The sequence below is a fragment of the Klebsiella sp. 141153 genome, assembly GCF_032601995.1.
Lineage (GTDB): Bacteria > Pseudomonadota > Gammaproteobacteria > Enterobacterales > Enterobacteriaceae > Klebsiella > Klebsiella aerogenes.
The window spans coordinates 1-57671 of record NZ_JAQIRJ010000018.1 but is presented as its reverse complement, the minus strand read 5'-3'; the positions used below and the strand labels follow the sequence as shown (position 1 = coordinate 57671).

47 protein-coding genes, 2 pseudogenes and 1 CRISPR repeat array (1 of these 50 running past the window's edge) are annotated in these 57671 nt (G+C 56.3%); of the genes and pseudogenes, 25 read left to right on the top strand and 24 right to left on the bottom strand.

What is annotated here, in order from left to right:
- A protein-coding gene (locus PGS10_RS24370; RefSeq protein ID WP_316423611.1) for an aldehyde dehydrogenase family protein crosses the window boundary here: on the bottom strand, positions 1 to 1408 show its 5' portion. 194 nt of this gene lie to the left of the window's left edge; 1408 of the gene's 1602 nt are visible here — the first part of the coding sequence; its start codon is at positions 1406 to 1408; the stop codon falls past the left edge of the window.
- A gap of 278 nt (positions 1409 to 1686) precedes the next feature.
- Here PGS10_RS24370 and PGS10_RS24365 point away from each other — a divergent pair, with 278 nt between their 5' ends.
- Positions 1687 to 2694: an AraC family transcriptional regulator gene (locus tag PGS10_RS24365; protein WP_075052328.1), complete on the top strand. Its 1008-nt coding sequence runs from the start codon at positions 1687 to 1689 to the stop codon at positions 2692 to 2694.
- A gap of 220 nt (positions 2695 to 2914) precedes the next feature.
- On the opposite strand, the gene fdhF is transcribed toward PGS10_RS24365, so the two are convergent.
- Positions 2915 to 5065 carry a formate dehydrogenase subunit alpha gene (fdhF, locus tag PGS10_RS24360; RefSeq protein ID WP_316423610.1) on the bottom strand — a complete coding sequence of 717 codons (2151 nt, stop codon included), beginning with the start codon at positions 5063 to 5065 and terminating at the stop codon, positions 2915 to 2917.
- Positions 5066 to 5309: 244 nt separating this feature from the next.
- Positions 5310 to 6401, bottom strand: coding sequence for a malate/lactate/ureidoglycolate dehydrogenase (locus PGS10_RS24355; protein ID WP_015705181.1), 1092 nt, complete (start codon positions 6399 to 6401; stop codon positions 5310 to 5312).
- 975 nt (positions 6402 to 7376) lie between these two features.
- Here PGS10_RS24355 and PGS10_RS24350 point away from each other — a divergent pair.
- The 11 genes from PGS10_RS24350 (at position 7377) to cas2e (ending at position 20068) form a co-directional block, all read left to right on the top strand.
- Positions 7377 to 8465, top strand: a complete 1089-nt coding sequence (locus PGS10_RS24350) for an ABC transporter substrate-binding protein (RefSeq protein ID WP_020079034.1) — start codon at positions 7377 to 7379, stop codon at positions 8463 to 8465.
- A gap of 124 nt (positions 8466 to 8589) precedes the next feature.
- Positions 8590 to 10359 carry an ABC transporter permease gene (locus tag PGS10_RS24345; protein WP_047046585.1) on the top strand — a complete coding sequence of 590 codons (1770 nt, stop codon included), beginning with the start codon at positions 8590 to 8592 and terminating at the stop codon, positions 10357 to 10359.
- Positions 10352 to 11422 (top strand): ABC transporter ATP-binding protein, encoded by a 1071-nt coding sequence (locus PGS10_RS24340; RefSeq protein ID WP_047078809.1) that lies wholly within the window; start codon positions 10352 to 10354, stop codon positions 11420 to 11422. Before PGS10_RS24345 ends, PGS10_RS24340 begins: the two co-directional genes overlap by 8 nt.
- A gap of 354 nt (positions 11423 to 11776) precedes the next feature.
- Positions 11777 to 14392 carry a CRISPR-associated helicase Cas3' gene (cas3, locus tag PGS10_RS24335; protein WP_316423609.1) on the top strand — a complete coding sequence of 872 codons (2616 nt, stop codon included), beginning with the start codon at positions 11777 to 11779 and terminating at the stop codon, positions 14390 to 14392.
- A gap of 3 nt (positions 14393 to 14395) precedes the next feature.
- Complete coding sequence (gene casA, locus PGS10_RS24330) at positions 14396 to 15919, top strand: type I-E CRISPR-associated protein Cse1/CasA (protein WP_316423608.1); 1524 nt, start codon at positions 14396 to 14398, stop codon at positions 15917 to 15919.
- A gap of 11 nt (positions 15920 to 15930) precedes the next feature.
- Entirely contained in the window at positions 15931 to 16497 is a 567-nt protein-coding gene (gene casB / locus PGS10_RS24325; protein ID WP_316423606.1) for a type I-E CRISPR-associated protein Cse2/CasB, read from the top strand.
- Positions 16490 to 17134, top strand: coding sequence for a type I-E CRISPR-associated protein Cas6/Cse3/CasE (gene cas6e / locus PGS10_RS24320; protein WP_316423605.1), 645 nt, complete (start codon positions 16490 to 16492; stop codon positions 17132 to 17134). The genes casB and cas6e overlap by 8 nt, the downstream gene beginning before the upstream one ends.
- A gap of 72 nt (positions 17135 to 17206) precedes the next feature.
- Positions 17207 to 18199, top strand: a complete 993-nt coding sequence (gene cas7e, locus PGS10_RS24315; RefSeq protein WP_316423604.1) for a type I-E CRISPR-associated protein Cas7/Cse4/CasC — start codon at positions 17207 to 17209, stop codon at positions 18197 to 18199.
- A 12-nt stretch (positions 18200 to 18211) separates the two neighbouring features.
- Entirely contained in the window at positions 18212 to 18928 is a 717-nt protein-coding gene (gene cas5e / locus PGS10_RS24310) for a type I-E CRISPR-associated protein Cas5/CasD (RefSeq protein ID WP_316423603.1), read from the top strand.
- Entirely contained in the window at positions 18928 to 19803 is an 876-nt protein-coding gene (gene cas1e, locus PGS10_RS24305; protein ID WP_047046557.1) for a type I-E CRISPR-associated endonuclease Cas1e, read from the top strand. The genes cas5e and cas1e overlap by 1 nt, the downstream gene beginning before the upstream one ends.
- 25 nt (positions 19804 to 19828) lie before the next feature.
- A complete protein-coding gene (gene cas2e / locus PGS10_RS24300) occupies positions 19829 to 20068 on the top strand; it encodes a type I-E CRISPR-associated endoribonuclease Cas2e (protein ID WP_047046555.1) in 240 nt (79 codons plus the stop codon).
- A 47-nt stretch (positions 20069 to 20115) separates the two neighbouring features.
- Positions 20116 to 21121: direct repeats of the CRISPR family, unit length 28 nt; unit sequence GTCTTCCCCACGCACGTGGGGGTGTTTC.
- Positions 21122 to 21189: 68 nt separating this feature from the next.
- Here cas2e and PGS10_RS24295 read toward each other — a convergent pair.
- Positions 21190 to 21564: a VOC family protein gene (locus tag PGS10_RS24295; RefSeq protein ID WP_047046552.1), complete on the bottom strand. Its 375-nt coding sequence runs from the start codon at positions 21562 to 21564 to the stop codon at positions 21190 to 21192.
- 511 nt (positions 21565 to 22075) lie between these two features.
- Between PGS10_RS24295 and PGS10_RS24290 the strand changes: the two genes are divergently transcribed.
- The 5 genes and pseudogenes from PGS10_RS24290 (at position 22076) to PGS10_RS25200 (ending at position 28748) form a co-directional block, all read left to right on the top strand.
- Positions 22076 to 22825, top strand: coding sequence for a gluconate 2-dehydrogenase subunit 3 family protein (locus tag PGS10_RS24290; protein WP_161799853.1), 750 nt, complete (start codon positions 22076 to 22078; stop codon positions 22823 to 22825).
- Between the two features lie 2 nt (positions 22826 to 22827).
- Positions 22828 to 24612 (top strand): GMC family oxidoreductase, encoded by a 1785-nt coding sequence (locus tag PGS10_RS24285; protein WP_045397725.1) that lies wholly within the window; start codon positions 22828 to 22830, stop codon positions 24610 to 24612.
- A 10-nt stretch (positions 24613 to 24622) separates the two neighbouring features.
- Positions 24623 to 25966 (top strand): c-type cytochrome, encoded by a 1344-nt coding sequence (locus PGS10_RS24280; protein WP_196796513.1) that lies wholly within the window; start codon positions 24623 to 24625, stop codon positions 25964 to 25966.
- Between the two features lie 79 nt (positions 25967 to 26045).
- Positions 26046 to 28205: pseudogene (gene ccmI, locus PGS10_RS24275) on the top strand (c-type cytochrome biogenesis protein CcmI); the annotation flags it as partial.
- A gap of 18 nt (positions 28206 to 28223) precedes the next feature.
- The gene (locus PGS10_RS25200; RefSeq protein WP_430915640.1) at positions 28224 to 28748 is read left to right on the top strand and encodes a tetratricopeptide repeat protein; all 525 of its coding nucleotides are present in this window, start codon (positions 28224 to 28226) and stop codon (positions 28746 to 28748) included.
- A 265-nt stretch (positions 28749 to 29013) separates the two neighbouring features.
- On the opposite strand, the gene PGS10_RS24270 is transcribed toward PGS10_RS25200, so the two are convergent.
- Genes PGS10_RS24270 through budA form a run of 3 tightly spaced genes read right to left on the bottom strand, consistent with a single transcriptional unit; the run spans position 29014 to position 32275 of the window.
- Positions 29014 to 29784 (bottom strand): (S)-acetoin forming diacetyl reductase, encoded by a 771-nt coding sequence (locus PGS10_RS24270; RefSeq protein WP_045397690.1) that lies wholly within the window; start codon positions 29782 to 29784, stop codon positions 29014 to 29016.
- A gap of 22 nt (positions 29785 to 29806) precedes the next feature.
- Entirely contained in the window at positions 29807 to 31486 is a 1680-nt protein-coding gene (alsS, locus tag PGS10_RS24265; protein ID WP_047046546.1) for an acetolactate synthase AlsS, read from the bottom strand.
- A 9-nt stretch (positions 31487 to 31495) separates the two neighbouring features.
- A complete protein-coding gene (gene budA / locus PGS10_RS24260; RefSeq protein WP_316423602.1) occupies positions 31496 to 32275 on the bottom strand; it encodes an acetolactate decarboxylase in 780 nt (259 codons plus the stop codon).
- Positions 32276 to 32381: 106 nt separating this feature from the next.
- On the opposite strand from budA, the gene PGS10_RS24255 reads away from it, so the two are divergent.
- The gene (locus PGS10_RS24255) at positions 32382 to 33254 is read left to right on the top strand and encodes a LysR family transcriptional regulator (RefSeq protein ID WP_045397688.1); all 873 of its coding nucleotides are present in this window, start codon (positions 32382 to 32384) and stop codon (positions 33252 to 33254) included.
- A 62-nt stretch (positions 33255 to 33316) separates the two neighbouring features.
- On the opposite strand, the gene PGS10_RS24250 is transcribed toward PGS10_RS24255, so the two are convergent.
- Genes PGS10_RS24250 through PGS10_RS24225 form a run of 6 tightly spaced genes read right to left on the bottom strand, consistent with a single transcriptional unit; the run spans position 33317 to position 39042 of the window.
- Positions 33317 to 34087, bottom strand: a complete 771-nt coding sequence (locus tag PGS10_RS24250) for a 3-hydroxybutyrate dehydrogenase (RefSeq protein WP_032707870.1) — start codon at positions 34085 to 34087, stop codon at positions 33317 to 33319.
- 23 nt (positions 34088 to 34110) lie between these two features.
- Complete coding sequence (locus tag PGS10_RS24245; protein ID WP_045397687.1) at positions 34111 to 35502, bottom strand: GntP family permease; 1392 nt, start codon at positions 35500 to 35502, stop codon at positions 34111 to 34113.
- 47 nt (positions 35503 to 35549) lie between these two features.
- Positions 35550 to 36473 (bottom strand): 3-hydroxyacyl-CoA dehydrogenase family protein, encoded by a 924-nt coding sequence (locus PGS10_RS24240; RefSeq protein ID WP_316423601.1) that lies wholly within the window; start codon positions 36471 to 36473, stop codon positions 35550 to 35552.
- Between the two features lie 11 nt (positions 36474 to 36484).
- On the bottom strand, positions 36485 to 37666 hold the full coding sequence (locus PGS10_RS24235) for an acetyl-CoA C-acetyltransferase (protein ID WP_316423600.1): 1182 nt from the start codon (positions 37664 to 37666) through the stop codon (positions 36485 to 36487).
- A 9-nt stretch (positions 37667 to 37675) separates the two neighbouring features.
- Positions 37676 to 38332, bottom strand: coding sequence for a CoA transferase subunit B (locus tag PGS10_RS24230; protein ID WP_047046538.1), 657 nt, complete (start codon positions 38330 to 38332; stop codon positions 37676 to 37678).
- A gap of 2 nt (positions 38333 to 38334) precedes the next feature.
- Positions 38335 to 39042 (bottom strand): CoA transferase subunit A, encoded by a 708-nt coding sequence (locus tag PGS10_RS24225; protein ID WP_047046533.1) that lies wholly within the window; start codon positions 39040 to 39042, stop codon positions 38335 to 38337.
- A 140-nt stretch (positions 39043 to 39182) separates the two neighbouring features.
- Between PGS10_RS24225 and PGS10_RS24220 the strand changes: the two genes are divergently transcribed.
- Positions 39183 to 40073, top strand: a complete 891-nt coding sequence (locus PGS10_RS24220) for a LysR family transcriptional regulator (protein ID WP_020079025.1) — start codon at positions 39183 to 39185, stop codon at positions 40071 to 40073.
- Positions 40074 to 40119: 46 nt separating this feature from the next.
- On the opposite strand, the gene PGS10_RS24215 is transcribed toward PGS10_RS24220, so the two are convergent.
- On the bottom strand, positions 40120 to 40260 hold the full coding sequence (locus tag PGS10_RS24215; protein ID WP_015705194.1) for a hypothetical protein: 141 nt from the start codon (positions 40258 to 40260) through the stop codon (positions 40120 to 40122).
- Between the two features lie 313 nt (positions 40261 to 40573).
- On the opposite strand from PGS10_RS24215, the gene PGS10_RS24210 reads away from it, so the two are divergent.
- Both PGS10_RS24210 and PGS10_RS24205 read left to right on the top strand, forming a co-directional pair.
- Entirely contained in the window at positions 40574 to 41488 is a 915-nt protein-coding gene (locus PGS10_RS24210; protein WP_047078444.1) for a DUF535 family protein, read from the top strand.
- A 320-nt stretch (positions 41489 to 41808) separates the two neighbouring features.
- Positions 41809 to 44208, top strand: a complete 2400-nt coding sequence (locus tag PGS10_RS24205; protein ID WP_316423598.1) for a membrane-bound PQQ-dependent dehydrogenase, glucose/quinate/shikimate family — start codon at positions 41809 to 41811, stop codon at positions 44206 to 44208.
- A gap of 68 nt (positions 44209 to 44276) precedes the next feature.
- Here PGS10_RS24205 and PGS10_RS24200 read toward each other — a convergent pair whose 3' ends face one another.
- Positions 44277 to 44735: a winged helix-turn-helix transcriptional regulator gene (locus PGS10_RS24200; RefSeq protein ID WP_047046525.1), complete on the bottom strand. Its 459-nt coding sequence runs from the start codon at positions 44733 to 44735 to the stop codon at positions 44277 to 44279.
- A gap of 60 nt (positions 44736 to 44795) precedes the next feature.
- Here PGS10_RS24200 and PGS10_RS24195 point away from each other — a divergent pair, with 60 nt between their 5' ends.
- On the top strand, positions 44796 to 45026 hold the full coding sequence (locus PGS10_RS24195; RefSeq protein WP_045397673.1) for a tautomerase family protein: 231 nt from the start codon (positions 44796 to 44798) through the stop codon (positions 45024 to 45026).
- Between the two features lie 17 nt (positions 45027 to 45043).
- On the opposite strand, the gene PGS10_RS24190 is transcribed toward PGS10_RS24195, so the two are convergent.
- From PGS10_RS24190 to PGS10_RS24160, 7 genes are all read right to left on the bottom strand, one after another.
- Positions 45044 to 46036 carry an ABC transporter ATP-binding protein gene (locus tag PGS10_RS24190; protein WP_045397671.1) on the bottom strand — a complete coding sequence of 331 codons (993 nt, stop codon included), beginning with the start codon at positions 46034 to 46036 and terminating at the stop codon, positions 45044 to 45046.
- Positions 46033 to 47013 (bottom strand): ABC transporter ATP-binding protein, encoded by a 981-nt coding sequence (locus PGS10_RS24185; protein WP_047046519.1) that lies wholly within the window; start codon positions 47011 to 47013, stop codon positions 46033 to 46035. The genes PGS10_RS24190 and PGS10_RS24185 overlap by 4 nt, the downstream gene beginning before the upstream one ends.
- Positions 47010 to 47957: an oligopeptide ABC transporter permease gene (gene opp4C / locus PGS10_RS24180; RefSeq protein ID WP_045397668.1), complete on the bottom strand. Its 948-nt coding sequence runs from the start codon at positions 47955 to 47957 to the stop codon at positions 47010 to 47012. Before opp4C ends, PGS10_RS24185 begins: the two co-directional genes overlap by 4 nt.
- Positions 47958 to 47959: 2 nt before the next feature.
- Positions 47960 to 48916: an ABC transporter permease gene (locus PGS10_RS24175; RefSeq protein WP_015705201.1), complete on the bottom strand. Its 957-nt coding sequence runs from the start codon at positions 48914 to 48916 to the stop codon at positions 47960 to 47962.
- Positions 48917 to 48960: 44 nt separating this feature from the next.
- Entirely contained in the window at positions 48961 to 50664 is a 1704-nt protein-coding gene (locus tag PGS10_RS24170; RefSeq protein WP_308958422.1) for an ABC transporter substrate-binding protein, read from the bottom strand.
- 183 nt (positions 50665 to 50847) lie between these two features.
- Positions 50848 to 51498, bottom strand: coding sequence for a CatA-like O-acetyltransferase, family 1 (locus tag PGS10_RS24165; protein ID WP_316423597.1), 651 nt, complete (start codon positions 51496 to 51498; stop codon positions 50848 to 50850).
- 29 nt (positions 51499 to 51527) lie between these two features.
- A complete protein-coding gene (locus tag PGS10_RS24160) occupies positions 51528 to 51911 on the bottom strand; it encodes a VOC family protein (protein ID WP_316423596.1) in 384 nt (127 codons plus the stop codon).
- A 92-nt stretch (positions 51912 to 52003) separates the two neighbouring features.
- Between PGS10_RS24160 and PGS10_RS24155 the strand changes: the two genes are divergently transcribed.
- The 3 genes from PGS10_RS24155 to PGS10_RS24145 all read left to right on the top strand — a co-directional run bounded on the left by PGS10_RS24155 (position 52004) and on the right by PGS10_RS24145 (position 56781).
- Positions 52004 to 52774 carry a DeoR/GlpR family DNA-binding transcription regulator gene (locus tag PGS10_RS24155; protein WP_045397662.1) on the top strand — a complete coding sequence of 257 codons (771 nt, stop codon included), beginning with the start codon at positions 52004 to 52006 and terminating at the stop codon, positions 52772 to 52774.
- 289 nt (positions 52775 to 53063) lie between these two features.
- On the top strand, positions 53064 to 56279 hold the full coding sequence (locus PGS10_RS24150) for a molybdopterin cofactor-binding domain-containing protein (RefSeq protein WP_316423595.1): 3216 nt from the start codon (positions 53064 to 53066) through the stop codon (positions 56277 to 56279).
- 43 nt (positions 56280 to 56322) lie between these two features.
- Positions 56323 to 56781 (top strand): (2Fe-2S)-binding protein, encoded by a 459-nt coding sequence (locus PGS10_RS24145; RefSeq protein WP_063414385.1) that lies wholly within the window; start codon positions 56323 to 56325, stop codon positions 56779 to 56781.
- On the opposite strand, the gene PGS10_RS24140 is transcribed toward PGS10_RS24145, so the two are convergent.
- Both PGS10_RS24140 and PGS10_RS25160 read right to left on the bottom strand, forming a co-directional pair.
- Positions 56760 to 57554 carry a hypothetical protein gene (locus PGS10_RS24140; RefSeq protein ID WP_316423594.1) on the bottom strand — a complete coding sequence of 265 codons (795 nt, stop codon included), beginning with the start codon at positions 57552 to 57554 and terminating at the stop codon, positions 56760 to 56762. The genes PGS10_RS24145 and PGS10_RS24140 overlap by 22 nt on opposite strands.
- Positions 57555 to 57582: 28 nt before the next feature.
- A pseudogene (locus PGS10_RS25160) lies at positions 57583 to 57671 on the bottom strand (formate dehydrogenase); the annotation flags it as partial.

The window sequence follows — 57671 nt, the reverse complement described above, 5'->3', positions numbered from 1 at the left end:
TGAGTAGGTTGCCAAAGTTGCCGCGACCAGAAACGAACGTCTTGCCTGCCTCATTTCCACCCCAGGTAAGATAGGGGTTGAGAAAAATGAAGGACGGCATGCTGTTGATGGCGACCGCACCATATTCCAGGTCAGACACCGCTTGCTCGAGTAATTTCTGATGGGCCTTTCTGGTGTCCTCATCGATAAGTATCGCACTGGCGAGCGTGCCCAGGAGCTGGGTGTTGGCGAACTTGACGGCGCCGGGGAGGAAGTGCGCGGCATTGGCTGGCAGATCTAGCGGCACCTCAGCGAGCACCAGGCTAAACGCTTCATGTGAAGTGGCGTAGCCACCGGGCTCAATGTCTGTTAGTAATATGACGTCGGAATGCGGATACTTGCCGCCCTCGGGGCTCAGTACTTCCGCATCGGGATAGGCCTGTCGGAAACCATCCACGACCTTGTCGGCGCCGGGGTAGTACATACCCATGGCCGGAGTAGTCTCCGAGATAGCGACCCGCAGCGCGTCGAGGAATTCCTTGCGCTGCGGCCAGTGTTTGCTTGTCACCAGAGTCTGGGGACGACCGCAGTTCGCGCCACCATTGAACTTTGCCATGGTGGCTATCTGCACTGCCTGATGCTCAATTTCCTTCTTTGTCCATGGCCGGTCGCCCGGCACGATGATGCATGGGTTATTGCCGCCGCATTCGGAGATAAGCGGCGTCTCTGTCGCTGACATGATAGCCTCGGCCGTTGCGGTTCCACCTGTAAAGTAGATCCGGGAGAGGCGGGGATCTACTGTCAGGTCTTGTCCCCGATCGGCATCGCAGAAGCTCAGAACGCGCCGATCGATCAGCGGCTGCATGATCTTCGCCCAAATCCTGTCGGTTTCTTCGTTCAGGTGATGCGGTTTGTGTACGACTGTACAGTTCTCGAAGAAGATCGCTTTCAACACCTCGAGCGCTGAGCTGTAGTTGCCGGCACCCAGCACGGCAATAATACCCGCGGGCTTTTCCATCGGATTGATTTGTTTCGGTGCGCCTTTCACACGGATGCGACTCTTCTGATCCGCGTACATCAACTTGTCCTTCCGCTCCTGCGGAAAGACATAAATGTCGTAGAGATCCTCACTCACTTTTTCCACGCTCAGCGGCTGTGGCATCTTGCCGTCGAGAATGGATTCATAAAGGATGATGGCTGCCGAGACGGTACTCGCCATAGGAACGACGGTAGCAACCTTTGACATTGGGTATGAAAAAAGAGGCGCACCGAGGATGCCATTCTTCATCTTGCTGTCGGCGAAGGCGAGGTCATCACCGTACTTCTTCAGGTTTGCACGGATTTCCTCCAGCAGATGCAAACGTTCTGCGGGAGATGTTGTAGTCCATTTTTGGGGATCCAGTCGGTCGATAGCTTCGGTAGCATTCATTGGGATTTCTCTATTGTTCAGATTGGACCGTCAGGACTGGTGGAACGTGTCCTGGCTGGTGTGATGTTTTCATCTCACTATAGGAAGCAAGCCGCGACAACGCTCTGGCAATCCGCGCCAATTTTAATGCGAGAGATGCCAGCACAGGGAGTGAGTCGCGGATGTTACAGGTTGGCGCAACGTGCAGTCATTGTGGCGCGGTTTGACGGGGGTTAAGCGCACGACTGCTCTATACTCTGAGCGTCGGTTGAATGAGCAATAGTGACGGAGTGCTGAAGGTGCAAAACAAAACTTTTCCCATGGATATTGGCTGGCTGGCAATACTGAAGGACTTAGGTGTTCAGCCTGGCCATGTATTACGTCGGGCCGGCCTTCCAGACGATTTACTCTCCCGTACAAGACAGGGGCTTTCTGGCGAAGACTATTTTCGTTTCTGGCGCGCTTTAGAGGCTGAGGCAAGTGATGCCATGTTTCCCTTACGCCTCGTCGAGACTCTCTCGGCTGATTCTTTCAACCCACCGCTGTTCGCTGCCCTGTGCAGCACGAATCTGGTACAGGCTATGCAGCGCCTCGCCAAATACAAGCAACTTGTGGCGCCCATGAGCCTGGAAGTCAATACGGGTGACGCAGGCGAGCTGGTCGTGACGCCTCGCTGGTTGTCGATACAAACCGCGGTACCTCACTCGCTGCAAGTGGCCGAGATTGCGTTTTTCGTGCGACTAGCCAGACTGGCTACCCGTGAGCACATTAAGGCGCATCGCGTTATCCTGCCGGAACTTCCGTCCAGTCGTTATCTCCGGCGTTACGAGAATTTCTTCGGCGTACCTGTGCAAAAGGGAGAGTATCCAGCAATCGCTTTCGCCGCTGTGGATGCTTTGCGTCCATTCCTCACGGTCAACGAAAGCATGTTTCACGCGTTCGAACCCGATCTTCGTCGACGGCTCAGTGAACTTGATTCGACAGCGTCGACGGCGGAACGCGTGCGTGCTGTCTTACTGGAGCTGTTGCCTGGTAACGCGGCTACCATTGAGAAGGCCGCGGAACGACTGGGTTTGAGCAAGCGTACGCTTCAACGTCGGCTTGAGGAGGAGGGGGAAAACTTTCGCGCCCTGGTCAATATGGTGCGGGAGAGCCTTGCCCGACATTATCTGGCAAATACCACGATGTCCGGCGCAGAGATCGCTTTCCTCCTTGGATTCGAAGATCCCAATTCCTTTTATCGCGCATTCCAGGGGTGGACTGGAAAAACACCTGACAGCGTCCGTCATGCCATGCGCTTGAATTGAGGAAAAACACACCATGTCTAAACTTACCGAACAACGGAAAGTCCTGCTTGCTGGCGCCACAGGGCTGGTGGGCGGCTATATACTTCAGTCCCTGCTGGCAGGTCCCTGAGCGGTACAAAAGATTTTCACAAAGTCGTCCTGCCAAAGAAGGCCTATTTTGATGTCAATCCAGACAGCGTCAGATTCCAGGGAGAAGCTAAGCCTCCCCCTGAATTCACCCTCAGGCGTTAGCCGCCGCCTTTAACCGCGCTTTCATCAAACTATAGGTCGTCCAGGCGTACCGTTCCGCCCAGTCCTGGTCGGCAATGGCCTCGACCTTCACCGCGCAGTACTTGGTTTCCGGCGTTTTCGAGATAGGATCCAGATTATCCTGGGTCAGCTCATTACAGGCGCCGACCCACCACTGGTAGGTCATGTACACTGCGCCGGGGTTGATACGCTCGCTGAGATCGGCGCGAGTCATCACTTTGCCGCGCCGCGAACTCACCCAAACCAGCTGACGATCGGCAATACCTGCCCGCTCGGCATCGGCAGGGTGCATCTGTATCCGGCCCGGTTCGTCCGCCAGCGACTGCAGCGCGGCGCAGTTGCCGGTCATTGAACGGCAGGAGTAATGTCCGACTTCGCGCACCGTGCAGAGCACCAGCGGGAAATCATCGTCCGGCGTTTCCGCCGGCGCGCGCCACGGCGCGGCGAACAGTTGCCCTTTGCCCGATGGGGTATCAAAGTGATTATCCTGATACAACCACGGCGTACCGGGGTGATCGAGCGTCGGGCACGGCCACTGCACGTGGCCCATATCGCCCATTTTCTCCCAGGTTACGCCGTAGAACAGCGGGCAGAGTTCACGCATCTCATCCCAGATTTGCTGGTTACTGGCGTAATGCATCGGATAGCCCATCTCGCTGGCCAGCAGGCTGATAATTTCCCAATCGCGTTTCACGTTACCTGTGGGAGAAATAGCCTGCTCGAAACGCTGGAAGCCGCGGTCGGCGCAGGTAAAGACGCCGCCGTGCTCGCCCCAGGACGTCGCCGGCAGCAGTACGTCAGCCACTTCCGCCGTTTTGGTCATAAAGATATCCTGCACCACCACGAAATCCAGCGCCTCCATCCCTTTGCGTACCAGACCCAGGTCAGCCTCGGTTTGCAGCGGATCCTCGCCCATGATGTAGTAGGCTTTGATTTCTCCCGCCAGCGCTTTATGCGGGACTTCGGTGATACGAGTGCCGATTTGCGTATCCATCATCGCCGGATCGATGCCCCAGGCATTGGCGAATTTGGCGCGCACCGCGGCGTCGGTGACATCCTGATAGCCCGGGAACTGGTTGGGTAATACGCCCATGTCGCAGGCGCCCTGAACGTTATTTTGTCCGCGAACCGGGCCGACGCCGACGTTAGGCCTTCCGAGGTTACCGGTCAGCAGCGCGAGGCTGGCGAGACCACGAACGACATCAACCGCCTGGCCGAACTGGGTTACGCCCATTCCCCACATAATGGTGGCGGAAGGGGCGGCGGCGAAGGTAAGCATCGCCCGCCGGATAGCCAGCGCCGGGACGCCGACCAGTGCTTCCACGGCTTCGGGAGAGTAGTCTTTCACCGCTTCGCGGTAGGCCTCCAGCCCTTCGGTATAACGCTCAACGTAATCGTGGTTGTAGAGATCTTCCTCCAGCAGGACGTGGGCGAAGGCGTTGACCAGCGCCATATTGCTGCCGTTGTTGAGTTGCAGATGCTGGTCGGCGATGCGGGCGGTTTCAATGCGCCGCGGATCGCAGACGATGATTTTCGCGCCGTTATCGCGGGCTTTGAGCACCCGTCGCGCCACGATAGGGTGAGAATCGGCGCAGTTGTAGCCAAAGACCAGCAGGCATTTTGAGTTCTCGATATCGCTTATTGAGTTACTCATCGCGCCATTGCCGAGTGAAGCCTGCAGCCCGGCGACCGACGGCCCGTGGCAAACGCGGGCGCAACAGTCGACGTTATTGGTATTGAGTACCGCTCGGGCGAATTTCTGCATCACATAGTTGGTTTCGTTACCGGTGCCGCGGGACGATCCGGTGGTCATGATGGCGCGCGGCCCGTACTTGGCTTTGATCTCGCTGAGCTTAGCGGCGGTGTAGCGAATCGCTTCTTCCCAGCTGACCGGGGTGAACGGGCCGCCTTTCTGATAACGAATCATCGGTTGCTTGAGGCGAGGCGTGAGAAGCTGCGTGTCATTGAGGAAATCCCAGCCGTAGTAGCCTTTCAGGCATAGCTGGTTTTGATTGGTGACGCCGTCGGCGGCCTCGGCGCGAATGATTTTATCATTTTCGACAACCAATTTGAGTTTACAACCTGCCCCGCAATAGGGGCACACGCTGGTAATTTTATTCATCAGTAACAGACCTGTTAACAGTGAAGATAGGGCGATAGCGCGCCGGGCCCGGCAGGCTACCGTCAGCAAACGCGCGACGTCGATCGTCGTGCGATGCAGTTCGATTGCATAATGCGTGCCAAAGTGAAAATAGCGCTGATGACGCGGGATGAAGGTGATGAAGACGTGGGAAAATCACTGACGTCGTCACAAGTGACGATGACGCGGGACGCCGTGGCTGACGATCGCCCCGCGGGGACTGAGGTTAAGCGTTAACTTCCATATTTTGCTGCAGTTGGTTCAGCGTCTCTTGCGACATGCCGGCCTGCCGCGCGGCGGCGCAGATCGCCTGCCAGCTACTGGCATCGAGCGGAATACCGTTTGCCAACCGCTGCTGACGATTGGCCGCTTCCCACTCTCCAGGCGCCAGAATAGGCGTATCGGCATCATGCGGCGACTGTTTACACCAGTCGATAAAGGCCTCGGTTTCGCGCTGCATCTGCGGCGCATCGAAGGCTTCAGGGCTGAGAATAATGGTAGTCATGCAGTTGAAGATGGCGTCGACGCAGCCCTGCAGGCTGTCCTGATGGGTCGTTTGCCCGCCTGAGACCGCACCGCCGAGTACTTCACAGAGCGTCGCCAGGGCATAGCCTTTATGTTGAGCAAAAGTGAGCAGGGCGCCAAGCGGCGAGGTCTGCATCACCGCCGGATCGGTGGTCGGTTCGCCGCGAGAGTCAATCAATGAGCCGGCAGGCACCGCTTCGCCTTTATGCCATGCGACGCGGGTTTTGCCAAAAGCGATGGCGCTGGTGGCGTAATCGAGCAGCAGCGGCGGATGGCCTTCACGCGGGAAGACCACGCAGAGTGGGTTAGTGCCGAAGCGACTATCTTTGCCGCGAAATGGCGCCACCATCGGGTCGCCGACGACGCTAACGAAATGAATGGATATTAACCCCTGCGCCGCGCATTGTTCCGCCCAGTAACCGATGCGCCCGATATGGTGAGCATTGCGCAGCGCCACGGCGGCGAGGCCGTGCTGTTTGGCTTTTTCAATCCCCAACTGCATGGCTTCATGGGCAACGACCTGGCCAAAACCGGCGTTGCCGTCGAGGGTGACGACGGCGCCGGCGTCTTTCATCACGCTGGCATGGCGGTTAAGTTGCAAAAAACCTTCGCTATGGGATTTTACGTAGCTCGGGATCATGCCGACGCCGTGGGAATCGTGTCCGGCAAGGTTGGCGGCGATCAGGTGGTCTGCGACCAGCGCGGCTTCGGTTGGCGTACTGCCCAGTTGCGTGAACAGGGTAGTGACGAAGTGGTGTAGCTCCGTGGGGCGAAATCGATGTCCTGTAGGCACGGATAGTCTCCTCGATGTATGTTGTTGTTTTGTTGCGTTTGCCGTTCCATGCTGCGCCGCGAGGCGCAGAAGATCAAGGCAATAAATATCTCTCACTAAATAGGGAGATTATTGGCATGGTTCATTTTGACGAAACCGCCCGGCAAAATGGTTTTGAATGTAATATTAGGTGAATATGTAAAAGGTACATTTATTATTGTCAGGAGTAAATTTAATATTACTCTGAATAGCGTTATGTGATGGTTTTTTATTTGAGCTATTTTATTGTGATGGAGCGATAAAAGAGGTATTGTATTCATGCTGTTCAGTTGATGTAATAAATACCAAGCCTGATAGAGTAATGGAATACATGTATAACATTTGTGGATAGAAATGATTTTTATATTGTTAGGCAAACATTATTGAGAACATCTAAAGTGAAAGTACCGGGTTCTCGATCGGGTTTATTGGCTTATGGTTACGTAGATGTTCAGGGGAGCCGAGACTGTGCCAGTTGTGAAGTACATTAAGAATTCATTACTATTTGCGGTATGTTTTCTTTTTGCCTTATGGCTCAGCAGCTATGGTAAACCTCTAAATGGCATAACGCTTTGGGTGATAGATCATACCTGGTGCCTGTTTAACTCCCGTCTCAGTCAACCATATGAATCAGGAGCAGATCCCATTTCTTTTATTACCATCCTGGTAATGGCGCTGCTTTATGCGCTGCTCCTGTTTTTCTTTATTCGAATGGTCCTGAAGAAATGCAAATAAAAGGCTTTGACCATAGCGCTAATCGCTCCGTGACGCCGCAGCATTAATCTGTGACCTCGCTCGCTGTTTTCACTACTCGCTGAATAAACTCCATAAACACCACTTTTTAAACTACACCACTGTCACAAAAGCTATAAAAAACCCGGCCCATGCGTTGCAGAGGTTCTTACAGCACTATATGTTAAATTTGTGTTTAATTATTGATGCTTAAGGGTTGATTTTATGTATAAGAAAATCGGTGGTTTAGTGGTTTCACTGACGACAGTCTTCTCGTACTCCGCGCTGGCGGAGGTGCCGCAGGGCTACCCGGCAGATTATCAAAAGGTCGTTGATGCCGGGGTGAAAGAGGGCAAAGTCGTGGTTTATTCCACAACGGACACCAAAGCGGCAGGGCCGTTAATTAAAGGCTTTGAAGCGCAATATCCTGGGATTAAAGTTGAATATAACGATATGAACAGCACCGAGCTGTACAACCGTTATATTAGTGAACAAGCCGCCGGCGGCGGGAGCGGCGACGTAGTGTGGAGCTCTTCCATGGACACGGCGCTGAAATTAGCCACCGATTATGCGCAAGAGTATGCCTCGCCGGAAGTCGGCAAGCTGCCGAAATGGGCGGTCTGGCAGCAAAAAGCCTACGGTACAACCTATGAGCCGGTGGTCTTTATCTATAACAAACGGCTGATCCCGCAAAATGAAGTGCCGGATTCACATACCGCATTGGCCAAACTTATCGCCGGGCAGGCTGATAAATTTAAAGGCAAAGTCACCACCTACGATATCGAGAAGTCGGGGCTTGGTTTTATGCTGGCGGTGCAGGATAGCAAGGCTGACGGCAATTACTTTGCAGACCTGGCGAATATCGCCAAAGGCGGCCTGACGGTGCAATCCTCTACCGGCACCATGATGGAGCGCGTCTCCTCCGGTGAAAACCTGATCGGCTATAACATCCTCGGCTCCTATGCCGAAGCGCGCGCTAAAACCGACCCGTCATTAGGTATTGCCTATCCGAAAGACTACGTGCTGGTGCTGTCCCGCGTCTCATTTATCACCGCGGAAGCAGGGCATCCTAACGCGGCGAAACTGTGGTTCGACTACGTACTGTCGGAAAAAGGGCAAACGATTCTCGCCTCTCAGGGTGATATTCCATCAATTCGCAACGATATTGAAGGTAAAAATGATATCGACGGAATGACGAAATTACTGGGCAATGCCCTGAAGCCGATTCCGGTGGATGAAAGCCTGTTGCAATATCTGCAACCTAAACAGCGTCTGGAATTTATTAAGCAATGGCGTGCCGCCGCTGCGAAATAAAGTAATGGCTTTTGAAAATTCCCCCGGAATGCAGTCGGGGGAATGACCTTATCAGTGTTCAGTAAATAAGTACTCATATCTCTTCTTGATAATTTATCTCTGCACTTTGCCAGGGGAATTAAAGATGAACATTTTACGCAGAAAGTGGCAGGGACTACCGCGTGGCATGGTGGTATTGATTGCGGCGCTGGTGATTTACGTTCCGCTATTATTTATCGTGGCGCAAAGCTTTCTTTCCGCGCCATTTTTTGCCCGCTCAAAAGAGTGGAGCCTCGAAGCCTTCGGTTTTATTTTTACCGATCCGGATTTTTATCTGGCCTTACGCTCCGGATTTATTCTCGCCTTTGGTCTGGTCATTATCGCGATTCCGCTGGGCGGCATTCTGGCCTTTTTAATGGTTCGCACCGATTTACCCGGGCGACGTTTTATTGAGCCGCTGATCCTGGTGCCGATTTTCGTCTCGCCGATGGTGCTGGGCTTTGGTTACGTGGTGGCCGCCGGGCCGGTCGGTTTCCTGTCGCAGTGGGCGCAGGAGTGGCTTGGTTTTGTGCCGTGGAATATCTATTCGATGTTCAGCATCGTGGTAATCGCCGGTTTAACGCACGTCCCGCACGCCTATCTTTATATCTCCTCGGCGCTACGTAGCGTCGGTTCGGACGTGGAAGAGGCGGCGCGTACCGTCGGCGCCACGCCGCTGCAGGTGATGACCTCGGTGAGCTTGCCGATGGTACGGCCGTCCATTCTCTACGCCTGCGTGCTGCTGTTCTTCCTCGGCCTGGAGGTCTTTGGCCTGATGCTGGTGCTCGGCGATCCGGAGGGCAACATGGTGCTGGCGACCTATCTCTATAAGTTGACCAATAAACTGGGAACGCCTTCTTACCATCTGATGGCGGCGGTCGCGGTGGTGTTAATCTGCATTACCATTCCGCTGGTGATGTTGCAGCGCCGGTTGATGCGTACCGCCAACCGCTTCGTGACCATGAAAGGTAAAGCGTCGCAGTCGCGCGCCTTGCCGCTGGGGAAATGGCGTTGGGTCGCGGGCGCGGTCGTGGTGGCGTGGTTGACCGTGACCATCGGCGTCCCGCTGCTGGGCGTGGCGCTACGGGCCTTTATTTCCAATTGGGGCGTTGGCGTTTCGCTATGGGATGAGCTGTCGCTGGCGACTTTCCGCAACATCTGGCAGCAGCCGAACCTGCTGCGGGCGATCGTCAACTCGATGGCGATCGGGATTATCGGCGGCGCGCTGGCGGTGGTCTGCTATCTGTTTGTCGGTATCGCCATGCACCGTAAGCCGGATAACGTGACGCGTTTTCTCGACTACAGCGTGCTGGTACCGCGTGCGGTGCCGGGCCTGTTGGCCGGTCTGGCGTTTCTGTGGGTGTTTCTGTTTGTGCCGATGTGGCTCGATCAGTCGCTGAAAAACGGCTGGCTCTCGGCGCTGCCGGTCGCCGACTGGCTGCGCGAACACCTTATCGTGCAACTGCGCGCGCTGCGCAACACCATTTTCAGCGTCTGGTTGGCCTATACGGTGGTGTGGATGGCCTACGGCCTGCGCCTTATCTCGTCAACGCTGCTGCAGGTGGCGCCGGAGCTGGAGGAGGCCGCGCGCAGCACCGGCGCCTCTCGCGGGCAAATCACCCGCCACGTCACTGTTCCTCTGGCGCGCTACGGGCTTATCGGCTCCTGGCTGCTGATGTTCCTGATCTTTGAACGCGAGTATTCAACCGGCGTTTATTTGTTGTCGCCAGGCACTGAAACGATCGGTTCGATGCTGGTCTCTCTGTGGGCGGCGGGCGCCATTGATATCGTCGCGGCGCTATCGTTTATCAATATTCTGCTGGTGGTAGTCGGTCTGGGTATCGCCCTGCGCTTTGGAGTGAAATTACATGATTGAGTTATCGGTAGACAATTTACATCTGACCTATGGCGACAACCCGGTGCTGAAAGGGGTGTCGATGGAGCTCAAACGCGGAGAGGTGGTGTCGCTGCTCGGCCCTTCAGGCAGCGGGAAAACCACGCTGCTGCGTGCGGTTGCTGGTCTGGAGAAACCGACCGCCGGGCGGATCACCATTGGCAATAGCGTGGTTTATGACGGCAGCCCGCGTAGCGAGATCCCGGCGGAAGAGCGTAATCTCGGGCTGGTGTTCCAGTCCTACGCCCTGTGGCCGCATAAAACGGTATTCGACAACGTGGCCTATCCGCTGAAACTGCGTAAGGTGGCCAGCGGCGAGATTAAACAGCGGGTGCAGAGCGTACTCGAGCAGCTAGGTCTGGGACATCTGGGCAACCGGCACCCGCACCAGCTTTCCGGCGGCCAGCAGCAGCGCGTGGCAATTGGGCGGGCGCTGGTCTATAACCCGCCGGTTATTCTGCTGGATGAGCCGCTATCCAACCTCGACGCCAAGCTGCGTGAAGAGGCGCGGGTATTTCTGCGCGAGCTCATTATTAAGCTGGGCCTGTCGGCGCTGATGGTCACCCACGATCAGAATGAAGCGATGGCGATCTCCGATCGCATTTTGCTGCTTAACAACGGCGTGATTGAACAGCAGGGGACGCCGCAGGAGATGTACGGTAACCCAGCTACTCTGTTCGCCGCCGAGTTTATGGGCAGCAATAACCGCCTGCACGGTAAGGTGACGGCGCTGGAGAACGGACGCGCGCGGGTTGAAGGCGCCAGCTGGGCGCTATGGGGCCGCGCGGGCGAGGGGATAAGCGTTGGCCAGCCGGCGACGGCGGTGATCCGCGTCGAACGCCTGCGACTTGACTGCTCGCCGCAGGATAACAGCCTGGAACTTCCGCTGCTGACCAGCATGTACCTCGGCGATCGGTGGGAATATCTGTTCCGCACCGAGGGCGATGACTTTGCGATTCGCGCCTACGGCACGGCCCTGCGTGACGCCGAACATTGTAACCTGACGCTGCCCGCGGACGATGTGTGGATCTTCCCGCAGCGATAAACTTTGCTTAGGGCGCTATGGCGGTAGGGAAACCGCCATGGCTTTCGTATTCATCTTTTTGTGAAATGACTTCATATTAATGAGGGTTAATTCATCAATCTGAAATAATAAAAACATATGAATTAATTGTTTCGTATGATTACGGTGCATGTGTTGTTGTGCTGAAATATATTTTGTAAAAATGTGGGTTAAGCAATTATTAACAACAATTTAATGCGGCCTAATAAATATGCCTTGCAAATTATTTTAATTAAAATGGTTTATTGATGTGCATAAATTAGTGGTGGATTTCTATTGGGAATGATGTGATTTTAATTGCCGAGATTATAATGCATTCGTCATGGAAGATTCCCTGTGAGACGTTTAACCCGAATTCATTTGCATTCCGAAAATGCCGTCACGGCGATCGGTTTTGAAAAGTGTCCCGCGAAAACAAGAAGGCTTAGTAACGGAAGTGTAGCGATAGGGCGCTCGGTGCTGGAACACTGTCAAATAGTGGGAGAGATCGCCCGAGTTTTAATTTCCCGATTCCCCGAGGCAATGCGCGGCCATTTATTCCCCGCAGGGAGCGAAATGGCTGCCGCTTGTCATGATATTGGGAAGGTCAGCCCAACGTTTGTCGCAAAGATATTTTCAGCCTGCGGCATTAGTTATCGGCAGTACCCCGCGCTGGCTGGGGTAAGCCCTGAACTTGAAAGCCAGTGGGGTGGGCACGCAGGCGTCAGCCAGGCGAGCGCAGAAGCGTTCGGAGTGCCGCGATATGTCGCCGAAATACTCGGACAACATCATGGTTTTAATCCGCGAGTTGATGGCCGGCGCGGCAATGCCGATATATTTGGCGGCCCTTTGTGGTTCGATGAGCGCCAAAAATTAGTGGCTCAGCTAAGACAAAATCTGCAAACCGATTGGCCAACGTTTGATTCGGCAGCCCAGGCCAGGGTGGTTGCTGGTTTAACCTCCGTCGCTGACTGGATAGGTTCTTGCGAATATTTTGACAATCCGGAAGAAGATTGGCGGCCGAATATATCAACAGCTTTAACGCAGGCGGGTTTTATTAAGCCAATTATTCGCCAGAATCTCTCTTTTGCTGAAGTGTTTGACCCTGTAAAACGGATTATGCAGCCGCGTACGCCCCAGTCGCTTTTTATTGAACAGGTTGCCGAGCCCGGCGTTTATATTCTTGAAGCACAAATGGGGATGGGTAAGACCGAGGCCGCGCTATATGCGGCTTATCAATTGTTGGCGCAGAACAAAGCCAGCGGAATTTATTTCGCGCTCCCCACGCAGTTAACCTCAAATAAAATCTACGATCGTTTCAATGCTTTTCTGGCGCAGATTATTGATACGAATACCCCTGAACGCGCTTTATTGCTGCATTCTGGCGCCTGGTTACTGGATACCGAATTGGGCGAAGAGGGCTGTCCCGGCGGGTCATGGTTTAATCACCGTAAACGCGGTTTATTAGCGCCGTTTGCCGTCGGCACCATCGATCAGGCGCTGATGGCGGTGATGAATGTGAAGCATGGTTTTGTCAGAGCCTATGGGCTTGCAGGCAAGGTAGTGATCCTTGACGAAGTTCATACTTACGATCTGTATACCGGCACGATTCTCAATGCGTTGGTCGAATTTCTCCGTCAAATCGACTGTACGGTGATTATTCTCAGCGCCACGCTGAGCCGGCAACGCCGTGACGCCTTGCTGCAGCAAACGACAAACAGTGAGGCATATCCGCTGATCACCGCCGCGCCCACCTGCGCTGCGGAATCGACGCTGGTCGAGATTGCCGTTCCTGTTTCAGAGCATACTACCTTCGCTCTCCATTGCTGCGGTAAAGATGAAATCGCGTTGGAAGAGGCGCTACGACGCGCAGAACTTGGGCAGCAGGTGTTGTGGATTGAAAATACCGTTGCTGAAGCGCAGCAACGTTATCTTGATATGGCTAGCCGGGCGGTTGACGCTGGCTGTGAAATAGGACTATTGCATTCGCGCTTTACGCCTCAGCACCGTAACCGGCATGAGCAGCGCTGGGTCGCACTTTACGGCCAGGCTGGTTGGGCACAACGCCAGCGGTGCGGGCGTATTTTAGTCGGGACCCAGGTCCTGGAACAATCTCTTGATATTGACGCTGATTTCCTCGTGAGCCGTTTTGCGCCTACCGATATGTTGTTGCAACGTCTTGGCCGACTGTGGCGACATGCGGAAACTCCCCGCCATGCCAGCGCGACAGCGGAATGCTGGCTATTGTCCCCAGCCCTTGACTGCGCATTAGCCAACCCTGGTTCTGCATTCGGCATGAGCGCGATGGTCTACTCACCCTATGTGTTATGCCGTAGCCTGGATGTCTGGAAAGCGCTCCGCGTTATCTCGTTGCCTGGGGATATTCGCCCCCTAATAGATCGGACCTATAGCGAGCGTTCTGAAGAGGGGCCATGGGCCACGCTATTGCATGAACTGAAGAATGGCAGCCGCTTTCGCTCAGGTGAACAGGCGCTACAGTCGCTGGCGAAGCTAACGTTATCTACCGGCGGGAAAACGCTGCCTGAGCATAAGGCTGAGACCCGCTATAGCGATCGTGACACTACCGAACTGTTGCTGCTGCGCGGTCTACGTTCACATGACGGCGTCACGAATTTCCGCCTGCTTGATGATTCTGAATTAACCCTCCCGCATGGCCGACATCGTTTAAATCGGGCCCAGTGGCGGCAGTTGGCGGTATCGCTTAATCAGCAACTGGTACGAGTGAACCCGACTTATTGCCCGCCCCAAATCGCCAGGAATGAGCTGGAAAAATTACATCTGCAGGAGGTGTTCTATCTTGGCCGTCCCGAAGATGACGAGGCGCTTTTGCGCGTTGCCATTGTCAGCCCGGCGGGCGAACTAAAGACGCTGGATGGCCGGCCAGCAGGCGATAAATACACCCTCGAATACAGTGAATATCTTGGCTTCCGGGCCATTTCCAAAAAGGAATAAACCATGGAAAACCGTTTCAATTTGATTGATGAACCCTGGATTGCGGTCGTGGACGTGGGGTTGGTCAGTTTAACCGATATTTTTAGTCAGCCGGAATTACGTGCGTTAAACGGCAATCCAGTACAAAAAATCGCGCTCACCAAATTGCTACTTGCCATCGCCCAGGCTGCCGCGACGCCTGCGGATGATAGCGCCTGGCAACAGATGGGCTGGCAGGGAATGGCCAATCGTTGCCTGCAGTATCTTGCTAAATGGCACGACCGTTTTTATCTATATGGCGAAAAGCCATTCTTACAGATGCCCGCTATTCAAGCCGCCAAGCGCAAGTCTTTTGGAACATTGTCTCCGGAGGTAAGTACCGGCAATACCACGGTTTTGACCGAAAGCCAGCAACAGCAGCCATTAACCGATGCGGACAAAGCGCTAACGATTGTTACACAGATGGGATTTGGCCTCGGGGGCAAGAAAACTGATAACTCTGTGGTGTTAACGCCGGGCTATCGGGGTAAACAAAACAAAAATGGGAACACTGCTAGTGGTAAACCTGGCGTCTCCGTCGGGGGAAAGGGATTTTTGCATTCATACTGGTTGGGCAACTCAATCGTACAAAGCATTTGGCTCAATTTATTTACTGCTGAGGATATTGCACAACTGGTGATGTATCCCACGCTGGGGACTGCTCCGTGGGAGCGAATGCCGACAGGGGAAGATGATGACATTGTACGTTCGTTAAAAACATCGCTGCTGGGACGCCTGATCCCGATGGGTAAATTTTGTCTGTTAGCCGAGGACGGCATTCACTATAGCGATGGAATAAGCCATGCCGGCCATCTTGAAGGCAAAACCGACCCCACGGTGTCCGTTGATTTTTCCGCAAAGAAAACGACGCCTTTATGGGTTAATCCGGGTAAGCGCCCCTGGCGTGAACTGACCTCGTTACTCCAGTTTATCGCCCAGGGTGATAGCCGGGGATTTGAAACCCGCCAGCTTAGCCTTCCTCTGCAGCGGATAACCCGTAGTACAGAACAGTTTGCGGTATGGTCGGGTGGATTAAGGGTGAGTATCAAAGCTGGTGAACAGTATCCTTCAGGTACGGATGATTATGTTCAGTCAGAAATATGGTTGTCATCCGATCTCATCAATAGTTCCTTTCTTGAATATTTAAAATATGAAATGACGCAGCTTGAAGCTGTGCAAAAACAGCTTTGGGGGGCGGTTGTGCGTTATTTCCGCCAGCTATCAGATATTGATAAATCAGCGACCGGGAAGGCCCAGCCCTTTGTGACAAAGCAGGCTGAAAAAGCTGCTGCGCTATTCTGGCATCTTTGCGAACGTCATGCTCAGGCGCTTATTGATGCTTGTCTTAACTCTGTGGGAGATCGTTCCACGCGTCTTCCGCTACGAAAAATGTTTGTCGGCTATGCCGAACAGGTTTTTGACCAACTTTGCCCCGCCGACAGCGCCCGTCAAATAGATGCCTGGGCACAGTTTCGGCCTAATTTTTGCCAAGATCATACCGTTGATTAAGGAGGATCATAATGGATCAGTTTCCCGCAGATGTTACCGCCGAATGCGCGGGTAGCGAATCGCCCGCCAAACGATTTGTCGGTTACGTGATTGAGCGTATCGGGAAGGACAATGGCTTTGCCGCCCGCCTGAAACGGGCGGACAACCCGGCGACCGAATATCAGAGTTGGGAAATTCTGGCGGGGTTTGGCATTGACCTGGAAAAAGAGTGGCAACGCCTGCCGTACTGCATCATTGGCGCCGCTCTGGCCAGGGCGAAACCCGCCTGTAACGGTACAACCGCTCTGGGGGCCGCTATTGCGGGGTGTTATCCCGAGGGCAACCAGTCTGAACAGGCCAAAGCCCGGCTGCGGCGGCTGTTAGCCTGCACCTCGACGAGCGAAGCGTGCCGTATTTTGCGCCCGCTGCTGTCATTAATGGCAGGCCGCGAGGTGACGCCGGATTTCACCAGATTACTCAACGAACTGCTGGGGTTCTCCGGCAGCCGCCGCGAACGGATCCGCGTCAGCTGGGCGCAACAATTCTATCGTCATGCCGAGGAGGCCGGCAGAAATGAGACGGGGAATCCACATGACTGAACTTTTTGCCAGTGCCTTACATCTTGATCGCGCCGCGGTGAAAGCGCTGAAAATCAGCGATGCCTATTCCTTACACCGTGTGGTGTACAGCCTGTTTGCTGACGTGCGTACAGACCGGCAGAAGTGCAGTCATATCTCGAGCGGCATCGCCTACGCCGACCGCGGCGGCGATTTTCACGGTCGCAGAGTATTGATTGTCTCTGATAGACCCCCGGCTGCAAAGGTTGATGGGCGCTACGGCGAGGTCATCAGCAAATCGATTCCTGCTGCTTTTCTCTCACATTCGCGTTATCGCTTTGAGGTACAGGTGAATCCGGTGCGAAAAGATAAACAAACGGGTAAGCGCATGGCGATTAAAGGCCGGACGGATATCGCGCAGTGGTTTATTCAGCGCGCCGGCCGCTGGGGCTTTGACGTTGATCTTCCGAGCCTGCAGGTAGAGGCGATGGAAGTGCTGCAGTTTAAAGATAAAGCCGGCCGCCAGGTGACGCTTGGCAAGGCGACGGTACAGGGGCTGCTTACCGTAACCGACCGGCCGCAGTTTCAGCATAGCTTTCATCACGGCATTGGCAAAGGGCGCGCCTTTGGCTGCGGCCTGCTGCAGATTGTGCCCGTTGTTGATGCGCTTTTTTCCTGATGATTAATAAATTTATTAAGGATAATCCAATGACTACCCCGTTCCAAAAACACCCGTATCGAGTTTCATATTTTGCAGTCTTTCCCGGTGACCTGCCTTAACCGCGATGATGTGGGGGCCCCCAAGTCCGCCATCGTTGGCGGCGTTTCGCGCGCCAGAGTGTCATCGCAGTGCTGGAAGCGCCAGGTTCGTCTGGCGCTGCCTGATTTTGGTATTCGTCTCGGAGTGCGTAGTAAAAAAATTGCCTCAATACTGGCCAACGCCTGTACCGTTTTAGGAGCGAGCGATGAGCAGGCCAATCGCTGCGGTGAGACGATGTCTGCTTTTTTGTCGAAAGATACCTTGTTGTTTCTCAGTGAGTCTGAGGCCTCCGCTTTCGCCGCTTACGCGCAGGAAAAGGATTTTGACGCCGCCAAACTGAAAGACAAAGAATTAGTCAAGGTCGCCAAAAAAGCGGTTAGCAAAACGCTGGACGCCCTGGATATTGCGCTTTTCGGCCGTATGGTGGCTAAAGCGGCGGATATGAACGTTGAGGCGGCGGCCTCGTTCGCGCATGCGATTTCAACGCATAAAGTGAGTAACGAGGTCGAGTTCTTTACCGCCGTGGATGATTACAAAACGGACGATGAAAATGGTTCGGCACATATGGGCAGCCTGGAGTTTAATTCGGCGACCTATTATCGCTATGTGAGCCTGGATCTGGGACAACTGGAACAGACGTTGGGTGAGGATGCTGACATCAAAACTGCCGTCGCCGCGTTCGTTAAGGCGCTGTATGTCGCCGTTCCCGCTGCTCGACAAACAACGCAGTCCGGGGCCTGCCCGTGGGATTATGCCCGCGTGTTGTTGCGTAAAGGCCAGGGTCTGCAGGCTTCTTTCGAACAGCCTGTTAAGAGCCAGGGCGAAGGCTTCTTATCCCCCAGTAAAGCGGCGCTGAAAGAGTGGCTGAATAAAAAAGAAAAACTCTCCGGTTCCCTGTTTGGCAAACAAGGCGATTACGAGTGGGGCGAGGATCTCGACTACAGCATTGACCGCCTGATTGCTGACTTACAGTCACATCTGTAATGGACGGTGGAGATGAGCCAATCTATGCGATATATGCTGCTGTGGCTTGAAGGGCCGCTGCAGTCCTGGGGATTCGATTCAAAATTCGATGTGCGCGATACGCTGAATTTCCCGACCCGCTCGGGCATTCTGGGGCTGATCTGCTGTGCGCGAGGCGCCGCGGGGCCAGAGGTCGAGTGGCTGGCGGAGATGAATAACCTGGCGATGGAAGTTCGCGCCTACGCCCGTACCGACAAGCAGGGCCAGCCGCAAGTCCGTGAGCCGACGCTGTGCGACTTCCATATGGTCGGCAGCGGTTATGACGACAGCGATCCCTGGCAAAGTCTGCTGATACCCAGGAAATCTGATGGAACGAAAGCGGGTAGTAGTGCTCCCAAAATGACCTACCGCCACTACCTCCAGGATGCGGTTTTTGCCGTGGTGATGGCGCTTGGCCGCCAGCAGGCCGAGTCGTTGCCGGAGGCTTTACAAAACCCCGTCTGGGATTTGTATCTGGGGCGTAAAAGTTGCGTGCCCAGCGAGCTGATCTACCAGGGGATATATGACAGCGCCGGGGAGGCCTGGCAGCAGGCGCAGAAGTTAGCCGACAGCAAGCAGCGCACGCTAAGCTATACGGTTATTGAAGGGGAAGGAGAGGGTGACATCATCACGCTAAACGATGTCCCGGTGCAGTTCGGTCGACATAAGCGTTATCGGGATCGTCAGGTGACCGTGCTGGAGTGCCGCTAATGGCCCAGGGAGAGAGGCTGTTTGTTAAGGTCACCCGCGAACTACTGCCACAGGTGAAGGACAAATATCCTTTTTTATACCTTGAGCGCGGGCGGCTGGAGATTGATGACAGCAGTGTTAAATGGGTTGATGCCGATTGCAACGTAGTTCCTCTGCCGGTGGCGACCATCAACGCGCTGCTGCTTGGCCCCGGAACCACGGTGACACATGAGGCGATCAAAACCGCGACCGCCGCTAACTGTGCGGTGTGCTGGGTGGGCGAGGATAGCCTGCTGTTTTATGCCGCCGGTTTTTTGCCCACTGCGGATACCCGCAATCTCAAAGCACAGATGGCGCTGGCCTGCAATGAGTCGTCTGCGCTCAAGGTTGCCGCGGCGATGTTTGCTAAACGCTTTCCGGATGCTGAGCTCGAGGGCAAAAGTTTAAATAGCATGATGGGCATGGAGGGGAGCCGGGTTCGCGCGCTGTATCAGCAGAAAGCGCAAGAGTATGGCGTCGGTTGGAAAGGACGTCAGTTTACCCCCGGAAAGTTTGAACTGAGCGACCTGACAAACCAGGTCCTGACCTCCACCAACGCGGCTCTGTACGGCATTTTATGCTCAGTGGTGCATGCGATGGGGTACTCGCCGCATATCGGTTTTATCCATTCAGGTAGTCCTTTACCGTTTGTCTATGATCTGGCTGACCTTTACAAAGAGCGGCTCTGTATCGATCTGGCGTTTTCGCTGTCGAGGGAGATGGCGGGGCGATACGATAAACATAAAGTTTCTGAGGCATTCAGAAAACGAGTGATAGCCCTGGATTTGCTCAACCTGATTGCGGCCGATATCAATGAGCTAATGGGAGGAAAACGTGCTCGTCGTACTGGCAAATGATTTGCCGCCAGCGGTTCGAGGGCGAATGAAACTGTGGTTTGTCGAACCCCGGCCGAACGTTTTCGTTTCAGGCGTCAAAGATTCGGTTGCGCAAACCGTCGTTGATTACCTGATGCAGTACACGCCCGCGGAATCAGGCCTGATGCTGTTTCGCAGTATTCCTCAACCGCCTGGCTATGAAATTCGCTACAAGGGCGAGGTCAGGAAGCCGATTATTGAGGTCAGCGGGTTACAGCTTATTATTGAGACCCTAAAACTGTCGTAATACATGGATATAGTGTTTTAATTGTCGCTCTTTCACAATATATTGGTGTCTTCCCCACGCACGTGGGGGTGTTTCCGATTGGCTCTACGTATTGAGCCAACCATGAGGAGTCTTCCCCACGCACGTGGGGGTGTTTCCCAGTAGCGCCAGCACCCAGAACCAGCTCACGTGTCTTCCCCACGCACGTGGGGGTGTTTCCCCCTCTAACCTGCGCGGTATGCAGGGTAACGTGTCTTCCCCACGCACGTGGGGGTGTTTCCGGTGAACGCATTGCACTGTGTAGCGGTCGCATGTCTTCCCCACGCACGTGGGGGTGTTTCCAGGAGACTCTATGTCGACCTCAGGCAGCGCTAGTCTTCCCCACGCACGTGGGGGTGTTTCCAGACCGCTGACAGCATGGGGAAAATCAAGTGGGTCTTCCCCACGCACGTGGGGGTGTTTCTTGCGCGCTTGCTTTACGTCGCAATTCAGCCATGTCTTCCCCACGCACGTGGGGGTGTTTCCAAAGGGATCGCTGATAACCCCCGCATCCAACAGTCTTCCCCACGCACGTGGGGGTGTTTCTTTCCAGGGTGCGGGCCATAGGGGTGATCCAGTTGTCTTCCCCACGCACGTGAGGGTGTTTCTATGGCGATCGACAAATCGACGAACGAGTTGGAGTCTTCCCCACGCACGTGGGGGTGTTTCTGACCGGTACATCCGGACCAGTTCCGGCACGTTGTCTTCCCCACGCACGTGGGGGTGTTTCTTTGCAATCGGGAAGCTGTGATTCGTGAAGCCCGTCTTCCCCACGTACGTGGGGGTGTTTCTTTCAGTCACCAGATTTGCGTTACGTTCCGCCAGTCTTCCCCACGTACGTGGGGGTGTTTCCCAGAGCAGGCCGCCGTCCAGCCGGTAGACGCAGTCTTCCCCACGTACGTGGGGGTGTTTCTAATCCCCAAGCCCCGGCGTTGCGATATCAATAGTCTTCCCCACGTACGTGGGGGTGTTTCCGATGAATGGCCAATGATGACGGCATCCCAGTCGTCTTCCCCACGCAGGTGGGGGTGTTTCCAACTTCGACTGCGTTATCGCCCGTAGTGTGGAAGCTTGCTCCCAGCAGGCAAGGCGTTTTATGGGTTTTAGCCGTCTGCCAGATGACACACCGCTTCGATATTGTGTCCATCTGGCGCAATGACAAAGGCAGCGTAGTAATTGGCGTGGTAATTAGGCCGCAGTCCCGGCGCGCCGTTATCCTTGCCTCCGGCGGCCAGCGCCGCGTGCCAGAAGGCATCAACCTGCTCGCGGCTGTCGGCGCAAAAGGCGATATGCAGCGGCGCGGGTTTATCTTCGCTTTGATAGAGGCATAAAGAGGCATCGTTCGCCCCGGCTAGCTCCGCGCCGTAAGCCGGCTCGCCTTCGCCTGCCAGCGTCACGCCGAGCGGCGCCAACGCCTGTAAAAAGAATGCCTTGCTCGCGGCATAATCACTGACGCCAAATTTGACATGATCGAACATAAATTCTCCTCGTTATTGGGAATATCTGTACGACATCACCGTGTCGTTAAAATGAGAAGGGCACAGATACTGTTTTAATTAACAACGGTGATTAACTAATTTAACAGCTCGAATTGTTTAATTATTCATTAAGCGAGTATTTACAGGTGCTTAATCTGCCATGTACCATAAACAAAAAATAACAAATGTGATACATATCACCCTTTATTGGCGCTTTGGTAAAACCAAAGGCGCGAAATTTCCGCATGACTTACCGCACTCAGGTTATTAAATGCCCGATCTTATCGTGACAACCCGGTGAATATTTGCGCCATTTTCCCGCGTTGCGTTGAGAATCGTCTAATATCCAAACGATAACCCTATAAATCTTATCGCTATTGGCGATTTATTGTACGTCTTATTGGCCAAAGCCAGACGGTCTGTTTCGCAACAGTTCAATGGTATCGGTACCAGAGCGGGATTTGCTGGGCTTGTAAGCGACAAAACAGTATTTTTAATTGACAGGAATGTGATTATGTCGAGCGAGAAAACCAACAATTCAAGGCGTGATTTTTTAGTAAAATCAATGGCCTTGATTCCAACGGTAGTCATCGGCGGCGGCAGCGTGGGCGCCATTGGCGTGGCGGCGAGCGCCACGGCACAGGCGGCCTCCGCACCCTCAGCCGGTGGCAACGCGGCATCCAGCGACTGGAAGCCGCAATTCTTCAACGATCGCGAGTGGCTGTTTATCAACGCCGCCGTCGCTCGCTTAATCCCGGCCGATGAACTCGGTCCCGGCGCCAAAGAGGCCGGTGTGCCGGAATTTATCGACCGTCAGCTCAACACCCCTTATGCTACCGGTTCCATCTGGTATATGCAGGGGCCATTTAACCCCGACGTACCGAAAGAGATGGGCTACCAGCTGCCGCTGGTACCAAAACAGATTTATAACCTCGGTATCGCCGATGCCGAAGAGTGGTGTCAAAACCAGTATCACAAGAGCTTTGCTGAACTGAGCGGCGAGCAGCAGGATGAGGCGCTCGGTCTGTGGGAATCCGGCAAGGCGCAGTTCAAACAGCTGCCGGCCTCGCTGTTTTTCTCCTATCTGTTGCAAAACACCCGCGAAGGCTTCTTTAGCGACCCTATCCATGGCGGCAATAAAGGCATGGTCGGCTGGACGCTGATTAATTTTCCCGGCGCGCGCGCCGACTTTATGGACTGGGTTGAACGAGGCGAACGCTATCCCTTCCCACCGGTATCAATTAATGGGGAGAGGGCGTAATCATGGCGACCGTATTGAAAAAAACCGATGTGGCGATCGTTGGCTTCGGCTGGGTTGGCGCGATCATGGCCAAAGAGCTGACCGAAGCGGGGCTCAACGTCGTCGCGCTGGAGCGCGGTCCGATGCGCGATACCTGGCCGGACGGCGCTTATCCGCAGGTTATCGATGAGCTGACCTATAACATCCGCCGCAAGCTGTTCCAGGATCTCTCTAAAAGCACGGTGACGATTCGTCACAACACCAGCCAGCAGGCGGTTCCCTACCGTCAACTGGCCGCCTTCCTGCCGGGCACCGGCGTTGGCGGCGCGGGTCTGCACTGGTCCGGCGTGCATTTCCGCGTCGATCCGATCGAACTGCGTATGCGCAGCCACTATGAAGAGCGCTACGGCAAAAACTTCATTCCCCAGGATATGATCATCCAGGATTTCGGCGTCACCTACGACGAACTGGAACCGTTCTTCGATAAAGCGGAAAAAGTCTTTGGCACCTCCGGTACCGCCTGGTCGGTCAAAGGGAAGGTTGTCGGTAAAGGCCGCGGCGGTAACGCCTTCGCGCCGGATCGCTCGGACGATTTCCCGCTGCCGGCGCAGAAAAATACCTGGTCGGCGCAGCTGTTTGAAAAAGCGGCGCTGGAAGTGGGCTATCATCCCTATAACCTGCCGTCAGCAAACACCTCCGACTCCTATACCAACCCGTATGGCGCGCAGATGGGGCCGTGTAACTTCTGCGGTTTCTGCAGCGGCTACGCCTGCTATATGTATTCGAAAGCCTCGCCGAACGTGAACATCCTGCCGGCGCTGCGCCAGGAAAAACGCTTTGAACTGCGTACCAACGCCAACGTACTGAAGGTCAATCTGACTGACGATAAATCCCGCGCCACCGGTGTGACCTATGTCGACGGTCAGGGCCGTGAAATGGAACAGCCGGCGGATCTGGTGATTATCGGCGCCTTCCAGTTCCATAATGTGCATCTGATGCTGCTTTCCGGGATTGGTAAACCGTACAATCCTGAGACTGGCGAAGGGGTGGTCGGGCGTAACTTCGCCTATCAAAACATGACCACTATCAAGGCCATTTTCGATAAAGATACCTTCACCAACCCGTTCATCGGTGCGGGCGGCAACGGCGTCGGCGTCGATGACTTCAACGCCGATAACTTCGATCACGGTGCGGCGGGCTTCGTCGGCGGTTCGCCGTTCTGGGTTAACCAGGCGGGGACCAAGCCTATCTCCGGCCTGCCGGTGCCTCCGGGTACCCCGGCGTGGGGCAGTAAGTGGAAATCGGCGGTGGCCGACACCTACACGCACCACCTGTCGATGGATGCCCACGGCGCGCATCAGTCCTATCGCCAGAACTACCTCGATCTTGATCCGAACTACAAAAACGTCTTTGGTCAGCCGCTGCTGCGCATGACCTTCGACTGGCAGGAAAACGACATCAAGATGGCGCAGTTTATGTTCGATAAGATGGCGCCGATCGCCAAAGCGATGAAGCCGAAATATATGCTCGGCAGCCCGAAAAACGCCAATAGCCACTTTGACACCACCAGCTACCAGACCACCCATATGAACGGCGGCGCGGTGATGGGCGAAGATCCGAAGACCAGCGCGGTGAACCGTTATCTGCAGAGCTGGGACGTGCATAACGTCTTTGTCATCGGCGCTTCCGCCTTCCCGCAGGGGCTGGGCTACAACCCGACGGGTACCGTTGCCGCGCTGGCCTACTGGTCGGCGAAGGCTATCCGCGAACAGTACCTGAGAAATCCGGGTCCATTGGTGCAGGCATAAGGGAAAGCAAATCATGAAAATGCAATGGTTATCGGCACTGGTTCTCGGTGCGTTAAGCTGCGCGGCGTTCGCCGAAGAGGCGCCCGCGGACAGCAATCTGATTAAGCAGGGCGAATATCTGGCGCGCGCCGGCGACTGCGTGGCCTGCCACACCAACGGTAAAGAGGGCAAACCTTTTGCCGGCGGTTTGCCGATGGAAACGCCGATCGGCACCATTTATTCCACCAACATCACGCCGGACAAAGCGAACGGTATTGGCGGTTATACCTTCGAAGAGTTTGACGACGCGGTGCGTAAAGGCGTGCGTAAAGACGGCTCCACGCTCTATCCGGCGATGCCGTATCCTTCCTTCGCCCGTATCAACGAAGCGGATATGCGCGCCATGTACGCCTACTTTATGCACGGCGTGGAGCCGGTGAACGTCGCCAACAAAGACACGGACATCCCGTGGCCGCTGTCGATGCGCTGGCCGCTGGCGTTCTGGCGCGGCATCTTCGCTCCGACGCCGAGCGACTTTGTCGCCAATCCGCAGGTGGATCCGGTACTGGAGCGCGGTCGTTATCTGGTGGAAGGGCTTGGCCACTGCGGCGCCTGCCACACCCCGCGTAGCCTGACGATGCAGGAAAAAGCGCTTAGCGAAAGCGAAGGCGATGATTACCTGGCGGGTAGCAATGCGCCGATTGACGGTTGGGTGGCTTCCAGCCTGCGCGGTGAAAATCGCGACGGTCTGGGGAGCTGGAGCGAAGCCGAGCTGGCCGAGTTCCTGAAAACCGGGCGCAATGATAAATCCGTGGTCTTCGGCGGCATGAGCGACGTGGTTGAGCACAGTCTGCAGTATCTCTCGAATGACGATATCACCGCTATTGCCCGCTATCTGAAGTCGTTACCGCCGCGCGGCGGTAAACAGACGCCAGCTCCGGTTGAAGATAGCGTGGCGAAAGATCTGTGGAAAGGCGATGACAGCAAAACCGGCGCGGCGCTGTACGTCGATAACTGCGCCGCCTGCCACCGTACCGACGGCGTCGGTTATAAACGCGCGTTCCCGTCGTTGAAAGGCAACCCGGTGGTACAGACTGAAGATGCGACCTCGCTGATTCACATCATTCTGACCGGCAACACCACGCCGGCGGTGAAGGATGCGGTCTCGAACCTGACCATGCCGTCGTTCGGCTGGCGCCTTGACGATCAACAGGTCGCGGATGTGGTCAACTTCATCCGCACCAGTTGGGGCAACAACGCGCCGCCGGTGAGCGCCAGCGATGTGGCGAAAGTACGTAAAGATAAGTCGATGATTCGCGATGAAAAGGCGTTAGGTAACGCCGACGTCTCGAAACTGCCGGCTGCTGCAGAGTAACTGGGCCGGGGCGGGGCACTGGATTCGCCCCGCCTGAGGTAAAAAACGTGATGACACCTGAACAACAGGGGACACAGCCATGATGCCGGAACTGGGCAACTATCTGCTGTGTCTGGCGGCGGGGCTGGCGCTGCTGCTAAGTATCTTTCCGCTATGGGGCGCGGCGCGTCAGGAACGATGGCTGATGGCATTAGCCCGGCCGCTGGCCTGTGCGCTGTTTATCTGCATCATCGGCGCGTTTGCGCTGCTGGTGCATGCCTTTGTAATCAATGATTTCACCATCCGCTACGTGGCGGAAAACTCCAACACCGCGCTGCCGGTGTGGTACCGGGTGGCGGCCACCTGGGGAGCGCACGAAGGCTCTTTGCTGCTGTGGGTGCTGCTGCTCAGCGTGTGGACGTTCGCCGTCGCGCTCTTCAGCCGGCAGATGCCTTCCGACGCGGTGGCGCGGGTGCTGGCGGTAATGGGGATGATCGCCTTCGGTTTCCTGCTATTTATCCTGTTCACCTCCAATCCGTTCAGCCGTAGCCTGCCGCTGTATCCCGTAGATGGCCGCGATCTCAATCCTATGTTGCAGGATATCGGGATGATTTTTCATCCACCAATCCTTTACATGGGCTACGTTGGCTTCTCGGTGGCCTTCGCCTTCGCGATTGCGTCGCTGCTGGCGGGGCGGCTGGATACCGCATGGGCGAGATGGTCGCGCCCGTGGACGCAGGCGGCGTGGATGTTCCTGACACTTGGGATCGTGCTGGGCTCGGCGTGGGCCTATTACGAACTGGGCTGGGGCGGCTGGTGGTTCTGGGACCCGGTGGAAAATGCCTCGTTTATGCCGTGGCTGGTTGGTACCGCGTTGCTGCATTCGCTGGCGGTAACCGAAAAGCGCGGCAGCTTTCGCGCCTGGACGGTGCTGCTGGCGCTGGCGGCTTTCTCGCTGTGCCTGCTGGGGACTTTTCTCGTGCGATCCGGCGTGCTGGTATCGGTGCACTCTTTTGCCTCCGATCCGGCGCGCGGGATGTTTATTCTTGCCTTGTTGACCCTCGCGATTGGCGGCTCGCTGCTGCTGTATGCGGTGAAAGGCGGGCGAGTGCGGGCGCGAGTGGAACATACGCTCTGGTCGCGCGAGTCGTTCCTGCTTGGCAACAATATTCTGCTGATGGCCGCGATGCTGGTGGTGCTGTTAGGCACGCTGCTGCCGCTGGTGCACAAAGCGCTGGGTCTGGGGACGATATCGATCGGCGAACCGTTCTTCAATACCATGTTCACCGCGCTGATGGCGCCGTTTGCGCTGCTGCTGGGGCTGGGGCCGCTGATTCGCTGGCGGCGCGACCTGCCGGGTAAACAGCTTAAACGACTGGCGATATCTCTTCTGGTGACGTTGTCACTTTCTCTGGCGTTGCCATGGCTGCTTCAGGACCGCATCACCGCGATGGCGGTCATCGGCCTGATGATGGCGCTGTGGGTGCTTATCTTTGCGCTGATTGAAGTCCACGAGCGGGCCACGCATCGCCACGGTTTCTGGCGCGGCCTGCGTACCTTAACGCGCAGCCAGTGGGGCATGGTTCTCGGCCATGTCGGCGTGGCGGTAACCGTTATTGGCATCACCTTCAGCCAGAACTACAGCATCGAGCGCGATGTCCGCATGCGGGCTGGCGACAGCCTCGATATTCATCGTTATCACTTCGTCTTCAAGGGCGTGCGTAATATCGTCGGGCCGAACTGGAGCGGCGGCGAGGGGGTGATTGCCGTCAGCCGCAACGGTCGCCCGGAAGCCACGCTGTATGCTGAAAAACGCTTTTACACCGCCAGCCGAATGATGATGACCGAAGCGGCCATCAGCGGCGGGTTTACCCGCGATCTTTACGCCGCGCTGGGTGAAGAACTGGATGATGGCAGCTGGGCGGTGCGTCTGTACTATAAACCGTTCGTGCGCTGGATCTGGTACGGCGGCGTACTGATGGCGCTGGGTGGGCTCTGTTGCATGCTCGATCCGCGTTACCGCCGGTCGCGGCAACAGAAAACAGCAGCGGATCGCAATGACATCAACCGCTCGCTGTACCAGTCCCGACTGCGCGAACTTGAGCAGGAGCGTACTGATAGTAATGAAGCGATGATCGTCGAGCTGCAACGTACGTTGTTGGCGGATATTTCGCCGCAGGAACCGACGCGCGTTCGGCCGCTTAGCCGCTGGTTGCTGTTACCGGGGGCGCTATTATTGGTTTTCGTCAGCGGCGGGCTCTATCTGAAAACCAGCGATGTGGGTCAGGTGCTGCTGTGGCGACAAAGCGAGCGCCATTATCCCGCGCTGCTGGCGCAGGCGAAAGATCCGACCGCGGCGCCGCTGCGGATGGATGAGTTGGCCCAGTTGAGGCTTGGGCTGCGCAGCCATCTGCAGGATAGCCCTGACGATCTCGCCGGCTGGCAACTGCTTGGGCGGCTTGGCCTGCTGCTAAACGATGGCGAGACGGCGATCGGCGCGTTCGGGCGGGCGCATAAGCTGGCGCCGGATGACCCGGCGGCAAGTTTTGATTACGCCAGCGCGCTGGTACGGGCGGGCGATAACGCGCAGATGCGGATGGGCGAGCTGTTGCTGCGCGAGCTGCATCAGCGGCAGCCGAAAAACCTGCCGGTGCTGGAGATGCTGGCGCTCAGCGCGGTACGTAATGAAGACTATCCGCAGGCGGTAGCGGCGCTACAGCAGCTACTGATGTTGTTGCCGGAGGGCGATGCCCGCCGCGAGGCGATTGCCCGCCAGTTGGCGCAGGCGCAGCAGGCTCGGTAGTAGATACTGTTAGCGGTTGGCAACGGTTTTGTCGCACAGGGGGGGGCCCGGAGGCGGCGCGTTGCGCCTTCTCCGGGCTACCAAATCGCACAGCGCTGTAGCCCCGGTAAGCGGCAGCGCCACCGGGGGTTTTGAGGCCATTGGTACCGGCAGGGCCGTAGGCCGGGTAAGGCGTAGCCGCCACCCGGCAAAATAACGGCGTAACAGACGAAAAAAAGCCCCTGCGAACAGGCAGGGGCAAACCATGTCAGAGCTTATTTTTTTATTAATTGAATACCATGCCGCCATCGATCAGCAGCGATTGACCGGTCATATAATCGGAATCCGGGCTGGCAAGATAAGAGACGCAGGCGGCGACATCTTCTGGCTCCGACAGGCGACCAAGGGTGATGCGTTTGGCGAATTCTGCGGTGCCATAGCCCAGAGGTTTACCGGCCGCTTCGGAGACCTGACGATCGATCTCGGCCCACATCGGCGTTTTCACAATCCCCGGGCAGTAGCCGTTGACGGTAATACCCAGCGGCGCCAGGTCGCGTGCGGCGGTTTGCGTTAAACCGCGTACGGCGAATTTGCTCGAGCTGTAGACCGCCAGTTCCGGGTTGCCAACGTGGCCGGCCTGCGAACAGGCGTTGATGATTTTGCCGCCGTGACCCTCTTTTTTAAAGGCATCGACTGCCGCCTGAATCCCCCAGATCACCCCTTTAACGTTGATGTTGTAGACCTTGTCGACAATCTCCGGCGTAATGGATTCAATAGGCGTCGATGGCGCAACCCCGGCGTTGTTGACGATGACGTTGAATCCGCCCAGCGTTTTCCGCGCCTGTTCGACGGCGGCAAACACCTGCTCGCGGTCGGAAACATCGACTTTGACCGCGATGGCCCGGCCGCCGTGCTGATTGATTTCATCCGCCACGGCTTTTGCAGTGGCGTCATTGTAATCGGCGATCGCCACGGCAAAACCGTCCTTCACGAGGCGTAACGCGATAGCTTTACCAATGCCCTGACCGGCGCCGGTGACAAGTGCGACTTTTTTCATTTCCATTTCCTTTTGTGATGACTTAAAGAATCTGACTCAGGTGTAGCTGGCCCATCAGCAGCGGGTTATCGCGATAATCCACGGGGATGGCGACCACCGCCGGGCCGTCGACGTCCATCGCCGCGCGTAGCGTCGGCTCCAGCGCATCAGCGCTTTCCACCGCAAACCCTTTCGCGCCGAAGGATTCGGCATAGGCTTTAAAATCCATTGGCCCGAACTCGACGCCGGACAGGCGTTGATATTTTTTCTCTTCCTGGATAGCGACCATGTTGTAGCCGTTATCGACCCAGATAAGATGCAGGATGTTGGCTTTCAGGCGGACCGCCGTTTCCAGCTCCATACTGGATTGCAGAAAACCGCCATCGCCGGAGACCGAGACCACTTTGCGCTGCGGATTGACCAGCCAGGCCCCGATGGCCCACGGCAGGGCGACGCCCATGGTTTGTTGACCGTTGGAGATCATCACCTGACGGGCGCGGAAGCTGTAGAGATAGCGGGCGATCCAGATATGGAAGCTGCCCATATCGACCGTCAGCGTGACGTCGCTGTTGACGATATCCTGCATGGCGCGAACGATGCGCAGCGGGTGCAGGGCGAACTGATTCAACTGCGCTCCGCGGCGGTCAAGCAGTTCCCGCTGATGCTGGCGGTCGTGGAGGATTTCAGCGGCCTGCGGCGAGAGCACCAGCCGATGATCGATATTTTGCGCCAGCTTGTTCAGCGTGCCGGCGATGTCGCCCACCAGCTCGACATCCGGCGTGTAGTTACGCTCTTCATAGGCGGGCAGTACGTCGATATGTACCAGCGTCGCGTTGCCGCTGTTCCACATCGCCGGTTCGTATTCCACCGGGCTATAGCCGATGCAGATAACCAGGTCGGCCAGTTGCAATAAGCGGTCACCGGCCTGATTGTTAAACAGCCCGACGCGCCCGGCGAAGCGCGAGAAGTTATCCTGATTGACCGCCCCGGCGGCCTGATAGGTGCTGGTGACCGGAATATGGCTGGTTTCCAGCAAACGATGCAGCGCGGCGCTGTTTTCCGTCTGGCTGGCCATCAATCCAAGCAGGAACACCGGATTCTTCGCCTGGGCAATCAACTTCGCGACCTGATTGATTGCCTCGTCAGGCGCGGCGCCCATCTGCGGCGCGCTGCTGGCGGGCAGCACTTTGCCGGTCGCCGGACCATCGACGACATCCTGCGGCAAGCTGACGAAGGCGCTGCCCGGGCGCCCCTGCTCGGCGGCGCGAAAGGCATTAGAAACCACTTCCGCCAGCGCATCCGGCGAGGTCACTTCCACGGCGTATTTGGTGACCGGGCTGAACATCGCCACCGTGTCCATACTCTGATGCACCTGTTTGGCTTTATCGGCGCGTTTGACCGCGCCGCCCAATGCCACCACCGGGTCGCCTTCGCTATTAGCGGTGGCCATGCCGGTTATCAGGTTGGAACAGCCCGGACCGGAGGTCACCAGCGCGACGCCCGCTTTGCCGGTAATACGCCCGACCGCGGCGGCCATAAAGGCGGCATTGGCCTCGTGGCGCACTGGAATAATGCGGATTGAGGAGTCCAGTAACGAGTCGAAAACCTTATCGATTTTAGCGCCGGGGATCCCGAAGACCTGGCGTACACCTTGCGCTTCCAGTTGGCTGACGACCAGATCGGCGCCGTGCGCCCACTGGCGCAGCGGATACTGTTTGTCCATGTGAACCTCCTAACTTTCTACTGAACGGATGGCGGCATCGAGATTGTCGGGATGCAAATTGGCCTGCAGGAACGCGCTGTCGGCGGGAAGATCGATCATCAGCTTATGAATTTCGCCGAAGGTCAACACCCCGCTGTCGAGCTGGTAGTCCAGCAGGTGGCCGCCGCCCTGGCGGTCATCGGTGATAAAGTGTTCGTGATAGCCGGCGACGTTAATTCCCTGCATATGCTGTGGGGTACGAAAACCGACCAGTACGCCGTCACGCTGGTTAAAGCGGAACACCGGCTGATCGTCGAGTACGTCGGTCATCGCCCGGTAGGGCGGCGTCTGACGCGGCACGGTGCGGGTATGGGCGTGGCGGAAATGACCATCGATTCGCAGCGCGCAGAACAGATTGTCGGAAGGGATTTGCTGGTCAATAACCTCATGCAGCTGCTGGCGTCTGACCGGATGGTCAAAGGTTTTACGGTACTGCGGCTGAAACCAGGTCATTACCGCAAACGGGGTTTTCTGTTCCGGACGCGCTTTACGCGCGCTGCCGTCGGCACGCAGTTGATACACCTGGCTGCTAAACGCGATCAGCTCGCCGTCGAGTTCATTAAAAGTGCCGAGCCCGAAATCGCCGTGCTTCAGCAGGTCCGCAATGGTGGTGGTACCTTCGTAGACGCCGCTAAGCAGGGCGCTCATCAGCGAAGTTTGATATAGCACGCTATCGGGATGCTGGGCGGAAAACGCGCGTAGCGTTTCACACAGACTCTCTTCGCAGGTGCAATCTGAAGCATGATTCATGAGCCACTTCCTCGTTCAACAAATATAAGAAAGGTTAAATAAAGGTTGACCCGATTCAGCTCACAGTTCCAATATAGAAACCATGCTGGTTTGAGACGTTTTCGATATGGAACTTCGTTATCTACGCTATTTTGTCGCCGTCGCCCGGACGCGGCACTTCACCCGGGCAGCGAAAGAACTGGGTATCTCACAGCCACCGTTAAGTCAGCAAATTCAGCGGCTTGAGCGAGAGGTTGGCACTCCGCTGTTGCGTCGGCTAACCCGCGGGGTGGAGCTGACCGAAGCCGGGGAGTCCTTTTATGAAGATGCCTGCCAAATCCTCGCGCTGAGCGATGCGGCGCTGGAAAAGGCCAAGGGCATTGCCCGCGGCATGAACGGCAGTCTGTCGTTAGGTATTACCAGTTCTGATGCTTTCCATCCGCAAATCTTCACCTTGCTGCACCGTTTTCAGCTAGAACATCCGGGCGTCGCCCTCCATCAACAGGAAGGCAACATGGCGAATTTGATGGCGGCGCTGAGCGAGGCGGAGATCGATATCGCCTTTGTCCGCCTGCCGTGCGAAAGCAGCAAGGCGTTTAATCTGCGTATCATTGATGAGGAGCCAATGGTCATCGCACTGCCGCGCGATAATCCATTGTCAGCGGAGCCAACGCTGGCGCTGGAGCAGCTGCGGGACGTCGCGCCGATCCTCTTCCCGCGTGAAGTGGCGCCGGGTTTGTATGAGCTGGTGTTCAATAGCTGCCTGCGCGCCGGTATTGATATGAACCGCGCCAGGCAGTCGTCGCAGATTTCATCGTCGCTGAGTATGGTAAACGCCGGATTTGGTTTCGCGCTGGTGCCGCAGTCGATGACCTGTATCGCGCTGCCCAACGTCAGCTATCAATCGATACAGGGGACGCCGGTTAAGACCGATATTGCCATCGCCTGGCGCCGTTTTGAGCGCTCGCGTACGGTGAAGCGATTTTTGGAGATGTTCTAATTCCCGGGGCGCATAGCGTGACCCAACGGAGATACGCTGACCTTTTCTCCGTTGGGTTAGCGTTACTGCGCCACCCAGCCGCCATCCATATTCCACGCCGCGCCGCGAACCTGCGCGGCGGCGTCGCTGCATAAAAATAGCGCCATTTCCCCCAGTTGCTGAGGCGTCACGAATTCGCCGGAGGGTTGTTTTTCGGCAAGCAGCTGCGCTCTGGCCTGCTCCGGGTCGGCCCCCTCGGCGATACGTTTATCGATCTGCTGCTGAACCAGCGGCGTCAGCACCCAACCGGGGCAAATCGCGTTGCAGGTAATGCCGGTACGCGCGGTCTCCAGCGCCAGCGTTTTGCTAAAACCAATCACCCCATGCTTAGCGGCGACATAGGCGGATTTCTCTTTCGAGGCGACTAACCCATGCACGGAGGCAATATTAATAATCCGCCCCCAGTTGCGCTCGCGCATGCCCGGCAGCGCCAGGCGGCTGGTGTGGAAAACGCTGGACAGATTTATCGCCAGAATATCGTTCCATTTTTCCACCGCGAACTGCTCCACCGGCGCAACATGCTGGATACCGGCGTTATTAATCACAATATCGACGCCGCCAAATTCGCTTTCGGCATAGCGCATCATGGCTTCAATTTGCCCGACGTCGCGCAGGTCGGCATCGTGATAGCCGGGAATTTTACCCAGCGCGGCAACCTCGGCTCGCGCGCTCGTGCTGTCGCCAAAACCATTCAACACCAGCTGCGCGCCGGCCTGCGCCAGTACTTTGGCAATGCCTAAACCAATACCGCTGGTGGAGCCGGTGACCAACGCTGTTTTACCGTTTAAATTCATTTCGTTACTCCTTACATCAGGCATCAGACAATGCCGGTTAAATAGAACACGGCAATGACAAACAGAACCGCGAGGCTTTTGATAAGCGTAATGGCGAAAATGCCGCCGTAAGCCTGGCGATGACTTAAGCCGGTGATTGCCAGCAGCGTGATGACGGCGCCGTTATGCGGCAGGGTATCCATGCCGCCGCTGGCCATCGACGCGACGCGGTGCAGTACCTCAAGCGGGATATTGGCGGCGTGCGCGGCGGCCACGAAGGTATCTGACATCGCCGCCAGCGCGATGCTCATTCCGCCGGAGGCGGAACCGGTGATCCCGGCCAGTACGGTGACGCTTATCGCCTCGTTTAACAGGGGATTGGGAATAGCGGTCAGTGCTTTCGACAACACCAGAAAACCCGGCAGGGCGGCAATCACCGCGCCGAAACCATATTCCGAAGCGGTATTCATCGCCGCGAGGATCGCGCCACCCACCGCCGTACGGCTGCCTTCCGCCAGACGGCCGCGGATATTGCGAAATCCGAACAACAGCACCACGACGATGCCGGACAGCAGCGCGGCCTCGACGGCCCAGATAGCGGTGATTTTGCCGACCTCGGTGACGATGGGTTTGGCAAGCCCAGGCAGAGTCAGCTCGTGGCTGGCGCCATACCACTGCGGGATCCAGCGGGTAAACAGCAGGTTCAGCACGCCGACCAGCAGCAGCGGGGCAATGGCGATCAGCGGATGCGGCAGATTGATGTTATCCGGCGTCTGCGGCTCGTTTTGCAGATCGGTACCGTAACCCTCGCCATTCGCGAGCGCTTTACGCCGCTGTCGTTCCAGCCACAGTAAACCGAAGGTGATGATAAACAGTGAACCTATCAACCCAAGCCAGGGGGCGGCCCAGGCGTTGGTGCCAAAAAAGCTGGTGGGGATAATGTTCTGGATCTGCGGGGTGCCCGGCAGGGCATCCATAGTGAAGGAGAACGCGCCCAGCGCGACGGTTGCCGGGATCAGCCGCTTCGGGATACCGCTCTGGCGAAACAGTTCGGCGGCAAAGGGATAGACCGCAAACGCCACCACGAACAGCGAAACGCCGCCGTAGGTCAGCAGGGCGCAGACCAGCACGATCACCGGGATCGCATGTCGCCGCCCGAGAATTTGAATCGCGGCGGCGACGATCGAACGTGAGAAGCCCGACAGCTCAATCAGCTTGCCAAAGACGGCGCCGAGCAGGAATACCGGAAAATAGAGCTTCACGAAACCGACCATTTTTTCCATAAACAGGCCGGTAAAGGTGGGGCCTACCGCGCTCGGGTCGGTGAGCAGAACCGCGCCAAGCGCGGCGATAGGGGCAAACAGGATAACGCTGTATCCACGATACGCAGCCAGCATCAGTAATGCCAGCGCGGCCAGGGCGATCAACACACTCATTACGACTCCTCACTATCATTGTTATTGTCGGGGTACAAAACGAGAAGTTACGGTTTCAGGGCGTAGCGCAGCTGATGTTCACGGCGCGACTGTATTCGTTTCTGCCGGGCCTCATCCCAGCGATAAAAACCTTGCCCGCTACGGGCGCCGGTATCGCCTTGCGCGACCTTGTCGGCGACCAGCGACATCATGTCGCTGCCCGTGGCCAGTTCCGGCAGCAGGTGCTGGCAGATATCCTGGACGGTCGCCAGACCGGTCATATCGGCGGCTTCCAGCGGGCCGACCATCGCGTAACGGCGGCCGAGCGAGGCGCGCATCACTTTGTCGACCACTTCCGGCGAAGCGATGCCGCTCTTGACGATATGCAGCGCTTCGCGCAGCAGGGCGAACTGTAGTCGGTTGCCGACGAACCCCGGCGCGGCGCGGTTGAGCACTACCGCTTCCAGCGAGCAGGAGGATAAAAAGTCGCTGACCTGGTTGGCGAGATGCGGCAGGGTAGCGCTACCCGGCACCACTTCCACCAGCGGGATAAAATGCGGCGGATGCCAGAAGTGGGCGATTAACAAGCGCTCCGGATGCCGCATACCCTGCGCCAGCCGATCCGGCGGTAGTCCGCTGGTGTTGCTGGCGATGATAGCTTCGTCGGCGATCAGCGTTTCCAGTTCCCGGTATAAGGCGTGCTTGAGCGCCAGACGCTCCGGAATCGCTTCGATCAGCAAGCTGGCGTCAGCAAGATCGCCTAATGCCGTGGTGCCGGAGAGGCGCGAGAGCACCGACGCACGCTGAGCGGCGTCAAACTGCTCGCACTCTTCAAGCTCGCGCAAAATGGCGGCGGCGACGTTCTCGATCTCGCTAATGCGCGCCGGGTCGGTGTCGTAGAGGCGTACGGCGTGGCCGTGGCGGGCAAAATGGCAGGCGATGCCGACGCCCATCAGGCCGGCGCCCAGTACCGCCAGTTGTGGTGTAAACATAGTGGCTCCTGTTAACGTTCGATGGTCATCGCGATACCCTGACCGCCGCCGACGCAAAGCGTCGCCAGGCCTTTGCTGACATCGCGGCGCTGCATTTCGTGCAGCAGACTAACCAGAATGCGACATCCTGAGGCGCCAATCGGGTGGCCGAGCGCGATAGCGCCGCCATTGACGTTGACCTTCTGGTTGTCCCACTCCAGCAATTTACCGACTGCCAGCGCCTGTACGGCAAAGGCCTCGTTGGCTTCGATGAGATCCACCTCATCCAGCGCCCACCCGGCGCGCTGCAGCGCCTTCCGGCAAGCGCTTACCGGGCCGATACCCATCACGGACGGATCGACGCCGGCCACCGCAGAGCTGACTATTCGCGCCAGCACCGGCAAGCCAAGCTGCCGCGCTTTATCGACGCTCATCAATAAGACTGCCGCCGCGCCATCGTTGAGCGAAGAGGCATTGCCCGCGGTGACGCTACCATTTTCCGTGCGGAAGGCCGGGCGCAACTGCGCCAGCTGTTGTTCGCTGGTTTCCGGGCGCGGCTGTTCGTCTGCGTCCACCCTGCGCGGCGCTTTTTTACCCTGAGGGACGCTAAGCGGCACTATCTCAGCCTGAAAGCGTCCGGCGGCTATCGCGGCGGCGGCTTTGCGCTGCGAAAGGGCGGCGAAGGCATCCTGCTGGGGGCGGGAGATGTCAAAGGCGTCGGCAAGGTTCTCGGCGGTGATGCCCATGTGATAGTCGTTAAACGCATCCCATAATCCGTCCTGAATCATGCTGTCCTGCATGCTGGCATGGCCGAAGCGCAGGCCATCGCGCGCGCCCTGAACCAGATACGGGGCATTGCTCATGCTCTCCTGGCCGCCGGCGATAACGATCTCCGCCTCGCCGCTGCGAATGGCCTGTACTGCCTGTTGCACGGCTTTCAGCCCGGAACCGCAAACCAGATTGACGGTAACGGCCGGGGTTTCAACCGGTAGCCCGGCGCGCAGCGCGGTTTGTCGCGCCGGATTCTGTCCACAGCCGGCGGTTAATACCTGACCAAAAATCAGTTCGTCAACGGCGCTGGCCGGTAGCTGTGTGCGTTCAAGCAGACCACGCACTACGGCGGCGCCAAGCTCGACGGCGGAAAGGGAAGATAAGGCGCCGCGAAAACTGCCGATTGGCGTACGTAGCGCGCAGACGATAGCGACTTCTTTCATATTGCCTCCTTAGTTGAAGCGCATTTCGCGGACGTCATCGGCAATGACCAACCGTCCAGCCGTTTTACGGGCAATTTCGTCAATGCTGACGCCGGGAGCGTATTCGCGCAGAACAAAGGCGCCGTCGCTAATTTCCAGCAGCGCGAGATCGGTCAGTACCCGGCGAATACAGCCCGCGCCGGTGAGCGGCAGGGTGCACTGCGCCAGCAGTTTGGATTCGCCGTTTTTCGAAGCGTGCGTCATCACCACGATGATGTTTTGCGCGCCGGCCACCAGATCCATGGCGCCGCCCATGCCTTTCACCATTTTCCCGGGGATCATCCACGAGGCGATATTGCCCGCGACATCGACCTCAAAAGCGCCCAGAACCGTGAGATCGACGTGGCCGCCGCGGATCATGGCGAAGGACTGGGCGGAGTCAAAGATAGCCGCCCCGGTTTGTGCGGTAACGGTCTGCTTGCCGGCGTTAATCATGTCGGCATCAATCGTTGACTCATCGGGAAATTCGCCCATCCCCAACAGGCCGTTTTCCGACTGCAGCATCACTTCAATACCGGCGGGAATATAGTTAGCGACCAGCGTGGGAATGCCGATACCGAGATTGACATAATCGCCGTCGCGCAGTTCCTGGGCGACGCGCATCGCCATTTGTTCGCGAGTTAACATGTTCAGTTCCCTCCGGCGCGCAGCGTGCGCTGTTCAATACGTTTTTCGAATTGCCCGACGATCAGCCGGTCGACATAAATACCGGGCGTGTGGATGGCGGAAGGAGGGAGTTCGCCTGGCGCGACGATTTCTTCGACTTCCACTACCGTGATCCGCCCGGCGGTGGCCATCAACGGGTTAAAATTCTGCGCGGTATGGCGGTAGACCACGTTACCGTACCAGTCGGCTTTCCAGCCCTTAACAAGGGCGAAATCGCCGCGAATGGCCTCTTCGAGAATGTAATTTTTACCGTCGAACTGACGCACTTCTTTGCCTTGCGCCACCGGCGTGCCGTAACCGGTCGCGGTATAGAATCCGGGGATCCCGGCGCCGCCGGCGCGAATTTTCTCGGCAAGCGTCCCTTGCGGCGTCAGCTCCACGGCGAGTTCGCCGCTTAGTACCAGCTGTTCGAAGAGGGCGTTTTCGCCCACGTAGGAAGCCACGACTTTGCGCACCTGGCGCGTTTCCAGCAGCATGCCGAGACCAAAGCCATCGACGCCGCAGTTATTAGAAACTACCGTCAGGCCCTGTACCTGGCGGCGTTTGACCTCGGCAATTAAGTTTTCCGGAATGCCGCACAGGCCGAAGCCGCCGGCCAGTAACGTCATGCCATCGGTTAATCCGTCCAGCGCCGCTTCATAGCTGGCGACGCGCTTATCCAGTCCTGCCATCATTTTTCTCCTGCCTTGCGATGGCTCTATCATTAAGGGCGCCGACTGATTTGATAATTTTGAATTTGTGACCCACTCATTTGGATTTTTTATTAATTTATCGTTAACTAAATTCTTTCAATTAGTTAACAGGTGGAAAAATGAGAATGAGTGTCAAACAGTTACGCGCGTTTCTAGCGGTAGCTCACACTCTCAATTTCGCTCACGCCAGCGAGCGCCTGAACCTGTCGCAGCCGGCGCTGAGTTTGACCATCAAGGGGCTGGAAGAGGCGCTTGGCGGCGCGTTGCTGCAGCGCAGCACCCGCAAAGTGACCTTAACCCAGGAGGGAGAGACCTTTCTGCCGATGGCCCGCCAGCTGCTGGCGGACTGGGACAATGCCGAAGAGGCGATGCGGCAAAGTTTCACCCTGCAGCGGGGAAAGATCTCCGTCGCCGCGATGCCGTCGTTTGCCGCTAACGTGCTACCGGAAGTGCTTAAAGCCTTTCGCGACCGCTATGCGGGAGTCAACGTGACGGTGCATGACGTGATTAATGAGCAGGTGATTGAGATGGTGCGCGAAGGCCGGGTGGAGATGGGGATCGCGTTTGAGCCATCGCCCGGCAACAATTTGTTGTTTACGCCGCTGGCGGTGGATCGCTTTGTGGCGATCGTACCGAAAACGTCGCCTTTAGCGAGTAAAAAGCAGTTAAGCTGGCGTGAACTGCTGACGCTGGATTTCATTACCCTGCAGCGACCGTCGGCGGTGCGTTTGATGCTGGAAGAAGAGCTGGCGCGCAGCGGCAGCCAGTTGGACGTGGCGCTGGAAAGTCATCAGTTGGTCACCGTCGGGCGGATGGTCGCCAGCGGTCTGGGCGGCAGCGCGGTGCCCGCGTTATGCCAGTCGCAGATGCAGTCGCTGGGAGCGGTTTGTCTGCCATTAAGCGATCCGCCGATTGAAAAGTGTATTGGCGTTATTCACGCCGGACATATGCAGTTGTCGAAAGCGGCGCAGGCGCTGCTGGAAACGCTGAAGGGTTTTCTGCCCGCTTAGGTCGTTCACAGATAAAAAAAACCGGCCTGGTTAGCCGGTTTAATCATCAGATTTTGCAGGCATCGCCGCAATCATCATCGGCAACAATCGCCTGTGCTTTTTTGTCCGCTTCGTCCAGGCGTTCAGCGTTACGTTCTTCCGCTTCTTCCAGGCCGCTAAACACCAGGTTGTCGAGATCAATTTCCATGAGTTACCCACTTTGCTACTTTTTTGACTGTCGGCAGAGTATAGGTCAAAACAATGGAAGGTTGCACCCCGCGCCCGAAGCTATCGCACAGAGCGTTAATCGTCAGCTTGTTTTTGGTAGCGGAGTGGGGGGTATTAGTCAATAACCGCTATTATTCATAGTTGACATTATTCATTTATTATATGAAAGCATAAAATGATAATTTTCGGATTGTTTCTTAAATGAAATGACAACGAACCAGTAAATAACGATTGACCCGTTTCAGATATGGTAATATGGCCGCGATTATGGATGAGTCTATGGACCTTGATCAATGGTATCGATAACAGCATCTGCCATCAAAGAATGGCGGAGAAATAATAAAGTCATTTGTCACGTAAAACTTAAATATAAAAAGGTATTGCGAAAATGTCGCGAAATACCTTTAACAGGAGGTAAGTACAAGGAATATCAACGGCTTTGCCAGACATACACATGTGCAAAATTGACCAGTGCGACGCCGGGGCTGGTACATTTTGAAGATAAGCCTTTTAAGGCATATTTAAATAAGCGAATGTCGAAAAGAGCTAAACTGAATATTGCCCATGGCGCTTTGAATTTTATTGAAAAAAGCTTTCAGGCGGAAATATTACCGCAGTTGTATAATGTATCGTCGTTCGGTTGCTCGATGATTACCATCCCGTTGAAGAATGGAACCAGCCTGGAAGTGAAACTTCTGGCCTCGCCGTTCCAGGAAGAGGGGGAACTGATGCTGCAGATGTTCTTTGAAAATAAACGCGTATATAGCGTCTGTTTTTCCTGCACGGATCAAGGAAGCGCGTGGATTGGCGGTATTCAGGGCGGTAAAGACATTAGCAACGATGAAGTGAAGGCGTTGACCAAAGAGCTCTACGGCACGCGGCCAAAAAACCTGATTATCACCTTGCTGTACGGGTTATTGCGCCACTTTAATATCCGTGAGATCTACGCCATCGACAGCGACTACCATGTGAAGAGCGACAAGGTGAAAGCCAGTTACTCAGAGTTGTGGTTAGAAATCGGCGGCGAGAAGCAGCGGCGCGGTTGGTACAAATTACCTTCACAAGAGATTAAAAAAAGTCTTGAAGAGGTGAAAAGTAAACATCGCAGCCAGTTCATTAAACGTGAGAGTTTAAAAGAGCAGGCGCAGTTGGATCTGATCGCTGCATTACGGCAGATTAGCGTCGGTGACAACACCAACCAACCATAATACTGGATTGCCGATTCGCCGGGGGCGGCGGGTCGGCAAGCCATGATTGATGCCATCTTCTTCCTTGCGGCCCCGTCTAACACCACTCTCCTTTACAACCTGCTCATCTATCAAATCCAGTTTATAAATTAAAAAATTTTAAACATTTTATGCGGTTAAATTTTACATAAAATTTACATGTCCATATACTTTCTTACGTTCTTCGCCCTGATTTGGGGCGTCCAACCAACAGGTTAACTGCGCTGTACGGCATCGCTTATCGATCGGCGCTTTAAAATAAATGCTTTGGTTATATCGACATATGTCGAATGGGATGAAATATGGACGAACAAAAAGGTCATGGTCGAAGGATCTTCTTCACCATATACCGATTGCTTTTTGTGTTACTGAGTTTTGGCATTGGGATTTTCTTAACTATCTGGGGGGGCAAGCTGCTCTCGCTCGGCGGCAGCGCCTGGTATCTGTTAGCCGGTCTCGCTTATCTCATCATCGCCGTCGGTTACTTCACTCGTAGTCGATACGCGCTTCCTCTTGCTGTGATGACCTTTTTGTTGACTCTGGTCTGGGCTCTGTACGAAGTGCAGCTCAGCTACTGGGGCTTGATCCCTCGTCTGGTGGTTCCTGCGCTGATGCTGATGCTGGCCCTGTGGCTGGCGGCGGCGATGCCGGTGGCCCGCGTGCGTCTGGCGAACTGGAGCGCGACGGTTATCTTTATTGCGCTGCTGGCGACGCTGGTTTCGGCGTTCTACCCGCACGGCGGCATCCATAATGGCGTCGTGAAAGCGGCGAATGGCAACAGCGCGACGCAGGCGGCAAAAAGCGATAACTGGGAGTTCTTCGGCCGCGATGCCTCCGGCACCCGTTTTGCGCCGTATACAGATATTACCCCGGAAAACGTTCATAAGCTGAAAGTTGCCTGGACCTACCACACAGGCCGCCGCCTGACCGGCCCGGCCATTGGCGTTGACGAAAATACGCCGCTGCAAATTGGCGATACGCTGTATTCCTGTACGCCGCTTAACGTGGTGACCGCCATTGATGCCGATACCGGCAAGGCGCGCTGGCGCTTTGACCCGCACGCGCAGACAGCGGAACATGTGACCTGCCGCGGCGTGGGTTACTATGATGTGCAGAGCGACGATACGCTCAGCGCGGAAGAAAAAGCGAGCCCGGCGCTGCAACAGTGTCCGCAGCGGATCATGGTATCGACCGTGGATGCGCGCCTGCTGGCGCTGAATGCAAAAACCGGCGAACTGTGCGATGACTTCGGCGACCACGGCAGCGTGGATCTGAAGCAGGGCATGGGCGACACCGAAAACAGCAAACGCTACCATCCGACTTCAACGCCGGTGATCATGGGGCATATTGCGGTGCTGGGCGGCTGGGTACGCGATATCGTACACGGCGAGCCATCCGGGGTCGTACGCGCTTTTGACGTACGCGATGGTAAAGTCGTCTGGGCCTGGGATGTCGGCAAGCCGGAAAATATCACCGACCCGGAAAAAGGCCGCGTTTATACGCTCGAAACCCCGAACGTGTGGACCATTCCCGGCTTTGATAAAGAGCTGAATCTGGTTTATCTGCCGACCGGTAACGGGCCGCCGGACTACTGGGGCGGCGATCGGAATGAAGCGAAAGAGAAATATGGCTCCGCGGTGGTGGCGGTGGATGCCAGTACCGGTAAAACAAAATGGGTTTTCCAGACCGTTCACCACGATATCTGGGATTACGACCTGCCATCGCAGCCGGTACTGTTCCACATGAAAAACGAGCAGGGCGAGGACGTCCCGGTTCTGATCCAGACCACCAAAACCGGACAGATTTACGTGCTCGACCGCCGCACCGGCAAACCGGTGACCCGCGTCGAAGAACTGCCGGTCGCTCATCAGGGAGCGGAGGGCGAACATCTGTCTGCCACCCAGCCGTTCTCTACCGGCATGCCGCAGTTAGGCGTCGAGCCGCTGAGCGAAAAATCAATGTGGGGCGTGACGCCGTTCGACCAACTAATGTGCCGTATCGATTTTAAAGAGTCGACCTACCTTGGCATGTATACGCCGCCGTCAGAGAAACCGTATATCGAGTGGCCAAGCCTGCTCGGCGGCATGAACTGGGGCGGCATCACCATCGATGAACGTACCGGCACGCTGTTCGTCAACGATATGCGTATGCCGTTGCGGATGTCGCTGGTGCGCAAAGAAGAGATGGCGAAATACAAAGTCTCCACCGACGAAGTCCCTGGCTTTATGGGCACCGTTCGCCCGCAAGTTGCCGGGCCTTACGGCGGCGTACGTATCGACATCCTGCAGTCCGCGCTGGGCGTGCCCTGTAATACCCCGCCGTTTGGTACCATGAGCGCTATTGACCTGAACAACCGTCAGCTCTTGTGGCAGGTGCCGATGGGCTCGGTAGAAGATACCGGGCCGCTGGGGATGAAAACCCATCTGCATATCCCGTTGGGAATGCCGACGCTGGGCGGCCCAACCTCCACCGCCTCGGGCCTGGTGTTCTTCGCCGGTACCCAGGATAACTATCTGCGGGCGCTGGATTCCGCCAGCGGTAAAGAGCTGTGGCGCGCTCGCTTGCCGGTTGGCGCGGTAGCGGCGCCGCTGGTCTACAAATCGCCGAAAACCGGCAAAGAGTACGTGCTGATTTCCGCCGGCGGTGCCAGCCACTCGCCGGACGTCGGTGACGATATCATCGCCTACGCGCTGGAGGACTAACCTCCTTACACGAAACAGGTCCCGGAAACGGGACCTGTTACTGGCTGACAGCCCGCGTGTTGCAGGGGTCAATCCTGGACTTTTACTATCTGAACATCGCTTTGCGCAATACGCTGCCCTGCGGCATTGACGTAGGCCAGAGACACCGGCGCACCGCTGGTTTTATCTACTAACTGGATATGCGGCGACGTATGCAAGAGTTGCTGATGCCCCCATTCCATCAGGGCAAAAAGAACCGGCGCCAGGCTGCGGCTCTTTTCGGTCAGCGTATATTCATAACGCTCACGCGCCCCCGCTTCGCGATAGGGAAGTTTACGTAGTAGCCCCACATCAACCATCAATTTTAAACGCTGAGTTAACGTCTGTTTGCTCATTCCGGTATGAGCGCGAATCGTTTCGAAACGCGTCACGCCGTAAAACGCCTCTCTTAAAATCAATAAAATCCATTGATCGCCAACAATTTTAGCGCTTTCCGCCAGGCCGCAAAGTTCCGCGGGCAGGTAAGGGGATGAATTATCTTTTGACATGATTTAGGTTATCTCCTAACCTGAGTTTGAAATATAGACTCAGTTAATCAGGAGAATACTGTGCCTTTTGTTAATGTGCAAACGATTAAAGGGATCATGACCGCTGAACAGAAGAATGAACTGCTGCGTCGCATGACTGACCTCATGGTGGAAATTGAAGGCCGGGGCGATCCGCAATTCCGTCAGTCCGTCTGGATCCGCATTGATGAACACGAGCCGGAACAGTGGAGTCTCGGAGGAATACAGCCGACAGCGGAGATGATAGCGGCAAAATTTGCCGCTAAACGATGATCTTATTGCCGTTATTGTTATGCGATAACCACGCGCGATTCAGCCTCAATTTCATGACAGGCGACCTGGTGCCCCGGCGCGATTTCGCGCAGACGCGGCGGTTCGCGACGGCAACGTTCGTTTGCCTGCGGGCAGCGGGATGAAAAGCGGCAGCCGGCAGGCGGTCGGGAAGGGTCGGGAATTTCCCCCTGAACGACCGCCAGCGGCTCGCTATCAGGATCCAGCGTGGGGACTGCGGCCAGCAGCGCCTGGGTATAGGGATGAAGAGGGCGGCTAAACAGCGCATCGCGGCTGGCCGTTTCCACCAGTTGACCGAGGTACATCACCGCCACGTCGTCGCACAGATGCTCCACTACCCCGAGGTCATGTGAGATGAATAGAAAAGTGACGCCACGTTCGTCGCGCAGGTCGGCAAACAGATTGATAATCTGCGCCTGAATCGACACATCGAGTGCGGAAATGGGTTCATCGGCGACGATAAAGTCCGGATTAAGAATCAGCGCGCGGGCGATGCCGATGCGCTGCCGCTGACCACCGGAAAATTCATGCGGAAAACGGTGGTAATGCTGAGGCGCCAGCCCGCATATTTTCATCACCGCAATGACTTTCTCATAGAGTTCAGCGCGCGTGCACAGTTTATGCTGCAGCATCGCCTCGCCAATCGCCTCGCCGATGCGGATGCGTGGATTCAGTGAACTATAGGGGTCCTGAAATACCAGCTGAATTTTTGGCCGTAAAGCCTGCATTGCTGCCGCTGACAGTTCGGATAACTCCTGACCGCGGAATTTAATGCTGCCGGCGGTTTTTTCATACAATCCAAGCAAGGTGCGGCCAACGGTGGTTTTACCGCTACCGGATTCTCCGACGAGGCCGAAAATCGTTCCCGGACGGATATTAAAACTGACGTCATCGACCGCGCGCAGTTCCCCGGTCTGCTGGCCGAACAGGCCGTCGCGCAGCGGAAAATACTTTTTCAAGCCATTAACTTCAATGATATAGGGCTGATTCATGCCACCGACTCCGTGAATTCACTATAAAAACAGGCCGCCTGGTGAGAGGGCCCCAAAAGTGGTGGTGTATCCTGGCGGCAGCGCGCGGTTGCCTGTTGGCAGCGATCGGCAAACGCGCAGCCCGCAGGCAGTTGCGCGAGGTCCGGTACCTGGCCGGGAATGGAGTACAGCCGCCGGCGGCGTGCGCCCGGCACCGGGCGAGAGGCGATAAGACCGCGGGTATAGGGATGCTGCGGCTGGCGCAGTACCTCGGCGGTGGTTCCCTGTTCGACGATCCGCCCGGCATACATCACCACTACCCGTTCGGCCATCTGTGCGATCACTCCCAGATCGTGGGTGATCAGCAGCAGAGCCATCTGGTTTTCGCGCGCGCGGTCGCGCAGCAGTCGCAGGATCTGCGCCTGTACGGTGACATCCAGCGCGGTTGTCGGTTCATCCGCTATTAATAATTTTGGCCGGCAGCTCAGCGCCATGGCGATCATTACCCGCTGTAGCATGCCGCCGGAAAGCTGGTGTGGATAGTTCGCCATCAGGCTTTCGCTGCGCGCCAGTCCCACCTCGTTTAACAGTTGTATTGCGCGCTGCCAGGCGGCTTGCGGCGAGTCACCGCGATGACGTATTAGCGGCTCGCAGAGCTGTTCGCCTATGGTCAGTACCGGGTTGAGCGCCGACATCGGCTCCTGGAAGATCATCGCCAACTGGTTGCCGCGCAGGTCGGCCATGTGACGGGCTTTCAGCTTGAGCAGATCGCGTCCTTCGAAATGGATCTCGCCGCCGTCAATGCGAGCGGCCTGGGGAGGCAGCAGGCCCATTAACGACATGGCGGTCACGCTTTTGCCGCAGCCGGACTCACCGACGATACCTACCGTTTGCCCGGCCTGAATCGAAAAAGAGACCTCCTGTACCGCGCGCACCCGGCTACCTTCAGCAGCGAAAGAGACAGAAAGTTGCTTAAAAGAAATTAATGGCGTGCTCATTTCAGCCTCTGTTTCATTTTCGGGTCCATTGCGTCGCGCAGGCCGTCGCCCAGCACATTAATAGCAATCACAGTAATAAAGATGGCAATCCCGGGAGGCATCCATAGCCACGGTCGCCGCTGAAAATCAATCAGGCTGTTAGCAGCATCCATCATGTTGCCCCACGATGGTGTCGGCGGTACCACGCCGAGGCCGAGATAGCTCAGCGCCGATTCGCTCAGAATGGCGTTAGCGACCGCCATTGTCGCCATCACCACCAGAATCGGGATGGTATTGGGCAGCAGGTGACCGAACAGCCGGCGACGCGCCGAGAGTCCCAGTACCTGCGTCGCCAGCATAAAATCGCGCTCGCGTAGCGACAGGCACTGCCCGCGCACCAGCCGCGCCAGCTTCGGCCACTCCAGCAGGCTGAGCATAATTACGACCATCCAGATGCGGGAATCCGGCGAAAAGTCGAGCTCGGAGAGCATCGCGCCGGCGACGATTAATAATGGCAGGCCGGGTATCGTCATCACCAGATCGGCTAGCCGCATGATCAGTTTATCGGTGAGCCCGCCGACATAGCCCGACAGCGCTCCCAGCAGGTAGCCCAGCGTTACCGATAGCAGCATAGTCAACAGGCCGATTATCAGTGAAATGCGCCCGGCCAGCAGTAAACGCGTATAGATATCGCGGCCAAGAAAATCGGTACCTAACCAGTGTTCGGCGCCGGGTGGTTTGTTGATCATCAGCGCATCGGTGGCGTCATCTTTCCACGGCGACCACATCGGCCCGAGCGCGCACCACAGGGCCATCACCGCAAGCAGGATTAAACACAGCATCGCCATTCGGTTGCGGCGCAGTTGGCGCCACGCCTGATGCCATGGAGAGGGAGTTATTTGCGCGAGCGCGGGGATTGTCGCCTGGCGCAGGCGGCGACGGTGGCCAAACAGGGAAGTTATCATCATTACCTCACTCGAATGCGCGGATCGGCCCACGCGTAGAGCACATCGGCCAGTAAATTACCGATGATCGTCAGCACCGCCAGAAACAGGGTAAACCCCATCAATACCGGATAGTCGCGAGCGGCCAGCGAATCGATATGAATGTGTCCGGCCCCCGGCCAGTTAAATACTTTTTCGGTAATGATGGCGCCAGAGAACAATCCCGGCAGTTCAAAGCCAAGCAGGGTGATGACCGGCAGTAGCGCATTGCGCAGCGCGTGTTTCATGATAACCGTGCGTTCTCGCAGCCCTTTAGCACGGGCGGTACGAATGAAATCCATCTTCACCACGTCGAGCATGCTGGCGCGAAAATAGCGCGTCAGGCTACCGGCCTGCAGCATCACCAGCGCCAGTACCGGCAGTACCAGATGGGCGGCGACCTGCAGCACATACTGCCAGCCGCTATCGTCGCTGCCGGTATTGGTCATCCCGCCTACCGGCAGCCAGTGAAGGTCGACGGCAAACCACTTAATTAGCAGCAGGCAGAGGAAAAAGGTGGGAAAGGACATCGCGGCGAACACCGCGATACTCACCAGATGATCAAACCAGGAATTAGGTCTGAGCGCGGAGACCACGCCAACCGTCAGGCCGATACCCCAGTAGAAAACCAGCGCCACGCTCGCCAGCAGGAAGGAGTTCCAGATGTACTGGTTCAGTAACTGGCTGACCGGAATTTGGTATTGCAGCGAGAAGCCTAAATCCCCGCGCAGCAGTTGCCCCAGCCAGTGAAGGTAGCGGGTGAAAAGCGGCTGGTCGAGGCCGTATATCGCCTTCAGTTCGGCGGCGCGGGCGGCCGTCAAGGTGATATTGCCATCGATAAAGTCGCCGGGGGTTTTGGCAAAGAGCATAAAAATGATAAAGGAGGCCAGCAGCAGCATCGGCAGCGTTTGCAATAAGCGCCTCAGGATGAAATTTTTCATAACATTCTCACATCAGCCGCCGGGGGGGCCGGCGGCTGGGGGATTTACTTCACGATTTTCACGTCCGGCAAACTGCCGGTGAGGCCGTTATAGATATCCGGCTTAAAGCCGGTCACGCGGGCGCTGCTGGCGGAAAGAATCTCCCGGTATCCAAGCAAGATAACCGGCGGATCCTCGGCCAGCACCTGGTACAGCTGGTGATAGATAGGCTTGCGTTGTTCGACATCCAGCACCGCGTTACCCGCATTGATAAGCTTATCGACTTCAGCATTGTGGTAGCCCGACTCTTTGGCTTCGCTGCTGTAGAAGTCCCACACGCCGTCATGCGGATCGTTGAGGGTGCTGGTGCTAAACGACGCCAGATCGTAATTACCTGCTTTGCGCTGCGCCATCAGCGCGTTGAAATCAACCACCTGCGGTTTCAGCAGCACGCCGATCTGTCGCCAGTTCTCTTTGGCAATCGGGATCAGCGCATCGTTAATGACTTTTTTGCTCGCCAGCAGGGTCAGCTCCAGCCGTTTACCGTCTTTCACGCGGATGCCATCGGCGCCAGGCAGCCAGCCCGCTTCATCGAGCAGTTTTTTCGCCTGCGCCGGATCGTAATGATAGGGGTTGACGCCCTGCGCGTTGAAAGCCCAGGAAATAGGCGCGATCGGTTCAATGGCTACCTTGCCGTATCCCTGATACACCACGTCGATTAACTTCTGGCGGTCAAGCCCGTAAATCAGCGCCTGACGCACTTTTTTATCCTGTAGTGCCGGGCGATGGACGTTGAACTCCACCTGGCTGTAGTCGCTGGAACCGTAGAGGTTGATATTGGCAAAACCGAGCATCTTAAGCTGCTCAATATCATCCGGACGCGAGGTGAAGGCGTCGTAGTCGGTTTCGCCGGTCTGGAATAACTGGAAATTGGTGGACGGATTGGTCACGCGATAGATAAAGCGTGGCGTTGGCGGCGTACCGCGGTAAAAATGCGTGTTGGCGTGGAAGCGAATCTCCTGACCGGGAATATATTTATCGTAGACATACGGGCCGTTACCCAGCGGTTTTCCGTGCAGAGAACGCAGATAATCCAGATTTCCGCGTTGATACCCTTTGCCGTACCAGGCTTTCGATAATACCGGACCGCCGATTTTCGCCAGCGTCGTCGCGCCCGGCTGAGTGGTGGTAACCTGCAGGGTCAGCGGATCGATAACTTTCAGGCCACTCACGCTATCGGCTTTGCCGGCTTTATATTCTGCGCCGCCGGCGATATTGGCCAGAGTAATATCGGTGTCGCCGTCATATTTCGGGTCGAGCAGAACGGTCAGCGTAAAGGCGACATCCTCCGCGGTGAGTGGCGATCCGTCGCTGAAGGTCAGGTTAGGGCGTAATTTGATGGTATAGACTTTGTTATCCGCGCTCACCGTCCAGCTCTCAGCCAGCCCCGGCACCAGCTTACCCTGACTGTCCCAGTCAATCAGGCGCGAGAAAATAACGTTGGTGACGTTCTCATCCCAACCGTTGACGAAGAAGTAAGGGTTAAAGATCCCCTGCGGTTCAGAAATGCCGGCCACCACCGTGTCTTTACGCAGTTTGGCGCTTGCCGGGATCTGGCTGGCATCGGTTGCGGGAGTGATCCCTTCTTTAAGGATATCGTCGGCGTTGGCGACAGAAGAAAATGCCACCATGCTACCGAGTAGCGCCACTTTCAGCGCCAGCGCGAAGCGCGTTTGTCTGGTTTTTAATCCTTGCCGTAATCTGGACAAAAGTGCTACCTCATCAAATGATTGCGTTGTTATTTACAATTCATGACGAAGATAAGAGGCGCGCTGAATACTGTCTAACAACGAAACGCTATGGTTTATAGCCATTTCGCATTAGTAAAAAACCGGCAATATAATGCCGGTTTTCGGGGAAGTCATAGTGGATTGTTCTTTATGCCGCGGCAGCTAATCGCGGGCCTCAACCGGCAGCCACAGAGTCTGCGGATTGGCGAAATAATATTCAACTTCGGCATAAAAACGGCTGGCGTGCAGGCCATCCACAAAAGCGTGATTAAATCGGCCGGCAACCGGAATGATGCCATTTTTCAGTTTCCCCCACGTCAGGGCGGGCACCGCCGCGCCAACGTAGTATTCCGCATGGGTCATGGCGCTGAAGTGCAGCCACGGCAGGCAACTGGCGCAAAAGAAATTTTCTTCTTCCACAATAAGCGGTGAGGGATTGGTGCTTCTTGCGGCCTCAATGCGCGGCGTTGCGGCGGCGCTAAACGCGGGGAAATCAGCGGCGTTATCGCACCATACCTGACGAAAACCTTCGCTGGCCGTCATGATCGGCGTCATCACCGAGATGGCGTCATATTCGATGATATCGTCGTTGCGCAGGCGCTGTTTTAGCTGCGGTACGGCGTTGGCCGCGCGCAACAGGCCGAATAATGCCAGTTGGAAGAAGGAGACGCCGTGGTCCTTCGCGCAGGTATACAACTGTTGCGCTTCGACCGGTACGCACAGATTGAAGCTGGGATTGGCAAAGGTACGGTAGAACGTAAAATGATCCAGGCGAGGCCAGCTCGCTTTATCAATGACGCGATAATGTGCCACGGTTGACTCCTTCATGTGGGTTTCCCTTACTATGCGACGATTTCCACCAGGTTACCATCCGGGTCTTTGATAACCGCCTCATAATAGCCATCACCGGTGGTGCGCGGGGCAGAGACTAAAATTCCCGCCATTTCAGCGCGTTTGGCTAACGCATTAACCTGATCCACGCCGCCGACGGCGATCGCCAGATGCGCCCACCCCGTATGGTTGTTATCGCGGGGCGAGTCCTGTAAGCCGGGTTTGGCCATTAACTCAATTGCCAGGTCAGAGCCAATTTTTACAAAGTAGGATTCAAAACCAGGATTGGTTTTACTGTGGTATTTTTCGTTGATTTCACCGGCAAAAAACTCCACCCAAAAGCGTGCTTGTTGCTCAAGATGGCGGGTCCAGAGGGCGATATGGGCAACTTTCATAATTTACCTCGGAAGGGTTCGGGTTGACAGCATGCGCATGAGTGAATGATTATGCTCTTTGCTGCTCGTTATGTTTATTTAAAGGAGTTATTGTGCTCGATTATGCTGCTTTCCCTCAGCAACGACAAGCGCTGATTTGTCAGATCCTGCAGGAGGACGGTAGGGTCGTCTGCGCCGATTTGGCCCAGCGCTTACAGGTCTCTGAACATACTATTCGCCGCGATCTTCATGAGTTGAGCAAAGAAGGATATTGTAAGAAAGTCTACGGCGGCGCGGTGATGACCCTGCCGGAATCCATGGAGTACAGCGAACGTAAAGAGAAAAACAGGGCAACAAAGAGCAGGATCGCACAGAAGTGCGCACAGCTAGTGAAACCGGGCGGCTGTATTTTTATTGATACCGGCACCACCAATCTGGCAATGGCGGAAGCGCTACCGGGCGAGCTGGCCTTAACCGTGGTCACCAATTCTCCGGAAATCGCGGCGGTTCTGCTTAAAAAACCGCTTTACGAGGTTGTGATGCTCGGAGGTCTGGTGCAACGCGCGGCTGGCGGTTGTGTCGGCGCATCGGCGGTGGCCCAGGTGCAGGGGATCCTCTTTGACCAGGGGTTTATTGGCGGCTGCGCGATGGCTCCGGAGTCAGGTTTAACCGGCTTTGATCACGCCGATTGTGAATTTAAGAAAGCGGTTATCAAACAGTGCAGTGAGATTATCGTTGGCTTAACCTCAGATAAAATCCCCGCCGTCGCGCGTTTTGTGGTAGCTGAAAGCAGCGCCATTGACGTGCTGGTGGTGGAGGAAAACATTAGCCGTAAATACCGGGATGCTTTCCGTGAACACGAGATCCGTATCTATACCGTCTAGTACAGGGGCAAATTATTAATTTGAGAAAACCGGGCTATCACTTTGATAAAAATGGCGGCGAAATGTTTCTGCCCTGCGGGCCGCGGCCTTAGTAGCGCTATTTTCTCCGCACTTTAGCCGTATTTTGCGCGGCGACTCACAAAAACGAAGCTTACGCAGCACCTCATTGATTTCTGGCACAAATCTTGGATTTGTTATCGGTGAAGTGGCTTTTCCCATGGGTTATGGATAGCGCGACGTTTAGCGAACCCGGGATTGCCCGCAACGGATAATCATTGAGGGGACTGTTATGTGTGCTTCACCTTCAGCGCCGCTACGGCGCGTGGATGGACTGGCGAAAGTCAAAGGAACGGCCGTTTATGGCGACGATATTACCTTACCGGGCATGCTGTATGGCGTTTGCCGCTTTGCGGATATACCCGCCGGGAAAATCGAGGCGATAGATCTTAGCGAGGCGCTGAATGTTGCAGGCGTAGTAAAAATCGCCACCTGGCAGGATATCCCCGGTACACCGGTCGTGGGGATCATCGTCAAAGATTATCTGCCTATCGTCAAAGACGAGGTGGTCTTCCACGGCGATGTCGTCGCCGTGGTGGCGGCAACCAGTTATGAAGCCGCCTGCGAAGCGGCGGATAAAATACATGTGCGCTATACGCCTTATGAGCCGCTAACGGACGTAGAAGCCGCGCTGGCGGCGGACGCCCGGCGAATTCACCCGGAGCGCAGCGATAATATCGCCGCCCATCACCACACCGTTAAGGGCGACATCGCCAAAGGCTTTGCCGAAGCCAGTCACGTGATTGAACGTGAATATGAAGTGGGCTTCCAGGAACACGCCTACATCGAACCGGAAGTCGTACTGACCTGGCTTGATCCTACCGATGGTAGCCTGATTATCTCCGGCTCCATTCAGAACCCGCACCGCGTACGCAGCTTCGTGGCTAAGTTTATGGGCTGTCCGCAAAGCCAGATTAACGTCAAACGCGCGGTGATGGGCGGCTCGTTCGGCGGGAAAGACGACATCATCGATCATCTGGCCTGCCGTTCCGCATTGATGACGCGGCTTACCGGTCGTCCGGTTAAATTTACCTACACCCGCGAGCAGTCCATTATCGAAAGCTGTAAGCGCCACCCTTATAAAATGAAGTATCGCGCCGGGGTGGACGACAACGGGCGTATTCTGTCGATCAAAATCGATATTCTTGCCGATAGCGGCGGTTATGCGGCGTCTTCCCCGTTCGTCACCTGGCGTTCTTCGGTGCAGGCGGCGGGGCCGTACAATATTGATAACGTCCATATCGACGTCAAAGCCGTCTATACCAACAACAGCTATACCTCGGCGATGCGTGGTTTCGGTTCACCACAGGTGGTTTACGCCAACGAATCCTTTATGGATGAAATTGCCGAAGTGCTCAATCTCTCGCCGGTGGCGGTGCGTGAAGTGAATGCGCTGCGTCAGGGAGATACCTCGGTCACCGGGCAGCGGTTTGATAAACACACCGTCTCGGCGACTGAAGTCCTGAGTAAGGCGGTGAATGCCTCGGAATTTGCGGCAAAACGCCAGCACTATCGTGAATTGAACCAAAAAGGCGGCGTTTATCGATATGGTATTGGCCTGGCGCTGAGCTATCGCGGCTGTTCCATTGGCGCGGAAGGGGTTGATACTTCGACGGCGCTTATCCAGGTCAATGAAGACGGTAGCGTCAATCTGGCGACATCGGTATCGGAAAACGGTCAGGGTCTGCAAACCGCGATGTCGCTAATCGCCGCGGAAGCCTTTGGTATTCCTCTTTCTGAACTGCATTTTATGGAGCCGCCGACCTCGGTTATCGGCGACGGCGGATCGACGGCGGCGACCCGCGGGACAATGGTCGGCGGCGGGGCGATTCTTGACGCCGCCGACAAGATAAAACGCCGTATTCTTAGCGTCGTCGGCGACAGCATCGGCACCCGCGAGTTGGCAGAAACCCTGTGGCAGGACGGCTTTATCATCAACGCCCAGGACAGTGAACGGCGTATTGACTTCAAAACCGCGGTTAATAAGACCAAATGGGCCAGCGTCAGCCTGACCGAGTACGGCTGGTTTGTGCCGCCGCCCATTCATTGGGATGAAGAAAAAGGCTGCGGCAGCCCGTACTTTACCTGGGTCTACGGCTGCCAGGTGGCGGAGGTACGGGTGAATACCAGCACCGGTAAAACCGATTTGCTGCATGTTACCGCCGCCCATGACGTGGGTCGGGTACTCAACCCGGTGGGTTTTGAAGGCCAGGTTTACGGTGGGGTGGCGCAGGGTTTCGGCTATGCGCTGCTGGAAGACTTCAACATTGAAAACGGCCGGGTCAAATCGGAAAACTTCGACAGCTACCTGCTACCGACGATGAAAGATATTCCGCCGATGACGATTATCGGCGTAGAAAACCCGGATATCGCCGGGCCTCTGGGGGCGAAGGGGATCGGCGAGCCGGCCACTGAACTCGCGGCGGCGGCTATCAACAACGCGGTAAGTTTCGCCCTCGAGACGCGGTTTAATAAATTACCGCTGACCCTTGAACAGGTGATCCTCGGCTACAACCTGAAAAAGCCGGTTCGCCAAAGCGAAATGATGCTGGAGGCGGAAAACAAGAAGCAGGTGCTGCGTCTCACTGACGTGGAAGTGACTCGCGCGAAAAGCCTGCAGGAGGCGTTAGCCCTGCTGGCGCAAGAGGGCGTGACGGCTATCGCCGGCGGTACCGATGTAATTGTGCAGGGGCGTCTGCAAACCCGCGCGATGCGGCTGGTTGATATTTCCCGTCTGCCGGAGTTGACGCAGGTGAGCGAAGATCCGGTCAGCCATGAGGTCATCATTGGCGGAGCGATGACCTTTAACCGTATTACCGATCATCCGCTGTTGCGCGAACGTTACCCGCTGCTGGTGCAGGCCTGTCATACCGTCGGTTCGCACCAGATCCGCAACCGCGCCACCATCGGCGGCAATATCGTCAACGCCGCGCCCTGCGGCGATTCCATTCCGCCTGCCATCCTCTATGACGCGCGCATCGAACTGCGCTCGCTAAATGGCGCACGCACCCTCGGTCTGGCCGAGTTCTTGCTGTCTGGCTACAAGACCCAGCGCCAGCCGGATGAACTGCTGACCAAAGTGATACTGCCGCCGCCGGCGCGCCCGCAGGCGAAAGGGTTTTATCACCAGTTAGGGCGGCGCAACGCCCTCAACATCACCCGTCAGAGCCTGAGCGCGTTACTGGACTTTGCTGATGATGGCACGGTGAGCTACTGCCGGCTGGTGGACGGCGCGCTGTTCAGTAAGCCGCAGCGGCTGCTCGATATTGAGCGCTGTCTGCTGGGGAAACCACTGAACAACGACACCATCGATAGCGCCTGCGAAGTGCTGGATAAGCTTATCTATGCGGCCATCGGCAAGCGCTGGTCGGCGGCATATAAGCAGCCGGTGTTCGTCAATATGTTCCGCGACATGATGGCCGAGGCGCAACGGGCCTCAGGGATTTAATGATTCAATCAGGGCGCCAGAGCGCCCTGTACAGGATAAAGCTATGAGCACAATTAAAGTGAAGGTAAACGGCAAGCTGGTGGAAGCAAAAGTAGAAGGCAATATGCGCCTATTGGATCTGGTGCGGGATACATTGCATCTTACCGCCACCAAAGAGGGATGTTCGATTGGCGAATGCGGCGCCTGCACGGTGCTGATGGACGGTAGCGCCGTTTGTTCTTGTCTGGTACTGGCCGAACAGTGTGATGAAGCGGAGATCGAGACCCTGGAAGGGTTAAACGATAATCCGATTACGCAAAAATTACAGGATGCGTTTATTGAGAAGGGCGGCGTGCAGTGCGGGTTCTGTACGCCGGGAGTATTGGTCAGCGCCACCGAGTTGTTAACCAAAGAGCCGCACCCGGACGAAGCGCAAATAAAGGATGTATTAGAAGGCAATATGTGCCGCTGTACCGGCTATCAGCCGATTATTGACTCCATTCAACACGCGATTAAATCGTGATCTTGTACCGGGGCTGCTGTTTTGTGCGATTTGGTGGCCGGATAAGGCGCCACCGGGGGAGAATTCCCGGATAGCGGCGCATAGCGTTTTATCCGGGCTACGGTTTGATATTCGTTGGTAGCCCCGGTAAGCGTAAGCGCCACCGGGGGAGAATTCCCGGATAGCGGCGCATGGCGCCTTATCCGGGTTACGGTTCGGTAGTCGTCGGTATCCCCGGTAAGCGTAAGCGCCACCGGGGAGGATTCCCGGATAGCGGCGCATAGCGCCTTATCCGGGCTACGGTTCGGTAGTCGGTTGGTAGCCCCGGTAAGCGTAAGCGCCACCGGGGAGGATTCCCAGATAGCGGCGCATAGCGCCTTATCCGGGCTACGGTTCGGTATTCGGTTGGTAGCCCCGGTAAGCGTAAGCGCCACCGGGGAGGATTCCCGGATAGCGGCGCACAGCGCCTTATCCGGGCTACGGTTCGGTATTCGGTTAGTAGCCCCGGTAAGCGTAAGCGCCACCGGGGAGGATTCCCGGATAGCGGCGCATGGCGCCTTATCCGGGCTACGGTTCGGTAGTCGGTTGGTAGCCCCGGTAAGCGTAAGCGCCACCGGGGAGGGGTCCCGGATAGCGGCGCATAGCGCCTTATCCGGGCTACGGTTCGGTATTCGGTTGGTAGCCCCGGTAAGCGTAAGCGCTACCGGGGAGGGTTCCCGGATAGCGGCGCACAGCGCCTTATCCGGGCTACGGTTCGGTAGTCGGTCGGTAGCCCCGGTAAGCGTAAGCGCCACCGGGGAGGGTTGGTATGGCCGTCGAACCTTAACCCATCGCGCTTTCGCGCAGGCGGGCTTTCAGCTTGTTGTACTCATCGATCACGTACTGCTCCGCCGCGCGCTGATCGGCAATCC

What these genes read in the sequence shown, in the direction of transcription:
- fdhF (WP_316423610.1), bottom strand. Translation starts at nt 5,065, where the DNA reads ATGAATAAAATTACCAGCGTGTGCCCCTATTGCGGGGCAGGTTGTAAA.
- PGS10_RS24350 (WP_020079034.1), top strand. Translation starts at nt 7,377, where the DNA reads ATGTATAAGAAAATCGGTGGTTTAGTGGTTTCACTGACGACAGTCTTC.
- PGS10_RS24345 (WP_047046585.1), top strand. Translation starts at nt 8,590, where the DNA reads ATGAACATTTTACGCAGAAAGTGGCAGGGACTACCGCGTGGCATGGTG.
- PGS10_RS24340 (WP_047078809.1), top strand. Translation starts at nt 10,352, where the DNA reads ATGATTGAGTTATCGGTAGACAATTTACATCTGACCTATGGCGACAAC.
- casA (WP_316423608.1), top strand. Translation starts at nt 14,396, where the DNA reads ATGGAAAACCGTTTCAATTTGATTGATGAACCCTGGATTGCGGTCGTG.
- casB (WP_316423606.1), top strand. Translation starts at nt 15,931, where the DNA reads ATGGATCAGTTTCCCGCAGATGTTACCGCCGAATGCGCGGGTAGCGAA.
- cas6e (WP_316423605.1), top strand. Translation starts at nt 16,490, where the DNA reads ATGACTGAACTTTTTGCCAGTGCCTTACATCTTGATCGCGCCGCGGTG.
- cas5e (WP_316423603.1), top strand. Translation starts at nt 18,212, where the DNA reads ATGAGCCAATCTATGCGATATATGCTGCTGTGGCTTGAAGGGCCGCTG.
- cas1e (WP_047046557.1), top strand. Translation starts at nt 18,928, where the DNA reads ATGGCCCAGGGAGAGAGGCTGTTTGTTAAGGTCACCCGCGAACTACTG.
- cas2e (WP_047046555.1), top strand. Translation starts at nt 19,829, where the DNA reads ATGAAACTGTGGTTTGTCGAACCCCGGCCGAACGTTTTCGTTTCAGGC.
- PGS10_RS24295 (WP_047046552.1), bottom strand. Translation starts at nt 21,564, where the DNA reads ATGTTCGATCATGTCAAATTTGGCGTCAGTGATTATGCCGCGAGCAAG.
- PGS10_RS24285 (WP_045397725.1), top strand. Translation starts at nt 22,828, where the DNA reads ATGGCGACCGTATTGAAAAAAACCGATGTGGCGATCGTTGGCTTCGGC.
- PGS10_RS24270 (WP_045397690.1), bottom strand. Translation starts at nt 29,784, where the DNA reads ATGAAAAAAGTCGCACTTGTCACCGGCGCCGGTCAGGGCATTGGTAAA.
- alsS (WP_047046546.1), bottom strand. Translation starts at nt 31,486, where the DNA reads ATGGACAAACAGTATCCGCTGCGCCAGTGGGCGCACGGCGCCGATCTG.
- budA (WP_316423602.1), bottom strand. Translation starts at nt 32,275, where the DNA reads ATGAATCATGCTTCAGATTGCACCTGCGAAGAGAGTCTGTGTGAAACG.
- PGS10_RS24255 (WP_045397688.1), top strand. Translation starts at nt 32,382, where the DNA reads ATGGAACTTCGTTATCTACGCTATTTTGTCGCCGTCGCCCGGACGCGG.
- PGS10_RS24250 (WP_032707870.1), bottom strand. Translation starts at nt 34,087, where the DNA reads ATGAATTTAAACGGTAAAACAGCGTTGGTCACCGGCTCCACCAGCGGT.
- PGS10_RS24245 (WP_045397687.1), bottom strand. Translation starts at nt 35,502, where the DNA reads ATGAGTGTGTTGATCGCCCTGGCCGCGCTGGCATTACTGATGCTGGCT.
- PGS10_RS24240 (WP_316423601.1), bottom strand. Translation starts at nt 36,473, where the DNA reads ATGTTTACACCACAACTGGCGGTACTGGGCGCCGGCCTGATGGGCGTC.
- PGS10_RS24235 (WP_316423600.1), bottom strand. Translation starts at nt 37,666, where the DNA reads ATGAAAGAAGTCGCTATCGTCTGCGCGCTACGTACGCCAATCGGCAGT.
- PGS10_RS24230 (WP_047046538.1), bottom strand. Translation starts at nt 38,332, where the DNA reads ATGTTAACTCGCGAACAAATGGCGATGCGCGTCGCCCAGGAACTGCGC.
- PGS10_RS24225 (WP_047046533.1), bottom strand. Translation starts at nt 39,042, where the DNA reads ATGGCAGGACTGGATAAGCGCGTCGCCAGCTATGAAGCGGCGCTGGAC.
- PGS10_RS24220 (WP_020079025.1), top strand. Translation starts at nt 39,183, where the DNA reads ATGAGAATGAGTGTCAAACAGTTACGCGCGTTTCTAGCGGTAGCTCAC.
- PGS10_RS24215 (WP_015705194.1), bottom strand. Translation starts at nt 40,260, where the DNA reads ATGGAAATTGATCTCGACAACCTGGTGTTTAGCGGCCTGGAAGAAGCG.
- PGS10_RS24210 (WP_047078444.1), top strand. Translation starts at nt 40,574, where the DNA reads ATGGTATCGATAACAGCATCTGCCATCAAAGAATGGCGGAGAAATAAT.
- PGS10_RS24205 (WP_316423598.1), top strand. Translation starts at nt 41,809, where the DNA reads ATGGACGAACAAAAAGGTCATGGTCGAAGGATCTTCTTCACCATATAC.
- PGS10_RS24200 (WP_047046525.1), bottom strand. Translation starts at nt 44,735, where the DNA reads ATGTCAAAAGATAATTCATCCCCTTACCTGCCCGCGGAACTTTGCGGC.
- PGS10_RS24190 (WP_045397671.1), bottom strand. Translation starts at nt 46,036, where the DNA reads ATGAATCAGCCCTATATCATTGAAGTTAATGGCTTGAAAAAGTATTTT.
- PGS10_RS24185 (WP_047046519.1), bottom strand. Translation starts at nt 47,013, where the DNA reads ATGAGCACGCCATTAATTTCTTTTAAGCAACTTTCTGTCTCTTTCGCT.
- opp4C (WP_045397668.1), bottom strand. Translation starts at nt 47,957, where the DNA reads ATGATAACTTCCCTGTTTGGCCACCGTCGCCGCCTGCGCCAGGCGACA.
- PGS10_RS24175 (WP_015705201.1), bottom strand. Translation starts at nt 48,916, where the DNA reads ATGAAAAATTTCATCCTGAGGCGCTTATTGCAAACGCTGCCGATGCTG.
- PGS10_RS24160 (WP_316423596.1), bottom strand. Translation starts at nt 51,911, where the DNA reads ATGAAAGTTGCCCATATCGCCCTCTGGACCCGCCATCTTGAGCAACAA.
- PGS10_RS24150 (WP_316423595.1), top strand. Translation starts at nt 53,064, where the DNA reads ATGTGTGCTTCACCTTCAGCGCCGCTACGGCGCGTGGATGGACTGGCG.
- PGS10_RS24145 (WP_063414385.1), top strand. Translation starts at nt 56,323, where the DNA reads ATGAGCACAATTAAAGTGAAGGTAAACGGCAAGCTGGTGGAAGCAAAA.